This window comes from Microcoleus sp. A2-C3 (genome assembly GCF_036706065.1).
Taxonomy (GTDB): Bacteria; Cyanobacteriota; Cyanobacteriia; order Cyanobacteriales; family Microcoleaceae; genus Microcoleus.
Window position 1 is genome coordinate 1 of the sequence record NZ_JAUBVX010000009.1, and the last position, 57,671, is coordinate 57,671.

Below are 57,671 nucleotides of genomic sequence, written 5' to 3' on the forward strand. Positions count from 1 at the left end.
CCCTCATTCTCTCCCGGCGCGGTGGCTCTAGTTCTTCTTTTGCCACCGTTCTCATCTTTATTTAGTCTAAACTACAGACGGTGACGATCGCGCTGATATTGTGTATGGGGCGATCGGGATAAGTTTCCCAGATGTGGGAGGTGAAGGCAACCTACCCGGGATTTTAGTGGGTTTACCAGCTCGCGTGACGAGCAGTAATGTGCGCCGCGAGCGAGATACTTCCTATCATATTGAAGCGTTCTATCGCTTTCAGGTCAACGACAACATTTCGATCACCCCTGGTGTTTGGGCCGTGGTTAATCCTGAGAATGACAGCCGCAACGACACTCAATGGGTTTGGTTGGTTCGCACTGGCTTTAACTTTTAACCGGAAAGATATTTTAGGACTTACTCACCTAGTCCGGGACGCAAAAACCCGGTTTCTTAACGTAATTGCCGGATTTGAGACGACAATCGCGAGAAACCGGGTTTTTTAGACCGATCGTGCATCCAGGGCTTCAAGTCCACTCCACAACAAAAAACCCCAGCCATCGCTGGCTGGGGTAGAAAATTATCAGGGTGCATCTACTAATATTTGCAACTATAACATACATTTGTGGGGTGTCACCCTTCATGGGTGACACCCAACGAAGATTTTAAGTCAGAATAAATTATGATTCAAGATGCCAATGATTAACAAAGCTTCTATATCATCTCGTTCTGTCCCAGCCGATCTAAAATTTAAGATTTAGAATAAATCTGTGCTAGACCTCAAATTAATCCGAGAAAACCCGCAAGCCGTGCAAGAAAGCCTCAACACTAGAGGAGGCAACTATGAAATCGAGCCGATTTTGCAATTAGACAAACAGCAGCGGGAGTTGGAAAACAAGCGATCGCAACTGCAAGCCCGCAGCAACGAAATAGCCAAACTCATCGGCCAAAAAAGAAAATCGGGTTTACCCCTCGAATCTCCCGAAATTCAGACTTTGCAAGCAGAAGGCAACGCAGTCGGCACGCAGTCGAACGAATTGCAAGCAGAGGAAAAAGACTTAAAAGCTCAAATAGAAGCATTATTGCTGCCACTTCCCAACTTGCCGGGCTCCTCAACGCCCTTGGGCAAAAATGAAGAAGAAAACGTCGAAATCCGGCGCTGGGGAGACGAATACATTCCCCAAAATCCCGATATTTTGCCGCACTGGGAAATTGGCGAAAAATTAGGAATTCTCAACTTTGAACGGGCAGTAAAAATTGCTGGGCCCCGATTTGTCACCTTAATTGGAGCCGGTGCAGCCCTGGAAAGAGCGATTATTCAATTCATGCTTGACCGCCACACCAAAGCTGGTTATATAGAAGTGATTCCCCCACTTTTAGTTAACACTGAATCCCTCACAGCTACCGGGCAATTGCCCAAATTTGCTGAAGAAAGTTTTAAGTGCGATCAAGACGATTTGTGGTTAATTCCTACTTCCGAAGTTCCGGTTGTCAATTTGTATCGAGGTGAAATATTGACAGCAGAACAGTTGCCGATTTATCACTGTTCTTTTACTCCTTGTTTTCGCCGAGAAGCTGGCAGTTACGGCAAGGATACGCGGGGATTAATTCGGTTGCACCAATTTAATAAGGTGGAATTGGTGAAACTTGTGCATCCGAGTACCTCTGAGGCAGAGCACGAAAAGTTAGTGCAGGATGCCGAGGGAGTTTTGCAGGCGCTGAAATTGCCTTATCGGGCGATCGAGCTTTGTACCGGTGACTTAGGTTTCGCGGCGGCAAAAACCTACGATTTGGAGGTTTGGCTGCCTTCTGCGGGCAAATACCGCGAGATTTCGAGTTGTTCCAACGTCGCAGATTTTCAAGCGCGGCGGGCTAACATTCGCTTTAAAGAAGCGGGGAAAAAAGGCACTCAATTTGTGCACGCGCTTAACGGTTCTGGTTTAGCTATCGGCCGGACAATGGCAGCTATTTTGGAGAATTACCAGCAGCCGGATGGAACTATAAAAGTGCCGGAAGTGCTGCAATCTTATCTCGGTCGCGAGGTCTTGTAAACTAGGTTTGTAAGCGGTTGTGCATTTAAATTGCCTATTTGGGGCGGGCTAGAAGCCCACCCCATAAGAATTTGATTATTTCTTGATGTGTAATTTAAATAGATTTCTTGCATATATCTTTGATTGATAGGTTGACCGCAGATGTCAGGCAGATAAACACAGATAAACGCAGATACAATTTTAAGATAATTGGTGAATAAATGCAATCTTGTCTATCTATTTTTCTTGAATCTCTTGTGGGGCGTTGCTCTGAGCATCACCCCAAATATACAATTTAAATGTCCCAACCGCCGACTCACAAATTTTTGAGCGCTTCCTTGATATCCAGCGCCAAAAATCTATCCAACGCTAAATACATCCAATAAACAGATAACTGAGCATCACTGCTAGTCTTTTGAAACCCCAAAGCAAAGCTCATTTTTTGATAACTGGGGTGAATAATTAGCGTGTACAAGTCGCAAAGATTAGGAAAATCTGTCTGCATTTCTACTAAAATTTTTTGTGCATCCTCAATCAAAGTAATCCGGTATTCTTCCAAGTATTTCGGATCGATGATCCAACAGCGAACAAATACTGACTGGCAATTTTCATCCCCTGGTAGCGCCATTTTGAAAGGATCGATCTCAGAAACAGAACTTAAATGCAGGCTTTTGCTGGGAGCACTAAAAAAATTAACTTCCGATTCACTAGCGGTGGGATAAAGTAAGTAAAACCCGACTGGATTGAGATTGTCGCAGCGACGCAAAACTCGTATTCCTTTTGAATATTGACCAGCCGAAAGTCGAATAATTTTAGCAATCTTTTGGGGAACTGCGTTCGTGCTGCGGTTCATCCAGTTATAATAAGTTGCTAGTAAATTTGCTACGGGAATTGCGTCGCATCGAGGGTTAAAATCATCTAATTTGAGTTTGACTGGATTTTCGGGCTGCGGGGTATCTAAAATTTCGGAAACTGGTTGAATTTCAATTGCTGTGGCGTTACCGTCAAAGTGTTTTGCGATCAATCCGAGTGCTGCTAATTTGTCTAACATCATGCCGGCGGCGCGATCGCTCCCGCGATCGGAATCGGAGTAAAATAGTTCTGCGGCTTCCCGGTGAGTGCACTGCACTTCTGTTGCTGGCAATTCCAGTTTCGCCAGCGGCGGTTTGAGGCGGGGCTGGCTTTCCTGAAGCTGTTTCACCGATAAGTAAATCCAAAGCCTGACAAAGCATTCAGCCCTAGTGCGAGTTACGCCTACTCGTTTCATCAACAGCGAAACAGCGGCGCGGCGTTGAGATTGAGAATACCAAGCATCTAGTTTTTCAATATCCATTTCAGTCGGGAAGCAGGAAAGGAACTCTAGTTATATATTTTGGCTTAATTTTTCAAAAAACTTCATGCCGCTTCAGGTTACTTGTTGCCGCTATTGCTCAACTTGCCTGATTGCCGGCGACTCTACAATATAGCTGGTTGCTCCTTGCAAGTTCACGACTTCACAAAGCACAATCAATTTTAGATGTTTTCTGGCTGGATTTAATAAAGCAACGAACTCGACTAAATTAGCAATTTTAGAGGTTGACGGTATGTACAGCGCTTATATCAATCGGATTGGAAAATTTTTGCCCGGAAAACCAATTAATAATGATGAGATGGAGGAGTATTTGGGCAAAATTGCCGATCGCCCTTCGAGAGTTAGAAAGCGCATTCTCAACAGCAACGGGATTAAACAGCGCTATTACGCGATCGACAAACAGCAGCAAACACTGTATTCTAACAGCCAAATGGCAGCCTTTGCCGTCCGGGATGCGATCGCCCTTGCAAATTTGGAACCAGGGGCGATCGACTTACTAGCCTGCGCCACCACTTTACCAGACTTATTAGTACCAGGATTTGCCAGCACAGTACACGGCGAACTTTCCGAATTATCTCCCCTAGAAATAGTTTCTACTCAAGGAGTTTGCTGTGCCGGAATTACTGCCTTAAATTACGCCGCATCTCAACTCGAACTCGGCAAAAAACAAACAGCAATCGCCGTAGCCTCCGAATTTCCCTCGCGCCTGTTCAAAAACACCAAATTTGAAGCAGAAACATCAGTCCAAGCCGGAAAACCCCTACCTTTCGATACAGAATTTCTGCGCTGGATGCTATCAGACGGTGCTGGAGCATTTTTGTTGCAAAACTATCCCAACAGCACAGGAATTAGCTTAAAAATAGAATGGATTGAATTGATTTCCCACGCCAACGCTTATCCAGTTTGTATGTATTCAGGATTAGCAAACGAAACAGCAACCAAAAGCTGGTTAGATTATTCCTCCTACCTCGATGCAGCCGCAGCCGGAGCTTTTGACTTGCGGCAAAATATTCGCTTGCTCGACAATGTAATGCAATTAGGTGTTGAAGGTTGGCTGAGATTGATTAAAGCAGGGAAAGTTTTTCCGCAGGAAATCGACTGGCTGCTGTGCCACTATTCCTCTCACTTTTTCCGGGGACAAATTGTCGAACTTCTGGAACAAGCAGGCTGCATGATTCCTGAAGAAAAATGGTTTACCAACTTGTACACCAGGGGAAATACAGGCTGCGCCTCGATTTATTTAATGTTAGAAGAATTGTTCAATTCTGGCAAATTGCAGCCCGGACAAAAAATATTTTGTTTCGTACCGGAAAGCGGCAGATTTACAACAGCTTACATGATGTTAACTGCTGTGGAAAGCAGCAATAAACCTATGATTTCTCAAATGTCTAAATCCGTTGATGTTCCCGAAGCTTCGCCTCTCGAAAGTGTTAAACCGGAACACCCCAACTCTCCGCAAGCTTATTTATTGCGGGAGTTAGCCTGGATTTGGCTGAAGTTCGATCGCGAAATTCGTTCCGTTCCCATTGTCCGTAAATTGTACCGGGGAGAGTTTACAATAGAAGACTATCAAGCATTGCTGTGCAATCTCCGCCCGCAAGTTGTCGAGGGTGCTCGCTGGATTGCGCGCGCTGCTTCTAACATGACTGACTTCCGTTTGCGATCGACTTTTATCGGCCACGCCCAAGACGAACACCGCGACTATCAAATGCTAGAACGGAATTATGTTTCTGTCGGCGGCGAGTTGTCAAAAATCGTCGAATATGATAAGAATATTGGCAGCGAAGCCCTATCAGCTTTTATCTTCCAGCAAGCATCGCGGGAAAATCCGGTTGATTTAATTGGTAGTATGTTTATTATCGAAGGATTGGGCAATCGGTTGGCGGGAAAGTGGGCAAAAGAAATTAAGGAAACTCTCGGATTGCAAGACGAACAAGTATCATTTTTAGCTTATCACGGAGCGAATGATGAGTCCCATTTAGCGAAATTAGAAAATTTGATTAATGCTGAATGGATGACGGATGATATCGCCCGCCGCATTGTCAAAACTGCCCGCGTTACTGCTCGTTTATATTTGCTGCAATTGGAGGAAATCCGCTAATGCAAAAGCTGCAAAAACAAGATACGGAAAATCTCCCGGATGAGCGAAAAATTCCTTATGCTACGAAACCTTACAACCGCCGAGATCCGAATGTTTGGGATGTCCTGTTTTGCGATCGGTCAATTCCCGTCGATTTAGTTGCCAAAGCATACATGATGCGGGATTTACAAAACTGGACTCGCAGTTACTTGCTCATCCCGATCAAAATAATTGCTAACTTGTTGCTGGCGGTAATTATGACCGCCAAGCGCCTGTTGCCATTTCAATTTCGCGCTTACACTTTAATGCACAAATCGGCAGCATTTTTCCTAAATAACTTTGTCTCGCCAGAAGCTTGTTATTTAATTGTGCGGCACATCTGCGCGGGTTCCAACATTATCAACTTCTTGATTGATAACGGCCCGGATACCCAGATTGAAAAGTCAAAATTGTATCCGCGCACAGTTAGCGATTTAGCTGACAATGCGTTTCTGGAACACGACTTAATTCTGTATAACTTTGTGTGGGACTACAACCAGGCAATGCTGACAAATCCCAACTGGTTGCAGATTGTCAAAAAACGGGGAATTAATTATGATAGCATTCAACCTGTGGAAGTTGCAATAGATTTTGAGAAACGCAGGTGGCTGAGGATTCTAGATTTAGAATCTGCGATCGAATTGTTTAAAGTATTTTATTCTCTGTGTTTGACTAGCGACGAATTTGCGCGAGCAGTGATGTCGCTTCAGTTAGATGAAAACTTCGGAGTGTACGTCAGCGAAATTACGGAAAATTGCGATTGGAATCATGTAATTGTGAACCGCCATCCGCTAGCGCCAAACAGTCCATTTAATGCAGCCCGTGACTTGTTTTTGCACGGGATCATTTCGGAATATCTCTATCGGTATTTGGAACTGCGAAAAGAGATGAGCAATGCTGAAAATTAGGGTGCTTAGGTAGGTGCAACGTAAGCACCTTACGAATATAATTAGCGCGTCCAATAACTTTTTGCGTAAGTCCTGAAGTTTGAAAGAATGGTTAATTTTTAGGTCAAAAATTAATAGGAAAACTCAAGCTGCTGCTAGCTGTGCTTGTTCTGCTGCTTTGGGCAAAGTCTGATTTACCACAATCCATTTGCCTGTAATTGGGTCGCGGTAAGTAATAAACGGATTAGATTTTAAAGGTTGACTGCAAGGTTTAGCGCCCATTTCTCACTCCCAATAGATGGTATTGAATAACTACTACAACACCATACCTTTAATAATCGGCTATTTTGCCTAAAATCCGCGTGATTTATAACTCAACAATAGGTGATATTTTAGGTATGTTTTGGTGACATAGAACACTGCCTAATGTGATTTAAAACTGCGTTGGCAGTGAGCATTATCACCAAAAACCTTCCGTAAAAAAAATCTGCCTTCTGGTTTTTACCTTCTACCTTCAAAAGTGCCACTATTTTCAGTTAATATCTGATATTATTAAGTAAGGTAAAGACGTTTATCAGAGATCGCCCTCACAAATTTATGGTGCTATTTGGATTTGGCAAAAAGTCGAGCCTGCCCTCTGCTCAAGAGGCCTTACCGGGACGGGCAGAGCAGATAGCGGTACCGGCAACTCACTTTGTTAACGGCAATCCGCTCAAACCTCCCTTTCCAAACGGCATGGAGATTGCCGTGTTTGGTTTGGGCTGTTTTTGGGGCGCGGAACGGAAATTTTGGCAGCAAAATGGAGTTTTTTCGACTGCTGCGGGTTACGCGGCGGGGATTACTCCGAATCCTACTTATAACGAAGTTTGCAGCGGGATGACTGGACACAATGAAGTTGTTTTGGTTGTGTTCGATCCGAAAGTAGTAAGTTACGAAACGCTGCTCAAAGTTTTTTGGGAAAGTCACAACCCGACTCAAGGAATGAAGCAGGGTAATGATTCGGGTACTCAATATCGATCGGGCATTTACACGTATTCAACCAGCCAGATGCAGCTAGCTGAAGCTTCGCGGGATGCTTACCAGACAGCTTTGACGGAGGCCCGCTACGGTAAGATTACTACTGAGATTATTGAGGCTCCTGAGTTTTATTACGCAGAAAGCTATCATCAGCAGTATCTTGCTAAAAACCCGAATGGTTATTGCGGTTTGGGCGGTACTAAGGTTTGTTTGCCTGCTATGTCTGAGGCTTGAAATTTGATCCCGCTTGATCGGGACACATAGATCAGACGGCGGTTGAAACCGCGTCTACACAAACGATGTCCGCCTCCGCGGACTGAAGATCAGATGGCGGTTTAACTGGTTCCCAGGCTCCAGCCTGGGATCCCATATTTAGAGGCTCTGCCTCGCTTGGGAAAATGGAGGCAGAGCCTCCGGATCTGCGTTACCAGGCTGGAACCTGGTAACGAGTAATAAAATAACGTAATTTTAACCGCCGTTCTTCAACCCGCGCACCATCCGGGTTTTGTTTGTGTAGACGCGGTTTCAACCGCCCGATCTTCTGCCACAAAACGCGGAATATATTAGTAGTTGAAAACAGGTGAGAAATGCTGACGGCTGTTGTAATTATCAATTTAATGATATCTGTGGTGTGTTTTTATATCGCTACAAGAGTGTGGAAAATCAGACGGACGATCGCACGTTTGGAAATTCGGATCACAGCAATGGAGCGCTGTAGCAGCAATGTCCTCGCAAAATCGCCGAATTTTTTTGCTAAAAGGCAGCAAGGTGCTCACCAATTACGGCGGGATTATCAACAACTGGAATTGCAACTGCAACAGGTTCAGCAACTTTTGAGATTGCTGGGTTTGGGACGGATGCTTTGGCTCAGGCGCGATCGACCTTTGAGGTAAGCTATCCTAAAATTGTATGGAGAGAAGTTATAAAAATGTCATCTAAACGTTCAGGATTATTTATTGGCGGTCTGTTGGTGGGTTCTGCGATCGGCGCCGTGACTGGGTTGTTGATGGCACCGCGACCGGGGAAGGAGACGCGGCAGATCTTGAAAAAATCGGCCGATGCTTTGCCGGAGTTGGCGGAGGATTTATCGAGTAGCGTCCAGTTGCAGGCCGATCGACTTTCGGAAACTGCACTGCGTAATTGGGACGAAACTTTGGTTAGATTGAAGGAGGCGATCGCAGCGGGTTTAGAAGCGACGCAGCGGGAACGCCAAACGCTGTCGGAAACTGAAGTCGAAGTAAGTCCTCCGTTGCGCCCTCCTGTCCGCTAAATTACATGAAATCCCAAACCCCACATCCGAGATTCAAGTGAGTGATCCCATATTCTGGCTAGGACTTTCGATTTTGCTAGTGGCGGTTAGCCTAACTGCTGTTTTAGTGACTTTAATACCTGCGGTGCAAGCGCTAGCAAGGGCAGCCCGCAGCGTCGAAAAGCTCGCTGACACGCTTGCGCGCGAGTTTCCGCCTACTTTGGAGGCGATTCGGTTGACGGGGCTGGAAATTAGCGAGTTGACGGATGATGTCAGCGATGGGGTGCACAGTGCGGGGGAGGTTGTCAAACAGGTCGATCGAAGTATTGGTACCGCGAAGAAGCAGGCGCAAAACGTGCAGGTGACAACTCGCAGCGTGGTGACTGGGGTGATGGCTGCTTGGAAAAGTTTAACTCGGAAGCCGCCGATTTCTGGGACAAATCGCCGATCAGATAGATTGTCGGCGAGTCAAAGAAGTGCGATTTCGCTGAGGGATTCGGGTTTGGATGACAGGTATTCTGGGGGTTACGGCGCTGGTGCGAGTAATGGGGAATCGCCACGGTTGAGGAAGGGCGAGGGTTCTGGTTTGTCGGGGGATTCGGAAGATTTTGAGCAAGTGTCGAAGGATTCTTGATAGTCGATCGCTTTTTACCTTCCTTGTTTCAACTTTTGAATTTCCTCCATACTCAATCCTGTTGTTTGAGCGATCGTTGCTTCATCTAACACATCCAGAAGTCCTTTGGCAATTTCAAGCGCTTTTTCCTTCATTGCCTGTGAAACAGCCTGTGAAACAGCCTGCTTAACAGCTTTAGTAATAGCATTCCGCTGGTCTTGTATGTAAATTTCCTGATGTTCTAAATCTTCCAACTCTTCGCGGGTTAAATCGGCGCGATTTGCAACTTCAAAAGCTTTCTGAATTGCTGGCACTTCTCCCATTTGTTCCGGTACGATTTCTAAACTTTTGGCATTTCTCAGGAAATATATCCACTTATCGGTTAGCGTTTCTAATTCCTCTAGTTTTTTGCCAAATTTAGGTAATTCGACAAATACTAACTCAATATCATAAATTAGATAGTCAACCAGAAAATCTCTTTCTTTCAGGACAAAACGGGAAATTACTTTGTCGAGATTGGGGAACATTTCAAAGTCAGTAATAGTTAAGGCAATTACCGGATTTAGTAGTGTGTAATCGGCTCCCGTGTCGAGTTGAATCGAATAAGCTTTAGCAGCATTGTACAATATCCGCTTTTCAAAGCCTTCTACATTCAATACCTGCATTTCGATAATAACTGTTTGCTCATTATTCAGCTTGGCTCGGATATCTAAGTAAGTATCTTTAACTCCTCTAATTTTGGGGGGTTGATAGGGATTGAGGATTTCTAAAGATTCGATCGCAGAATTGCCTTGATAGAGGATAGCGTTGAGAAAACTGATGAGGATGTCTTTGTTTTGTTCGTCGCCGAATATTTTTTTAAAGGCAAAATCTGTTTTGGGATTGATAAATCTCATTTTTGAAACCTCGACTGTGAAGGAATCGATCTCGATTATAATTATACCATTTATACTGTTTGATTGAGGGTCTTCTCAGATGGCAAGGCTTTTTTGTAAGATTTGTGGTTGAAGGGCGATCGCCCTTCAGTTAGATTAGTTACTATAGGGGCGATCGCACATCTAATCGTTTTTATCTAAGTCTTCTTTTTTCGGAGTTTCTGAAGTTGACGGAAATGTTAACTGAATGTTGATATCCATCGATATTGTACTTTGTTCAAGCCAGCCTATATTAACTATTTTTACTAATGCTTCTGTCGGCAAAGAATTATTAACTTTAAATTGTGCTGACGACTGAACTTTAAATCCTGCTTCCTGTAGCCGATCGCACACATTTCTCCAATTTCCCACTGGTTCGTTCGGTAAATCTGCGAGTTTTTTTACATATTGGTATAAAGTTTTACACAGATAAACCTCTGCACTTTTGGGAGTCTGAAACATTTTTTTAGCTATTTCGGCGGGACTGCAACCGGAAAGCAGTCCTCGGAGATAGAGCTTTTCAGTGTCTGTGAGTCCTCTGCGCGATCGGGGAGAGATTTGCCGTTTAGCTTCTGCGAAAGCTTGGTAAAGCCTTTCTAAGTCCCAGTGTTGGGCTGCTTCGGTAAATAAGTCTTCTTTTGAGGCCATTGTCGGGTGCGGTGAGATGTGGCTAACGTTAGCATAACCGAATTTGCTAACGTTTGTTAGTTGTATGTTAGCTCTAGGTAGTGTATTGTTACATACATTAGGCATAGTTCAGTTTATTAAAGCGGTGTAGCGCGGAGTAGGAATACTCAGAGTCAGCAATCGGCGCGATCGGCTTTGACAAAAAATCGTTTATTTAATACCAGCAAACACGCGGTAAGTCTCTGTACTTGTCCCGATTCAACACGAGGAAAATAACGTGTCTAATTTTTTTACGCCTGATTTTAATAACGAAAGTGCGATCGCGTTCTTGCTCTACTAACAGTTATAGACGAAAACGGCATATCAAGCCATCCAACCACTATTTGCAGAAAATTAAGGATACAAAATGACATCACAGTTTAACACGACCTCTGGCTATGGCTTGGTGAATGCAGCAACAGCAGTTGCCAGTGCAACTGGGCAACCCACGTTTCCAGATGTCCCAGACTTGGGCGGCAATAGTTGGGGAAACGATCTAGTTAAGGCTCCCGAAGCTTGGGATAAAGGATATACAGGTAAGGGAATTGTTGTTGCTGTCATTGACAGTGGTGTGGACATCGAGCACGAAGACCTTAAAGATAATATCTGGGTAAATATCAAGGAAATTCCAGGCAATGGCATTGATGATGATGGCAATGGTTATATTGATGACATTAACGGATGGAATTTTGGTAAAGGACAAAATAACAATAATGTCAGGCCTGGTAATACTGAGCGGGGGCAGGATCACGGCACTCATGTTGCTGGTACGATCGCAGCTATTAAAAACAACATAAGTATAAGTATCAGCGGTGTGGCCTACGATGCTCAAATTATGCCGATTAGAATGGGAGATGTTAAAAATGGATTTTTCACCAATTTTGGTAATTTGGCCGATGCAATCCGGTATGCCGTTAAAATGGGTGCTCGTGTCATCAACATGAGTTTGGGTTCATCAAAGTCTAATGATTTAGAATCAGCCCTAGCCGAAGCAGCTAGCAAAAACGTTCTTGTTGTCAGCGCTTCTGGTAATGGAGATGATAACAATAAAGCTTTACCATCGCCTGCATATCCTGCGGCATATGCCAATCAATATGGCATCGCTGTAGGTGCTGTAAATATAAACAAAGAGGTTGCTGATTTCTCAAATCAAGCAGGTTCAGATAATAAGATGGCGTATGTAGTTGCGCCCGGAGTAGAAGTTTATTCAACTTTACCTAAGAATGCCTACGGTTTTAAACCTGGTACATCAATGGCAGCACCTCATGTCGCAGGTGTTGCGGCTCTAATGCTGAGTGCAAATCCTAACCTGACGGCTACTCAGGTACGTCAAATATTGACCGATTCTGCTGCTGCTCTCAGCAACAATTTGCCCGTACCCGCAGGTAAACCAGAGCCAATTCCGTCAGAGCCACCAAATCCAGGCCCTGGAGCACCACCTCCGGGAGGGCCAACACCGCAAGATCCGACACCGGAAGATCCGATACCGCAAGATCCGATTGTGCCGCCACCGCAAGTTCCAGTCACGCCACCACCGCAAGATCCGATTGTGCCACCACCGCAAGTTCCAGTCACGCCACCACCGCAAGTTCCGAAGCCAATAGCACCGACCAATCCTAATCCGATTGTGCCACCAGTCTCCCCGCCAGCCCCGGTCACACCACCGCTAACAACAGTATCGATCGCAACACCCCAATCAAATGCTACAGGCGATGGCAATCCGACAGGGCTACCGGAAAATCTGAGCGGGCCTGGATTTTACTTTTTAACCGACAATCCTGATACTGCCATCCCAACAGTCGCGATCGGTAAAGGAATTTTAGGCCTATCCGGTAACGACTTTCTGACAGGCACAGAGGGTGCTGACACCATCAGCGCCAATCAAGGTGCCGATAGAGTAATCGGACTCGGTGGTGACGATATCCTGTTGGGTGGCAAAGGTTCAGACTTCATTGACGGTGGTGCTGCTAACGATTTTCTGCGAGGCAACAATGACAACGATACCCTGATCGGAGGAGACGGCAACGATGTTATGTTGGGTGGTCAAGGAAATGATATCCTCATCGGCGGGGCTGGCAACGATATACTCAATGGCGATCGCGGTCAAGACATTCTCACAGGTGGCGACGGCAATGATGCCTTTTTCTTAATAATAGATTCGACTGCTACCTCGATCGATAAAGCCGATCTCATTACAGACTTCGGCTCTGGAGATAGCTTTGGTTTGACCGAAGGAATCACATTTTCTACTCTGACGTTTGAGTCTGTTAATTTACAGCTTGACGGGGGTACTTCTGTCACTTCTACGGCTATTAAACAGGGAAACAACTATTTGGCTGTTGTCTCTGGAGTAGCTCAAAGTGTTCTAACTGAAAATGTTTTCTTCAAAAGCCTTCCTTAATTAACGCCGATCGCCCTGATGAACCAAAAGGGCGATCGACCTTCATTATCCCCAAAATTGACATCTCCCAAGACCCAAAAAGTAAAGTTGTGTAACAAAAAATGATATTTTGCATAAAAATCGCAGGATCGAACCGATAAAAATATAGAAAGTTTGGAAGTTTAGACATCTTGGCTCTGAGCTAAAGACACCTAAATGGAGCAACTATCAAAAAAATTACACACAAGCAGGTTTGTTCAATATGACAGTCAATATCTACACATCTTCACCGCAGGACGGTTTAGAGTCAGAAGAAGTTAAGCTGATCGACTTAATCAATCAGTACCGCGCTCAAAACGGGCTGCCACCCATACCAAAATCAAAGGCACTGACTACCGTTGCTAATCGCCACGTCCAAGACATCACAGAAAACATTGGTAGTCTCACTCATGCCTGGAGTGATGCTCCCTATGATGGCAACGATTCCAAGACTTGGCCTAATATGTGGAAAGCTCCCCAGCGGTTGAATACTGGCTATCCTGGCAATGGTTATGAGAACGCTTTTGGAGGATCTCAAGGGTTTGTCGCCACAGCAGAAAACAGCTTAAACAGTTGGAAAAACAGTCCTCTACACAATGCCGTTATCCTCAATCAAAACATTTGGCAAGGCAAAGAGTGGAAAGCTTTAGGAGTCGGCATCTATAAAGGATACGCGGTTATGTGGGTTGGTGAGGAAAGCGATCCTACAGGCGAACCCTCAATCAGCAGTGCTTCTATACCAACACCAACACCAACACCAACACCAACACCAACACCGATAGAAACACCTCCACTGATACCAACACCTCCACCGCCGTCCGTACCACCCGCACCGCCGCCACCAGGGGTTCCCTCGCCTCAAGACCCTACACCGCCAGACCCAGTACCCCCAGTACCCCCAAGACCCCCAGTACCCCCAGTACCCCCAGATCCAGTAGCGCCAGAACCACCAGATTCAGTACCGCCAGTACCGCCAGTACCGCCAGTACCCCCAGTACCCCCAGATCCAGTACCAGGGAATACATCTATTCCTACCGGTGTCATTATCAATGACTCTAACTTGCTGAACGCTTTTGATAGCCTATCTAACTCAGCGACCGCAGGTCTTGCCAATGGCAATTTTGTCAAATTAACCCCAGACAATAATTTTCTCGATTTATCACTTCCAGGTTTAGAAGCCATCCCAAGTGGCGGTTTACTTGCCCTGGAAGGAAATGATACTATTTTCGGCTCATCTGACAATGATGTAGTCAACGGTAATGCAGGCGCGGATAGTTTGAGAGGTGCTGCTGGCAATGACTTGCTGCGCGGTGGCAAAAATGAAGATCGGATTTTTGGAGACGAGGGAAATGACATCCTCAGTGGTGGCCAAGACAGCGATACCCTTGACGGTGGCTCAGGCAATGACTTTGTGCGGGGCGGTAGAAGCAATGACCTTTTACTTGGCGGTGATGGTAACGATATTCTGATCGGCGATATTGGTTCAGATACTCTGACTGGTGGCGGTGGATCAGATACGTTTATTCTGATAGCTAATTCTGAAGCCGGAAATCGCGATGCTAATTTAGCCGATCGAATTACTGATTTTGGTCAAGGCGATAGAATTGCGATCGCAGGCAACATTTCCCCAACTGAACTCCGTTTTAATGCTGTTGGTATGAACACGTCAATCCTACTGGCAAATGGCGACATTTTAGGGAATGTTATAAATGTGTTGCCAGCAACAGTTCAGAGCGCTACATTCATCGTTCCCCTTACAGATGTAGGCCTGCGTTTTGGATAAAATATGACTGGTGGGGCTGGCATCTTGCCTGCCCTTTACTTGTTGTGTAAAAAGCGATCGCCCTTTCAGTCCAAAAGTGCGCCCGTCTCCCATCCTAAATCTCACGCGGGCGATCGCCCTTTCATTCCAAAAGTGCGCCCATCTCCCATCCCAAATCTCACGCGGGCGATCGGCCTTTCAGTCCAAAAGCGCGATCGCCTTTATGTAACTTCTATTCCCCTCACATTACTAAGCAACTGCAAGTTCATATTGCAGAACTAAAATTTCATCTGCTTTCAAAATAGCCATAGCATATTCAATCCCTTCACTATCAGCAAACTCCACTAAATACTGACATTCCTTTCCCGTATCATACACTTCAACAATAGTTCCCACAAGTCCTACTGGCAAACTAGAAACAGATTCATATTCCGGTTCCACTAGCGTTAATCGCGTATTTGAAACAGGCTGGAGAATCGCAACAGAATCCAAAAGTCTAAAGTTTTTTATCATGGTTTAAGAAAGCTGAAATCAAACGAGGGTTAGAATTAGTCGAAGTAATTTCCCAGATTGTCCGAAGCTCAATCCCCACTGTATCGGGTACAGTCCAATCAACTTTAAACTGTTGCCCAAAATCAGTAGTATTTTCTTGGACAACTTCACCTTCAATGGCTGCTTTTTGAATAAGCTTTCGCAAAACTTCTGCATTATTAGCCGTGATTCCCAAAACCGATGCAAACACTCTGGCTTTGTGCTTTCCACGAGAATGCTCTGGATTTAAGCAATAGCCGACCAGCTTTTGCAGAGAAACTTCAGCCTGATTGCCATTGGGTAGTTTCATTATAACTCCTCATCACCCCCTAATTAATCTAAATTTTTCTGGTAACGGAGAGAGTGGACTGTTGCGCTTTAATTCTTTCACAATATATCGACTTTCCGCTTGTTTGTCGCTATTGCTTGTAGTTATAATCTTCATCGTAGTCAATAGTACCGAACAATTCCAATATTTTTAGTTGTTTGCGACGTTGGATGTACTCGCGTAAAGCCGCTTCAATTAATGTAGTAGGTGTTTGATGATTACTCAAATCAAGGGCTTCTTGAAGAAGAGTTTTGTCAATTTCGAGCGTAGTTACCATGTATTTTCCTCCTGCAAGTAGGGTATGACGCAATTGTCACCGAACAATGCTGTATTTTTAGTGTAACACTCAAACCCTATCAATGGGCGAGATCCCTTTCCTTCCAAAAATGCGCCCCTATCCCATCCCAAATCTCACGCGGGCGATCGCCCTTTCATTCCCAAAGTGCGCCCCTATCTCATCCTAAATCTCACGCGGGCGATCGCCCCTTCTTCCAAAAGTGCGATCGCCCCTATCGAACTTCTATTCTCCTCACATTACTAAGCAACTGCGAGATCGTATTGCAAAACTCAAATCTCATCTGCTTTCAAAATAGCCATAGCATATTCAATCCATTGAGTATCAGCAAACTCCACTAAATATTGACACTCCTTTCCCGTATCATACACTTAAACAATAGTTCCCACAAGTCCTACTGGCGAACTAGAAAGCGATTCTCTGGACGGGTAAAGCAATGATTTACCGCTTCACCTACCCGCCCCAAGCTAAAATTTACGCATTACTTATTCCTTAACTTCGCCCCACTAAACTCAGAAGCAACAATCATCGAACCAATCCCCGCATCCGTGAATATTTCTTGCAGCAAAGCATGAGGAATTCGCCCGTCAATAATGTGAGCGCCCTTCACACCCTGAGCCAAACTTCGCACACAACAATTAACCTTCGGAATCATCCCCCCAGACACAACTCCCGACTCAACCAACTGTCTCGCTTCTTGAATATCCAACTTAGCAATCAGACTCTCCGGGTTGTGATAATCCTCCAAAATTCCCGCAGTATCAGTCATCAAAATCAATTTTTCTGCTCCCAAACCAGCGGCAATTTCCCCGGCAACTGTGTCAGCATTAATGTTGTAAGATTGACCGAATTGATCCGCCGCCACGCTCGACACCACCGGAATATAACCGCTGTTCACCAAAGACTCTAAGATGTTGATTTCCACGCCGCTAACTTCACCAACAAACCCAATTCCTTCCCGGCCATCTGGACGAGCTTGAATTAGATTCGCATCCTTGCCGCATAATCCTACTGCTTTGCCGCCAGCTTGGTTGATTAACGAAACAATTTCCTTGTTTACTTTTCCCACCAAAACCATTTCTACGACTTCCATTGTCGCCGCATCAGTCACCCGCAAACCATCCTTAAATTGTGGCTCTATTCCCAACTTTTCCAGCCAAATATTAATTTCTGGGCCGCCGCCGTGAACCACAACGGGACGCATCCCCACGCAAGCTAGCAGCACAATATCCCGAACAACTTTGTCTTTGAGAGTGCTATCTTTCATCGCAGCACCGCCATATTTGACCACAATCGTGCGGCCGGCAAAGTGTTGAATGTAAGGTAGTGCTTCTGAAAGCACTTCTACTCGATTAGTGTCTGGATTCCTAACAAAATCGCTTTGTTTGAGCATGGGTAATTTACAAAAGACTAAAAACTTAATTCTAAACTTTAATGGCTAAAGCAAATATCAACAGCTACAAAAATCACTTTTTCCCTTGAATTTATCGACGATTGGCCCGATCGCCCTTTCTGAGAGCTCTCCTCATAATTATCATAGGTTTTTTTAATGATATAACTTGAAATTTTGTCTTATAACTTATAAAATTCTTGGTAAAGTCAAGAAATGTATCGTTATCCTTGATTTACTTAACCTTATATGTTAACTGCTGTCGCCCCCAATTCCGAAAACCCTCAGTACAAGCTACCATCAGAGGCTGACTCGTCCCCCCGGATGACAGTATTTTGCGATTTAGACGGGCCGATCGTCGATGTGTCCGATCGCTACTACGCCACCTATCAACAGGGATTAGCGGACACTCAAGCAGCTTATGATGCCAGGAGAATCAACCTCAACCTCCAAATCCTCAGCAAACAGCAGTTTTGGGAAATGAAACAAAACCGAGTCCCCGATACTGAAATAGCCAAAAGTTCGGGCTTATCGGGAGAAGAAATTCACGTTTTTCTCGGATGCGTGAGTCGGATTGTCAATCAGCCAGACTTGTTGCACTTAGATCGCATCCAGCCAGGAGTGCAATGGGCGATCGCACTTCTGCACTCCCGCGGCGTGCGGCTGATTTTGGTCACCCTGCGGCCGAGAAATCAAGCCGTTCAACTGTTGCAAAATTACGGTTTAGCCAGACTGTTTACGTCCATTCGCGGAACTCAGATACCCGATGCGGCCTATCACAACTATACAGCCTTAAAAACCGAATTGTTGGCTGAAGTTGCAGAAGAATTTGAGTCATCGCTGGGTTCGGCTTGGATGATCGGAGATACCGAAGCAGATATCCTCGCAGGACAAGCATTGGGAATACCAACAATTGCCGTTACGTGCGGCATTCGCAGCCACTATCAACTGCAAAAGCACCAGCCTAATTTCATTCTCAGCGACTTAATTATTGCCGTTCATCACTTATTAGGTTTGGGGCAACAAGTAATAGTAGAATGACTATATAGCCTTTCTCACTAACAGTGGGCATGGGGCATGGGGCATGGGGCATGGGGCATGGGGCATGGGGCATGGGGCATGGGGCATGGGGCATGGGGCATGGGGCATCGCCCGTATACCTCACTTTTTTGATAACCTCTATACAGTCAACAGTTAACTGTTAACAGTCAACAGTTAACTGTTAACAGTCAACAGTTAACTAATGACTAAAATTTTTCTAAACTTCTGGTCATTTCCCACAAGCGATTCAGGGGAAAATAAATCACCGGAGCCCAAAGACTACTGAGAATAGCAGAACACAAAGCCACACGCTGATGATAGCTCCAAATTTCCAGTAAAGCCCGATCGCCCATAGCGAAAAATTGTAGCCCCATCACCGTTTCCGCCACCACCGCCATCCCAAACACAATTAACGCGATTGGAACCGGATCTCTCTCAACAATATCAGCCGGAATCGACCAACTTTTCTGCAAAACAACCGTTAAGACACCTACAACAACTAGACTTACAGCGTGGGTGGGATTAGGAGCCGTCATCGCATCTTGAAGAAACCCCAAAGCGATGCCCATACTAGCAGCTCCCCAAACTGTACGTCTCCGCTTAATACTCCAAGCTACCAACCAAATTAACAGCCAGTTCGGGCCAATTCCCAGCAATTCCATTCCCGGAAACCGAGTCGGCAATATCAGTATACACAGCATCACAGAAGCAAATGTAACGCCGAAATTCAAAAATTTGCGCGATCGCCAAAACATCCGAGATAAAGGCTTCATTACGGCTTTGCTCCCCCAGACGGTGCAGAAGATTGACCCTGCGAAGCCTTTTGTTCAGATTCCTTAGAGTGTGGGTAAACCACCGCCCACTCCAGAGAATTCATCTGTGCAGAAAACTCAATAACAGCTTCGGGAGCCGGAGTTTTATTCAGATCAACCGAAACCACTTTTCCCACCGGCAAACCAGCAGGGAACAACTGACTGAAAGAAGAAGTTGAAACCAAATCTCCAGGCTTAACATTGGGAACATTATCAAAAAACTCCATCACAGCCTGATTTGGGCCTTTACCGCGCATAAAACCCATATTACGACTGCGGGTAATTCCCACACCCAATTGACTTGTAGGGTCGCTAGCTAACAGCACTAAGCTAGTATTAGGAGTAACACTGACAACCCGACCTATCAAACCGCCAGGGCCCATCACAGTAAAATCTGTTTTAATGCCATCATTACTGCCGCGCCCCAAGGTTACTTGCTGCCACCAATGGTCAGCGCTGCGCCCCACAATCGGAGCGACAATTCCTTTAGGTTTCTTAGCAGAAACGTAACCTAAAAGTTCTTTTAACTTCTGATTTTGAGTCTCTGATTCTAATAGTTGCGCTTGCAATTCTTGAGTGCGAGCCGAGATGAGTTGCTCTTGTCCAGAGCCGTTGGCTTGAAACGGACGAGACACCCAATTGTAAACTTCAAAAAGTACAGCACCTTGTGTTTGTCGAACCCCCCAAGCCGCAGTTACCGCTAAACCTAAAAGAGCAATTTGTAGACGCAGATCCCACCACCTGCGGATTGTGTGCTTTAGCATAATTTCAATCAAGTAAAATTGTTATGTCAGGATTTTAGAGTTTAGATGGCAGACCTATTTCTAAATCCAAAATCCCAAGTTTGTTAATTACAGACTGCGCGACGACTGCCCGCTGAATACCCGTTCCAACTGTTTGTTTTCCAATACCCTACCAGTTCCCAAAACCACGCAGCAAAGAGGATCGGCTGCCACATGAGTGACAATTCCTGTCTCGTGACTGATTAGAGTATCTAAACCTTTCATCAGTGCTCCGCCACCGGCCAGCATAATTCCCCTGTCAATAATATCTGCCGCTAATTCCGGGGGTGTGCGTTCCAAAGTACGTTTGACAGCTTCCACAATTACTGACAGCGGTTCCGACATACTTTCGCGAATTTCTGGGCCTTTGATTGTAACAGTTCGCGGTAGACCGGAGAGCAAGTGCAAGCCGCGCACTTCCATGATCACATCGTCATCCTCGGTCGTTGGATATGCGGAACCCACCTGAATCTTAATTTCTTCAGCAGTGCGTTCGCCGATCACCAAATTGTGAACTTTTTTCATGTATTGGACGATCGCCTCATTGAGTTCATCACCGGCTACCCGGACAGACTCACTGATCACCGTACCTTGCAAACTCAAAACCGCAACTTCCGTCGTACCCCCACCGATATCTATAATCATATTGCCAGTTGCCTCAGCCACAGGCAGTCCAGCCCCGATCGCCGCAGCGATAGGTTCATCAATTAACCGTACTTCTCTAGCACCGGCCTGAGTAGCCGCCTCAATCACAGCGCGCCTCTCGACACCAGTGACACCACTGGGGATGCCAATAATGATCCGCGGCGAAACTAAGCTTCGGCCTTCGTGAACTCTGCGGATAAAAGTCTTGAGCATGAGTTCGGCTGTATCGAAGTCGGCGATTACCCCGTCGCGAAGCGGGCGCAGTGCTATGACATTCCCAGGCGTGCGCCCAAGCATTTTTTTAGCCTCTTCTCCAACAGCCAGCGGTATTTTTAAGTCTTGGTCGATCGCCACTACGGACGGCTCTTGCAGAACAATACCTTTGCCAGATACATAAACGAGCGTGTTAGCAGTACCGAGGTCGATACCCATATCTCTAGATAAGGAAAATCGATTGAGAAGACCCACTGATTTGTACCCCCCCAAAACTAAAATACTAATGTGTGCAATAATGTTGTTACAAAAGTGTAACCGAGGTGGATTCTATTACGTTTTTCATCCTGAGTCTAGTCGAAACGTAACATTGTCGAGCATAAGTTGAACGCTTGCCTCGCCAATCATCCACAATAAGTATGTTCTGGTAAGTGGGTGTAAAATCAGGATGAAGCCCTGATTCGCGCTGTTCCAAGTTAAGTTTGGAGGCGATCGCCCTTCAGGGAGAGTTTAACTACATCACCAATCGAGCACATTCCCGAAAAAATTTATGAGTCTTAATGTTGTGACTTTGGTCGGCCGCGTCGGTGGCGACCCGGACGTGAAGTATTTTGAGTCGGGTACAGTTAAGTGTAATTTGACGCTGGCAGTCAACCGCAGAAGCAAGAACAACGATCAGCCAGACTGGTTTAATCTGGAAATCTGGGGGAAAACAGCGCAAGTCGCTGCTGACTACGTTCGCAAAGGCGCTCTAATTGGAGTAACAGGCTCTTTGAAGTTCGATCGCTGGCAAGACCGCAATACGGGTTCAAATCGCTCGAAGCCAGTAATTAGAGTAGACCAGTTAGACTTGCTGGGTTCCAAACGGGACAATGAGTCAGGTATGTCGCAAAACAACAGCGAATTCTAGCTTTTGGGGAATTTGGGAACTAATATTTGTGAATTGGGTGGGGGCTGGTGAGTTCAGAAAAGTTAGAAATTGTTCAAACTGAGTATCAAGCGGGCCGAGTAGCTTTTGAGAGCGGTCTGTATGCTCAAGCTATCCAGAGTTTGGAAACAGCGACGGGTTTGGTCGATCGCACTTCCAGATTAGGCGGCGACGTGCAGATGTGGCTGGTGACAGCCTACGAAGCCTCTGGCGATACCGAAAGGGCGATCGAGCTTTGCCGCAAACTCACCCGCCATCCGCGCCAAGAAACCCGCCAGCAAGCCAAGCGCTTGCTGTTCATTCTCGAAGCCCCCAAACTCAGTATCCCTGATGAATGGACAGTAAAAATCCCCGATTTAGCAGCTTTAGATGAAAATCAATCAATTAGTTTTCAAGCAAATCCCAAGGCTGATATCAAGTACGCCAAACCAAAGCCCGCCGTACAAGAACCTGTAGATTTAAGTCAAGTTAATACCAAAGATAATCAATTTATCTGGGTTTCATTAATTGCGATATTTTTAATTTTAGCTGGCTTATTTATTAGTTATTAAGCAGTCAACCTACTGTCGGTTCAATCCAAAATTGAAAATCCAACATCTACAATCTACAATCCGATGACTTCATTACCAGCTAATCGCGCCAAAACACTCAAAGAAGCTTACCGCGCTTGCGATGTCAAGCCTCTAACGGGCGATGATATTGCACGATATTATGTGGATTTGTCCGCAGTACGCAACACAGTAGCGATCGACGATGTTAGCACGGATTTGGATCTTCAAGAACCGGGAGAATTTAACACAATTTTGTTTACGGGACATCGGGGATGTGGCAAAAGTACAGAATTAAAACGGATTCAGTCGCGATGGGAAAATGAATATCGGGTGATTTATATAGAATTCGATCAGGAACTAGATGTTCTTGATGCTGAATATACCGATTTATATTTGTTAGTTATCAACAAAGTAGCTGATGATTTAACTGAATTAGGATTGAAGTTTGATCAAAAACTATTACATAGTTTTGAATTGTGGTTTAAAGAAGTCACTAAAGAAACAGAAGAAAGTGTTCAACTTTCCGCTAGCATCGAAACCGAAGCAAGTGCAGGTGCAGAAATTCCGTTTATTTCTAAGTTGACTGCAAAATTAATCGGTCAAATCAAAGGTTCTAGTCAACAAAAACAAGTGATTCGCGAAACTCTTCAGCGTAATCTATCCCGCTTGCAAGCAGATATTAATCTGTTATTGAAAGATGCTTTTAAGAAGCTGAGACACAAATATCCCAACCGTTACCAAAAAGGATTTTTGCTGATTGTTGATAACTTAGACCGGATTCCTCCAAATGTTGGTAATCATTTGTTTTTTGATTACGCTCCTCAACTCCAAGAACTAGACTGTACAATCATCTATACAGTGCCGATTTCGGTAATTTATTCATATAAAAATGTTAGCAACTTGTTTAGCAATCCCAATATCGTGCCAATGGTGAATATTTATGAATTTAATCGTAGTGAGTGCGATTTAAATTACAATCAGCAAAGATTAGAGGGAGTTGCCCGTTTAATTGAACAGCGGGTTGATATTAGTGCGGTATTTGACGATCGACAACGGCTGCTAGATTTGGCAAAAGCTAGTGGCGGTCACGTCCGACAATTGATGCAGATAACTCGATCGACTTGTCGCACAGCCATTACTCGCAAACACAGTAAAGTTTTGGCTGAAGATGTCACTTACGCTTTAAATCAACAGCAATTTGATTTTGAAAGGTCTACTCCTACGCCAGAATATTATACTATATTAGCGCGAGTTTGCATCGACAAAGATATCGCTAAAGAAGAAATCGGACAAAATTTATTATTCAATCTTTCTGTCTTGGAATACAACGGGAGTAGTCGGTGGAATTATGTCAACCCACTCGTAAAACAAAGTTATGCTTTCCAACAAGCCCTTAGATCAATTCAAGGAAATCCCTGAAATAGATAGACAAAGGATTGTTGAATTCAATCAAGAATCTTTTGACCAATTGCTGACATTTGTTGATATTGTTCCCGACAATGCCTTTGATTTGGGATTTATCCAAAGTAATTTTGCGAAGGATAGAGATGCGATTATTCAGGCATTGATTAACCATCCCGATTGTCAAGATATGCAGTTTGAGATTTGGGATTTTCCCGATTCTGATATGCGCTTTTTGATGGATGAAATTCTGAAGGTTTTGCCAACAGTTGAGGTTCAAGCAGACAAGAAGTTGATTTTCATTGTGCGGGGGGTGGAAAATGCGATCGGGATGACGGGAGAATATCCGCCGATGTTGGTTGATTTTAATTGGGTACGAGATGCTTATCCGGTTAAAGTACCGCATCTAATGCTGTTTTGTTTGCCAGATTATGCGATTACGCGAGTTGCTAATTTTGCGCCGGATTTCTGGGCCTGGAATTCGGGAACTTTTGTATTCAAAACTCCTGCAAATACTAGAGATGATGCGATTTCTCAAACTCTGGATGCTAGCAAAGGGATTAGCAATTGTGAGGTTCCAGAAAAGCAGGAACGGATCGATTTATTGAAAAGGTTATTGATTGAATACACTCCCTCGAATGGGCGGGAGCAAACTCACGAGGATTTGAAAACTCGCATTAGAGTTTTGAATGATCTGGCAATTGCTTATCGCAGCCGGAGTGAATACTCGACAGCAACATACTATTTGAAACAAGCGTTAGATTTGGTGAAAGATGATGAAGATTTTATATCTTTAAAGGCAAATACTTTATATCAATTAGGATGGATTCAGGACGATTGGGGAAATCCCAAAGAGGCGATCGCATTTTATCAACAATCTCTCGAAATTTACGAAAAAATTGGCGATGTTCAAGGGAAAGCTGCTACTTTGCACAATCTAGCAATAATCTATGCCAATCAAGGGGATGTAGAAAAGGCGATCGCATTTTATCAACAATCTCTCGAACTTCAGGAAAAAATTGGCGATGTTCAAGGGAAAGCTGCTACTTTGCACTGTCTAGCAGGAATCTATCGGAATCAAGGGGATGTAGAAAAGGCGATCGCATTTTATCAACAATCACTGGAACTTAAGGAAAAAATTGGCGATGTTCAAGGGAAAGCTGCTACTTTGCACCAACTAGCAATAATCTATGCGAATCAAGGGGATGTAGAAAAGGCGATCGCATTTTATCAACAATCTCTCGAAGTTGAGGAAAAAATTGGCAATGTTCAAGGGAAAGCTGCTACTTTGCACCAACTAGCAATAATCTATGCGAATCAAGGGGATGTAGAAAAGGCGATCGCATTTTATCAACAATCTCTCGAAGTTGAGGAAAAAATTGGCAATGTTCAAGGGAAAGCTGCTACTTTGCACCAACTAGCAGGAATCTATGCGAATCAAGGGGATGTAGAAAAGGCGATCGCATTTTATCAACAATCTCTCGAACTTAAGGAAAAAATTGGCAATGTTCAAGGGAAAGCTGCTACTTTCGCAATGCTTGGACAGTTGTTAGCAGCACAGGGAGATTTTGAGAAAGCTTTGAATTATTTACAGCAATCTTTGGAGATTTTACAGCATTTGCGATCGCCTGATGCCGAGATAGTGAAGGAAATTATTGCGGATGTTCAGGCGGGGGCGGGTTTATGAGATTATCGATTATGGGCAATTATTGCTGGCATCGCCCTACAAAATTTAACATCATACAAGTCCGAATCAAACAGAAATGATCTGATATCAAATCAGCTAGCATCGTCCTGTATTCATCTCTCAATACTCTTCCTCTGTGTCCTCTGCGCTCTCTGCGGTTAAATCATTCCGATGCAATTCCTCCAAATTTTGCGAAAAAACCCAGTTTCCGCCCACACCCAAAATCGCTAAAATAGAACAAAGACCAAACCAGAAAGGCGATTATTGTGAGCGATTCCACCATAGAACAGATATTGAAATTGGCAAGTCAGCGAGCTGATGCTGCTGAAGTATACTACCTATCCAGTCAAGACACGCCGATCGAATTTGAGAACAATCGCCTCAAATCCCTGCAAACCAAAGCACTGCAAGGCGTAGCACTCCGGCTGATTTACAAAGGCAAAATCGGCTTTGCTAGTTCCACAGACTTAACCCGGATAGACGACTTAGTAGATGCAGCGATTCAAACAGCCGAAATCGGCGACCCCGCAGAATTTGAACTCGCCTCCAACTTCCATCTAAAAGGCCCGGAAACCACCTACACTCCGCCCACAACCCAAGAATTAGTCGAAAACGGCAAAAACCTCATCGAGCAAGTTCACGCCTACAATCCCGATATTATGGTAGATGTAGGCTTTCACGTCCGCAGCGGCCGCGTGAAAATTGCCACGACGCGCGACGTGTATGCCGAAAGAAGCAGCCAAATAGTCAGCGGGACGATCGCCGGAAATTTGGTAGTAGGAGAAGACTTTATGCAAGCATACAGTTATGATGTCGCGCGCGATCGACCCCTGGACACCAACAGCATCCTACAATCACTCCTCGAAAAATACCGCCTCGCCGAACATCCAGCCAGCATCACCAGCGGTTCCTACCCAGTCTTATTTACCCCCAGAGCCGCCGCCAGCACATTAGGAAGCCTATTTGATACCATCCTGTCAGGTCAAACAGTAGTCCAAAAAGCCTCTCCCCTAGCCGACAAAATCGGCGAAACCTTATTTGACGAACGCTTCACCTTTTTTGAAGACCCAACTTTGGGCCCTTCCGCCTGTCCCTTCGACGACGAAGGTACACCAACCACCCGCAAAACCTTGATTGACAAAGGTACCGTCGCCGGATTTTATTGGGATCGTAGATGGGCCGCCCGCGCCGGTGTACAATCAACCGGCAACGGTTTTCGTGGCGGATTGTCTCGCCCAGGCCCAGATTTGACTAACTTCTGCATTTCCCCAGGAAATACCAGCACCCAAGACTTGATTGCTAGCATGGACGAAGGCCTGATAATAGAGCAAGTTTTAGGTGCCGGCCAATCCAATCAGTTAGCTGGCGAATTTTCTGTCAACTTGGACTTAGGCTATAAAGTAGAAAAAGGCAAAATTGTCGGTCGCGTCAAGAATACAATGGTGGCAGGCAGCATTTTTGAAGCCTTTAAAAATTTGGCAGATTTAAGCAGCGAAGCCGAATGGGTAGGCGGTGCAGCATATTTGCCGAGTATGCTGTTTCAACAGTTGGGTGTAGCTTCGAGGCAATCTTAAATAGTTGACAGTTGACAGTTGACAGTTGAATGAGTTCTTCAGTCCTCTTGAGATGACTTGAGCTTTGAGGCAGGGGTTTCAACCCTTGCCGGACTATTGGTTGTACCTTAAACAGTTGACAGTTGACAGTTGACAGTTGACAGTTGACAGTTGAATGAGTTCTTCAGGTTTTTAGAAGCGGTTTAAAGGTAAAAATAGGAAAAAAGGTAAAATGAAGCAGGAAATTGTCAAGGATGGAACTGGGAAGAGGAAAAAAAAGTTTTTCTTTCTTTTACCTTTTGTCTTGTGTCTTTTAACTCTAGTGACTGGCTGTGTTCAGTACGATGTCGGAGTTAACTTTGAGAGTCAAACTCGCGGCGAAATCGTGCAGCACATTAAACTCGGGGAAAGGTTGACGAGTTTCAGCAGCGAAACCGTTCGAGATTGGTTGAAAAGCGTAGAACAGCGGGTGAGATTGCTGGATGGAAAAACTAAACGGCTTTCCGAGACAGAAGTTATGGTGACTATTCCTTTTAATAATGGAGCCGAGTTAGAAGACAAGTTCAACCAATTCTACAATCCGATCGCACAAACCAACAAATCTCGCGTCGCAAGTCCCCTAGAAACCGATTTACCCAAGTTTGAATCTCACCTGAATGTCAAGCAGAATAATTTGTTATTGGTGCTGCGAAATCGGTTAAGTTTGGAATTGGATTTACGCTCACTTTCTCTGCTTTCCTCAAACGGCAGTCCGCTGCTGAGTCCGGGGGGACTTTTGGAGCTAGACTTTAGCTTGAACACGCCTTGGGGTGCCGAAAATATTGAAACTACTGTCGCCGGTGCGCTGGTTCCCCAAAGCTATCAGCAGGGAAAGCAGTTAGTTTGGAAGCTGAAGCCGGGGGAACTTAACTATTTGGAGGCGACATTCTGGATTCCCAGTCCCGTAGGCATTGGGGCGCTGATTATTGCCTTATTTGTAGCGGCAGGTATTGCTGTGAAATATCAAATATTGCCAGCGCTGGGAATTAGCAAAAAACCGCAAAACATCAGCCAAACCTAAAAAGGATATGTTCGCTCCAGGGCGGGTTCGCGGTTCAATAAACTCTCAAAGTTCCCATAAACCCGCCCCTCGGATATTATCGTTCATTGACCAGATTTGATATTATCAAAAAAAACTGGGAGCCTCTGCAAAAAAAGTTGACAAATGGCAAATAATTTGCATAACCGGAATTGAGAATTAGGAACAGAAAATGCGAGTATTAAACTTCTTCTTCATCTTTCTGATTTGCTTGGCTCTAGTATTATTCAGCATCGAAAATACAGAGCCGACTACCGTTCAAATTATCAGAAAATTGGGTTTAAAACCCAATTTTCTGATCAAGCAGAAGTAGAAGCCAAACCACCTTTGTTAGAAAGTGCAGATTCGACTGAGGTCAAGACTGCTGAAATGAGTACCAATTAAGTTGATATGCTCTCTCGTTTTCGGAGAGTACAAATCTAAAATATAAAATATAAAACATAAAATCGAATGGCTGTTTCCAGAGATCAAAATGGTTTAGAAACTATTTCTGAGGGGATCGCAATTTTAATTGACTTAGCAGAACGGGGAGAAATCGATCCTTGGGACGTTAAAGTCATTGAAGTGTTCGATCGATGTTTGAGCCAACTCACCAACGCCTCCGATGCCGATCAGAGTTCGGATTTCTCCGATTTGTCCCACTCCGGCCAAGCGTTTTTGTACGCTTCAATGCTGGTTTTGCTCAAAGCAGAAAGTATTGTCCTCTCAGAACCCCCGCCAAATCCCGAATTGGACGAAGCCGCCCTCGAAGACGCAGAACGAGGGCGAAATTTGCCGCAGCATCTGGAGCGGCAATTGCGCCGTCGCGGTGTAGCTCAACTGCCACAAAAACGCCCGGTGACTCTCCCAGAACTGATCGAGCAGTTGCAGTTGATGAAAGCTGCAATGGAGCAGACAGTTGCTCCCCGGCGCCGCCCGACCTCAAAAATGCGATCGCAAGCAGCCCAGGCTATATTTGAGCTGGCTCACCAAGAAAATCTCGTGGAAACGGCTAATGAACTCGATCAGTTTCTCGCCCAGCGCGGCTCAGAAATTGACGAGGGTTGGCTCGAATTGGACAAATTGCTGGAACTCTGGCATCATAACGGTTTGCATTCCTCTGTTGACCATCAGCCCCCGCTATCGACTGGGGAAGTTCCCTTGCCCAATTATGACCGCGTGGGTGTTTTTTGGGCGCTGTTGCTGCTGTCGGCTCAGTCTAAAGTAGAGTTGCTTCAAGAGGAGTTTTATCAAGACCTCAAAATCAGGGCGCTGTGAGCTTGGATGTGCATCAGATAGGCTTCCGGGGCGGGTTGACCGGTCTCTGGAACTCTTGACAGATATCCGGGCGAACCCGTCCCTAGCGCAATGTACCTGCATTCACCCTGACTTGATATTATTTCTGATTTCTGATTCCTGGTTGGTTAAATCCAGGCAAACAGGCAAATTGGGCATAAATGATTGATAGCCTGGTACGATGTCGCCTATAAACAGGTCAGGATTTTGCTGCGATCGCCATCGATGCGATCGCAACCGCTAGCATCTAATTGTTGAGTTGATATCAATTAACAGAGGGTTGAGGAAGTTAAGAATGAAAGCGATGATTCTGGCGGCAGGTAAAGGCACTCGCGTCCGTCCCATTACTCAGACAATACCCAAACCGATGATTCCCATCCTGCAAAAGCCTGTGATGGAGTTCTTGGTAGAATTGCTCCGCCAGCACGGATTTGACCAGATTATGGTCAATGTTTCCCACCTCGCAGATGTGATTGAAAACTACTTCCGTGACGGTCAAAAGTTTGGGGTACAAATTGGCTATTCTTTTGAAGGGCGAATTGAGGACGGAGAACTGATTGGAGAGGCTCTCGGTTCCGCTGGCGGCATGAGGCGAATTCAGGACTTCTCGCCGTTTTTTGACGATACTTTTGTGGTGCTGTGCGGCGATGCTTTGATTGACTTGGACTTGACTGCTGCTGTGAAGTGGCATCGGGAAAAAGGGGCGATCGCTACTATTGTGATGAAATCAGTTCCCCGCGAGCAGGTTCCTAGTTACGGAGTTGTGGTAACAGACGATTCTGGCAAAATTAAAGATTTCCAAGAAAAACCTTCTGTAGAGGAAGCTCTGAGTACCGACATTAACACTGGTATTTATATTTTTGAACCGGAAATATTCAATTACATCCCTTCGGGTGAGGAATACGATATCGGTTCGCAGTTATTCCCGGCCCTAGTAGCAGCAGGAGCGCCTTTTTACGGGATTAGCATGGACTTTGAGTGGGTGGATATCGGAAAAGTTCCTGACTATTGGCGGGCTATTCAGAGCGTGCTGTTGGGAGAAATCAAAAATGTTTCGATTCCGGGAATTGAAGTGCGCCCGGGTATTTACGCTGGTTTGAATGTAGCTGTGAACTGGGACAAAGTTGATATTACCGGGCCTGTTTACATTGGCGGGATGACGAAAATTGAAGACGGAGCAAAAATTGTCGGCCCGACAATGATCGGCCCAAATTGTTGGCTTTGCAGCGGGGCGACTGTGGAAAACAGCGTGATTTTTGAGTATTCCCGTTTGGGGCCGGAGGTGCGGTTGGTTGACAAACTGGTGTTCGGGCGCTACTGCGTTGATAAAACCGGGGCTTCGATCGATTTGCAAGCGGCGGCTCTCGATTGGCTGATTACTGACGCTCGCCAAGTTTTACCAACTGTACATGGAGAAGAGCAGCGGACGATCGCACAAATTCTCAGCGACACTGGTGGTGAATAATTGGTAATTGCTAATTGGTAATTGCTAATTGGTAAATTTCTCCTTTTGCACTCTACCTCATCCAAGGTCATTAGTCATCAGTTGTCAACTAATGACTAATGACCTTGGATGAGGTTCGCGATCGGGGACAGCACTCCTAATGACAACTGTCAACTGTCAACTGCCAACTGCCAACTGTCAACTGTCAACTGTCAACTGTCAACTGTCAACTGCCAACTGTCAACTGTCAACTGTCAACTGCCAACTGCCAACTGTCAACTGTCAACTGTCAACTGTCAACTGTCAACTGACTAGGACTGCAAATAAGTATATTGACTGAGACTCCGCTCGTAATTTTGCAGCAAAAGTTGGGCCTCGGAAAGAGTAATTTTATTTTGCTGCAAAGCTGCTTCTGTCTGACGGCGGATGCTTTCAACCAAACTTTCTGCATCATATTGTACGTAGCTGAGAACTTCTTTCATAGTGTCCCCTTTCACAACGTGTTCGATATGATAGCCAGAAGGCGTTAGCTGAATGTGAACTGTATTTGCATCGCCGAATAAGTTGTGAAGATTGCCCATAATTTCTTGATAAGCACCTCCCAAAAATAGCGCCAAATAGTAAGGTTCTCCGGGTTTGAGAGTATGCAGCTCCAAAACCGACTTGACATCTCGTAAATCGATAAATTGGTCAATTTTGCCGTCGCTGTCGCAGGTGAGATCAGCTAAAATTCCTCGTTGAGTCGGTTCTTCGTCGAGTCGGTTAATTGGCATAATTGGGAACAATTGGTTAATTGCCCAACTATCTGGTACTGACTGAAAAACAGATAAGTTGATGTAATAAATGGACGCCATCACCTTTTCTAGGTCTTCCAAATCGTCCGGTACGTAGTCTTTTTGCCGCGCGATTGTCTGTATTTTATCGCAGCAAGCCCAGTACAACTGTTCGGTTTTTGCCCGTTCCGCAATTCCCAAATAGCCTAAGTTAAATAAACTGATTGCTTCTTCCTTGAATTGGATAGCATCGTGATAGACTTCTTGGTAATTTTCGGGAGTGATAGATTGATAAATTTCGTAGAGATTGCGCGGAATTTGGTGTGCGTTTTCGTCTACTGGTTCTGGTACTTCTCTGGGGACATCGCTAGTACCGAGTACGTCAAAAACTAAGACTGATTGGTGAGATGCGATCGCCCGCCCGCTTTCACTAATGATAATTGGCACCGGCAGTTTCCGCTCATCGCAGGCATCTTTAACTCCCGCCACTACGTCGTTTGCGTAGTTTTGCATATTGTAGTTTTTGGAAGCGTGGAAGTTGGTTTTAGAGCCGTCGTAGTCAACGCCGAGCCCGCCACCTACGTCCAAGTAGTTCATGTTAGCTCCCAATTTCGCTAATTCTACATAGATGTGGCTGGCTTCCCGAATGGCGTCTTTGATGACGCTAATTGAGGAAATTTGAGAGCCGATGTGGAAGTGCAGTAACTGCAAACAGTCGAGCATTCCAGCTTTTTCTAGTTCCCCGACGGCGCGGATAATTTCAGGAATGGTCAAGCCAAATTTTGCCCGATCGCCCGTGGAACCTCCCCAGCGGCCAATACCTTTGGTAGTGAGTTTGGCTCGCACCCCCAAAATCGGTTTAATTCCCAATGCTTTGCTCGCTGCGATTGCGAGTTCTACTTCCTCAATTTGCTCCAGCACAATCACGGAAGTTTGCCCTAGCCGCTGAGCCAAAATTGCGGTTTCGATGTATTCGCGGTCTTTGTAACCGTTGCAAATTAACAAAGCGCCTGGGGTTTTTAAGGTCGCCAAAGCGATCATTAATTCTGGTTTTGAGCCGGCTTCTAGTCCGAAGTGATGGGGTTGACCGAAACGCACCAAGTCTTGAATTAATTGTCGGTGCTGGTTGCATTTGACTGGAAAGACACCGCGATAGACGTTTTTGTAATTGTAGCGGGCGATCGCTCTGGCAAAACAGGAATTTAGGCGATCGATCCGATCTTCCAAAATATCAGAGAATCGAATCAGCAGGGGCAAAGCCAAATTTCGCTGTTTGAGCGATTCTACCAGTTCGCACAAGTCGAGGGAACCGCCGCGATCGCCCTTGGGAGAGACTGTAACGTGACCGGCGGCATTGATCGAAAAATAGGGTTCGCCCCAACCTTGAATGCGGTATAGTTTCTCGCTATCTTCTATTGTCCAAGATTTTTGTGGCAGTTGAGAAGCGGCTACCAAAGCACTGTGCGATACAGCCAAACTCGTGACTGTTTGTGGCTGAGTCGATAGCGGATCGAGATCGGAGGAAGCAACGGTGGCAGGGGAACTCATTTTCTCGGAAACCTCGAAATGACTGGTCAAATAGATAGTTTATCGCACATATTGGGTTTCCTGATGTAATTGAAAATTCACTTTGGGGACACGATTGGGGGATTTGAGATTTTGAAACTTGGCCTGTGCCTAGAGTGTTGTCGGGCGATCGATCGCCCAACAACACTCTAACCAAAAATCACCTCCGGCGGAGCCATGTCAGCCCCCATAATCATTCCTCCGTGACTGTTAGACTTCTTCAAACCCGGTTGAGGTGTCGGGGCTTGGCTTTTCGGAGACGGTGCAACTGAGGCTGGCGGTGTCACCTGCGTTGGAGGTGCTGCATTTGCCCCCGGCACCACGGGTTGCTGCGACAGCCAACCTACACCTCCTATCGCCCCCGCCATCAAAGCGGTGTAGCCGATGTACAAATGCACTGGACGCATTTGAAAGCCTTCGTCTGACTGTGAGTTGGAAATAGACAAATATGTGCTAGAAATGTCGCTCGGAGCGGGTTTGGGCAAAGCATTCGCCATCGCGGTGCCGTCTAGCCCCAAAGCGTCGCCGAGTCTGCGGATAAAACCTCTAACGTAAATATCTTGGGGCAGTTTCTCCATTTCCCCATTTTCGATTGATTCGATGTGGTGCAGCGGGACGAGAGTTTGACTGTGGAGTTGCTGGAGGGATAGCGATCGAACTTGCCGCCCCTTGCGCAATTCTCTGCCCAACTCCTGCAAGCACTCTTCTCGCTGTTGAACTGCCATTACTGCTGCTTCTTCGTTGGTGAGTTTTTTAGGTTTCTTGGGAAAACCGAACCCTGGCAAGGATTTGGCGGGGCTGATGACAGTTGCAGTTGCAGCCGACTCGACTTGAATTTCGTCTTGGGGCGCTGGTTTGTTGTCTTCTAAAGTGTTAGACTCTCGATCGCAATTTTCAGTATCGGACTCGGTGTTAGAAGGCGCTTCGACACTAGCACTGCGCCAATAGAAAACAGGAGCATCTACTGGTGGCTCTAATTCTTTAACAGAGGGTGCGGCGCCAATTGCAGTCGCCAAACTTTCTTGGGCAACTTGTATTTCCGTTTTGTTTGGTTTAGGAAACCGATCGAATGCGAGCTTAACGGCTTCTCTGCTAACTGCTCTAATTAAAATTTCGGCAGCGGAGGCTGCTTCACCCAACATCGTTTGCAAGCTAGCTAGAGCTTGGCTGTAGGTGTCGCTACAGAGGAGTTCAGCTTCTATTAGACCGAGGACAGAACGAAAACTTTCTTGAGAAATTTCAATAGTTGCGTGATCTGTCACCCCAAAATAAGCCTCGGGTTTCAGTGCCATGATGTTTATGTTGTCTTGCTAGAAGGTATCTGAGTACGTTCTTCTAAAGCTTGGCAGTGATTCCGGATTTCGGTTGGGGGAGAGGGGGAGAGTCGCAATTCCCAATTCCCAATTCCCAATTCCCAATTCCCGATTTTCTATTGCTTGTGGATGCGATCGAGCAACCACAGAGCACCGATAATCCCGACAAAGTGGGCAACAGTGGCGTGAGTATTGGCTAGTACCACAAATATGTCTAAAGGCTGAATAAATCTGCTGAAATCGACTGCCGCACCGAACAAAGCTTGCGGCTGAGCTAAAGATTTGGCTAAAAGCGTGCCACTGATTGCCTCTGCACCGATCAGTGTCAGGAGCATTCCTGATAAGTTGCTGATCAGAGTTAACTGCACTTGTTTGATGGTGTCTGCTTTTTTGGGGCGGACTGTATTGGCGGCGGGCGATCGCAATTCTCTCGACAAGCGGGTGAAGCGGAAAGCGCGATATACGCTGTAAACCAGCACTGCCAGCCCGCAAAGGGCAAAAAATACGCCGCCGCCGGTGCCGGCACTGGTTGAACTCCCAGGGGCGGTGGCGCTGGGGATAGCGAAGGGGATGGCAAAGAGCAAAATGATCGTCGCCACCACCGCCAGCACTGACTGCACCCAGAAGCACACCCAGCCTGCTGTACGAAGGGCAAAGGCAACTCGCTGTGCAGCTACCGGAAGCTTATCGTTATCTAACTGATTAGTCATATTTTGAGCGGATATAATTGAGTGGCTTTAATTGGCAGCAGTTTTTTGAGCGGGGACGGTTGACGGTGGTTAACCCTCCTTATAATAGAAGCAGAAATGTTTAAGATTTGTAACTAACATTCGATTTCACATTTGAATAGCGTCGATCGCAAGGTATCCAAAGCAATGGCACAACTACAACCCACCGTCACTCCCAAACTGGAACAACCAAAGTTTGGCTTCAACAGCTACGCGGAACGCCTGAACGGTAGAGCCGCGATGATCGGTTTTTCCCTAACTTTAATTATCGAGTATGTCACAGGGCAGGGGTTGCTGGCCTGGTTAGGTCTCAACTAATCTTAGCAATGGCGCGGTCAGCCTCACACTCAATGCTGACCAGGCAACAGTGGGTGTCACCTCTGCTGACCGCGACACGTGCAATTGATTAGAATATTAATTAGGAACCAGCCCAACGGCTTGTCTGTCGAGAGATCTAAGTTCGCCGAAGGCAATAGTTGGCTTGTGGAGGTGTATTTGGGGCAAATATTTTGATTGGACAAGCTTGGCAATTTGACCGTGCTCCCGTACAATTCCGCACAGGCGAGAATATAAATTTAGGTTCAGCTAGTTTCAAGACTAGAAATCCCGATCGCACCGCCAACTCTAATTTTTAGAGCTTGCAAATAAATATAGAACAGAGTAAAACCAAATGAATGCTTCGTGGACGCGACTTTTGAGGTCTGCTTACCGTAAAGAGCCAATTACCAGCTTTATTGTGACGGTGGGCGTTGTCGATGCAGCGATCGGCAGTATCGGTGCCAGCGGCTCTTTATTCGCTTTTGGGCTGGGTACTGCTGGGGTGGCGATCGCCCTCCGCTGGTGGCAAATTTACCGCTCTGGAGCCGAACAACCCGCACCTGCGGCCGAATACTATCTTCCTCCTCAGTCTTCTCGACCTCAGTTGCCCACGCTCAACAACGTGTCCAAGAAAAATCCTCCTTATTAAGATTAGCGGGCAACGGCGACTCGGTGAGGTGGCGATCGCGCCAGCCTGCATCTGAGGCAATACTAAAAGATAGGATCAAAAAAGTCTTTCGATCTTCGATCTTTGAGGCTTGGTTATGAATATTAATGTTGCCGACAAACTCTACAAAATTGGCTCTGTAGCGGGTTGTAGCGGTTTATCGGTAAAAACTGTTCGTTACTATGAGGAGATGGGCTTGCTGTCTCCGGCGGTAGAGCGCTCGCCGGCTGGTTATCGCTTGTTTAGGGAAGCGGTATTCAACAGGTTGGCGTTTATTAAACGATCTCAGGCTCTCGGTTTGAGCCTTCAGGAGATTAAGGATATTTTACAGGTTCGCGATCGGGGAGAGTTGCCTTGCTCTGAAGCAAAGCAGCATCTAACGGCGAAGGTAGAGGCAATTTCCGGGCAAATTGCAGCGTTAGAAACTTTGAAAGGGGAGTTGCAAGGTATTCTGAACCGCTGGCAAGAGCAACCCTCACCCGCGAGCATTACTCGCACGATTTGTCCGAACATTCAGCGGGATTGAGCAACGGCAGGAAGATACAAAAAAAGGGAAGGAATTATCGGTTTCCTTCCCTTGCTGTTTTGGTTTGTGGTTTTGAGCCTTTAACTTTTTCCGTAGAGTTTGCTGTTGCTTTTTGAGCTGTCGAGCTCTAGCCGAGCCGCCTTTGCCTTTGGAGTTTCTGCCCTCGCTTCGAGGAGACTCCCAACTTTTTAGTCTCATGTTTTTATTTGTTAGCACTACTTCCATTATAAATTACCACAATTTTAGTGTCAAGTAGTTGGTTTAACCAATTTCAAAAATCAATGCAATATATGTACAGTACGTCGCCATTGCTCGTACTAAAAACATAGCGAAAATCTCATGACGACGCACAAGCGAAAATATTGAACGATACAATCCTCCATTTCACTTCGCTTAAACCTTGTGTGATAGCAAGATTTTTTATGGCTTGAAAATATTGTGATCAGTCCAAATATTCCCTCGGAATTGCAGCATCTGTAAAAATTGGCAGCGTTTCCCAAATTTTCACCCATTCCGGCAATTCAGCTACTTTTTTGAGCTGAAGCGACATTTCTATTAAGGAAAATTCTAAATTGTGGAAATCTTGAATAAGTTCGGCTTTCAAGAAAATTTCATTTCTAGCTAAATCTGGAGCATTCGTGGCGAACGCAATGCTGTTACCAGCGTCTAAATTACATATATAAACTTGTGCGAACACAGTTTGAATCGTTTTCACCGCTGCCGCATTAAACTCTTGTTTGTGGAACAGGTGAATAGCTACAACACCCGTATTTGATAAGTGAGTTTGGCAGAGTTGGTAAAATTCTTGTGTCACCAATTGATAGGGCATATAGCCGCTGCCAAAACCAGCATCCACAATAATTATATCATTTTTTATAGTGGGATTTTGTGCGGCGAGATATTGACGACCATCTTGAATAGCTACTTTTAGTTTGTCATCGAATTGAATGCCAAAAAACTTTTGAGCAACTTCGACTACTGTGGCGTCAATCTCAGCAGATTCGACTATCGCGTCAGGGAAAGAGGAGTGAAAATATCTGGGAAGAGTGCCACCGCCAAAGCCAATTATATAAATATTTTTTGGTTGATTTTTCCATAATAATGCTAGCAGCATTGATCGGGAATATGGAAATATTAATTTGAGTGGATTGTTGAGGTCTAGAATTGATTGAGCAACACTTGTACTCAAAGTTTCTCTGTCTACCAAAACCATGAGTAAGCATGATTTGTCTTTTTTGACTGCTACAATGCTGTCGCCGGAATTTTGTTGAAATATGATGCCATCTGGCTGTTGTTGAAGCCAGTTGATTTGTTGGCAGGTAACTGCTAAACTGTTAACTTGCCGCTCGTTTGGAGCATAATTCATACTATTTTAAATTTGAGAATTACTGACGAGTATCGTGATTTGAGGCTGATATATAGTTTTATTCTTGTTGGGAAGTTGTATCAAGTATAAAATCTGAAACTTAAAATCTCAAATTTCAAATAGCATCACCTTAAACCTAATAATAGCGCGATTCCGGCGATCGCACAAACCACTCCCACAACAGCCCGGAGACTAACCTTTTCGCCCGCGAGTACGACTAAAGGCAGTATAAATAGGGGACTGGTAGAACTCAGTGCTTGAGCGATGGCTGCGGGTGCATATTTCAGCGAAGTCTGTTGCAGGTAAATTCCGAGATAGGTTCCTAAAAAAGCTGCTAAAATTATTGCACCTAATATTTTTGGCGCTTTTAATTGTTGGAAAGTGTCAAGGTTTGTGGGGTTGAGGAAGCACAGCATAACTGCCATACCGCCGCTCAAACGCAAGGCCGCTGTCCACAAGGGGTCAATATCTATTTGAGTGAAGGCGGCGCGGGATAAAACTGCTCCTCCGGCGTGGGCTGTTTGTCCTAATAAACTAATGCCTAATCCCTGCCAAAGATGTTTGGATGGTAAGGTTGTTTCGGCGGTTCTTTCGGCAATTACCCAAGCTACACCGCAGATTGTTAAAAGGATACCTGTACAAGCAATGGGCGATAGCTTTTCTTGTAAAAATATGAAGCCGAATAATGCTGTTAAAGGGGGAGATAGGGTTTCTAAAAGCAGCGCTCGTCTTGCACCTAAATATTTTAAGACAATAAACCAAGCGGTGTCTCCAATGCCAATTCCTAATGCGCCGCTGATGAGCAGCATTGCTAAAATATTGGGGTTGACTGCTGGTAAGGATTTGCCTAAAATTAGTATAGTGGCGAGGAGCATGAAAAGTGCGATCGCACCTTTGACCAAGTTTAATACGACTGCGGGGATTTGCTGTCCGACTCGCTGCCAAATTGTGGAAGAGAGAGCCCAGACAAATCCAGCGCCTAAAGCGGCGATTTCACCCATAAATTAGTGGTTAGTGGTTAGTTGTTAAGCTATTGTGCATTTAAATTGTATGCGAAGAAATAATCAAACTCTTGTGGGGCGTTGCTCTGAGCATCGCCCCGAATATGCAATTTAAATGCACAACAGCTTAGTTGTTATTTGTGAGGACACCTATGCCCTATGCCCTATGCCCTATGCCCCATGCCCTATGCCCTATGCCCTATGCCCTATGCCCTATGCCCCATGCCCTATGCCCTATGCCCTATGCCTATATAAATTAGGGTTCCAGACTTATCATCTGGAACCCTAGATTTATTAAGATTTTTTAGTAGTGGGCGAAGAGAGAATCGAACTCTCATACCTTTCGGTGTCAGATTTTGAGTCTGATGCGTCTACCAATTTCGCCACCCGCCCTTTTTGTTTGTTTCACCATCATAACATACCGATCGACTTTCTGCAAGCAAAGATTCATAATTTTTTGAACTTGCCCAGCGATCGATCTCTCTGGCGCGCAATACTGGTACAGGATGGGATAACTGAGCCGTTTGAGCTTGCTTCAACATTTCCCCAAGTTCTGTACTGCTGAGGTCATCGTAGGCTCGCGCTTGAATCAAGAACGCATCTAGATTAAGTTTCGGAGCTAACGTCGGCGAACCTCCGGCCAGTTTCATCAACACCGATGCTACCACTCTGGGGTCTTGGGTGGCGAGTAAGGCTGCGCGATCGCACGTAAATTCGGCACACCGCAGCCATTCCAACATTTGCGCCTGCAAACCCTGGGCGAGTATGGTTCCCACAGGCGAAATTTGACCGGCGGCCAACACAATTAAATTAGCCAGAGTCAGGTAAACTCCGTGTTCGCACTTCAAATGTCCCAATTCATGACCGATTACTGCCTTAACTTCCTCGTCTGTGAGCAAATCAATCAGGGAAGTGTGCATCACCACAAAAGGCTGTTTTCCCCGCATTGCAAAGGTGTAAGCATTCGGCATCGGATGCTGGCGGACATAAAGCTGCGGCACCTCCAAATCCAGAGTTGTGCAGGCATCCACCAGCAATTGATGCAGGTGTGGCAATTGATTTTCGCCGACTTGGACGCTGGAAGCCAGATTTTCGAGCCTGAAGAACTGTTCGCCAAGTTGTCCCAGCAACTGTCGCACCATCAAATCGAGGCCGGGCAGTTGTTTGAGAGTGTTGGTGGCTTCTAAGTCAAGCGGGTGACGAAACTGGTCTGCTTTTAAACCGATGAGCGGTATGTTTGACATTTTAGTCCTTAGTCATGAGTCAATAGTCAACAGTCATTAGTCATCGGTGATTAGTCGTTGGTGATTAGTTATTAATCATTGGTCATTAAAAAAGATTGAATTTTTTTCTTCTTCCTACCGATTAATGACTGCTAACTAATGACTAATGACTGCTGACTAATGACTCATGACTAATTAACAGTTTAAACTCGATCGCACAGGATTGACAGGAACCTCAGCATTAGCCGGGTCTGTGCCCTCCTTGACGCGCCGCAACTTAGCTCCCAATTTTTGGAGTTTCACCTCTAACTGCTCGTAGCCACGGTCTAAATGCTGCAAGCTGCTGATTGTGGTGACACCATCGGCTGCTAGTCCCGCCAGCACCAAAGCCGCCGAAGCCCGCAAATCTGTTGCGACTACTGGCGCACCAGACAACATCGGCACTCCGCGCACCACGGCGACATTGCCTTTAACCCGAATGTCGGCGCCCATGCGGTTGAGTTCTGCTACGTGGCGCAAGCGGTTCTCAAATACGGTTTCTTTGATCATGCTGTCTCCTTCGCTCAGCGTCAGCAAAGCCATAAACGGAGCTTGCATATCTGTGGAGAAACCTGGGTAAGGCAGAGTTTCGATGTCTGTGGCGGTGTGAATTTTGCCGGGAACTATCCGCACAATGTCGGATTCTACAATTATTTTCGCCCCCATTGTCTGTAATTTGGCAATAATTGCCGTCAGGTGGTCGGGAATTACCGACGACAAACTGATTTCTGAGTGAGTGATGGCTCCTGCTAATAAAAATGTTCCGGCTTCGATGCGATCGGGAATAATTGCATAGTCTACCGCGTGCAGTCTTTCAACTCCCGAAATGACGATCGTATTTGTGCCCGCGCCTTGAATTTTGGCTCCCATAGCGCGACAGAAATTCGCCAAATCGACGACTTCCGGCTCCTGGGCCGCGTTTTCAATCACCGTTTCTCCCTCAGCCAGAGTCGCCGCCATCATCAAAGTTTCAGTTGCGCCGACGCTGGGGTAGTCCAAATAAATTTTGGCTCCTTTCAAGCGACGGTTCGGCCCTTTGACGTAAGCGTGAACTGTACCGTGCTCGATGTGGACTTCGGCGCCGAGAGCTTGCAGGCCCCGAACGTGAAGCTCAACGGGCCTGGCTCCGATGGCGCAACCTCCCGGTAAAGGCACTTTGGCAAATCCCAAACGCGCTAGCAGTGGCCCGATGATGAAGAAGCTCGCCCGCAGTTGGCTGACTAATTCGTAGGGGGCTTGAGCGTCTATGAGGTTGCTGGCGTTCATATCTAAAACGTCGCCGTTCTGCTGTACTTTGACTCCTACAGCCGAGAGAATTTGCCCCATGCGGGCGACATCGACTAGGGCGGGAACGTTGCGGATGTGGCAATCGTCGGGACACAGCAGAGCTCCGGCCATGACTACTAGGGCCGAGTTTTTGGCGCCGCTGATTTTTACCTGTCCTTTCAGGGGCTGGCGACCCCAAATTTGCAATACTTGTTGGTCGCTTTCGGGTGAAGCTGGCAGGTTAGACGTGTTCTGAGCTGGTGTAATGATTTTGCCCTCCATAATATTCGCTTTGCTACTTTATACATTATTAATTTTGGTTCGATTTTACCGGAAAGTTTTTATATGTCTAGGGGTAACATTAGGAATTGTGGGAATTATATTTGCTAGCATTGAGTCTGGGTAAGCTTTTCAGGTTTAATCGCACAAATTATGTCGATCGAGTCTCATGGAGTTATTTGTATCAAAATTTACGTTCATTTGTAGCGATCGCTCGGATCACAGATATTGTACCTTTGTCAATGAACTTTTTAAGTAAAAGCCGGCTGGGTTGTTGACAAAGGTGTAAGATATCGGTTCGATCGACAATGCCGGAAATTTCATAAGTTGTCGATCGCCCCAATGCCTGTGCTACCCTGTGACAACACCCTAGAGCCAAAGCTACTCCTAGCATATGGTTCACATTAAGCGGATCGAACTAACTAACTTTAAATCTTTTGGTGGCACAACGTCCATTCCCGTGCTGCCAGGTTTTACTGTGGTTTCCGGGCCCAACGGTTCAGGGAAGTCCAACATCCTCGACGCTTTGCTGTTTTGTCTCGGACTTTCGACTTCTAAGGGAATGCGGGCTGAACGTTTGCCGGACTTGGTGAACACCGCCCAAAATAAGCGCGGTACGATTGAAGCTAGCGTGACTGCTACCTTTGCGCTGGAAGATGTGGGTGATGAATGGTTCGCCCAGGATGAAGATGAGGACGAGGATGAGGAAGAAAAGGCAGCGGATGATTTGTCTGTTGAAGCAGAAGATGTAGAAGCGGTCGAAATTCCAGAAACTCAAGACAATAACGGACAATCATCTACTACCAATCCAAAATTGGAAGAGTTATCTGCTGAAGAAGTCGAAGAAATAGAAATTGCCACAACTCAAGACAACAACGGACAACTACTCGCTACCAATCAAAAATCGACAATTAAAGATCAAAAACCGGACGAGTGGAGTGTGACACGCAAACTCCGAGTCACTCGTCAAGGAACTTACACGTCAACTTATTACATTAATGGCGCACCTTGCACACTAACTCAACTGCACGAACAACTTAACCGTTTGCGAATTTATCCCGAAGGTTATAACGTTGTTTTGCAAGGAGACGTTACCAGCATTATTTCGATGAATGCTAAGGAACGCCGAGAAATTATTGATGAATTGGCAGGAGTGGCTCAATTCGATCGCAAAATCTCTCTCGCAAGGCAGAAGTTGGATGAAGTTAAGGAAGTGGAAGAACGCAGCGGGATTGTCGAAAAAGAACTGATTTCTCAGCGCGATAGACTTGCTTCTGATCGCACAAAAGCCGAAAAGTATCAAAAATTGCGGGCGGAATTCCAAGAAAAGTCGCAGTGGGAAATTGTGCTCAAGTTCCGTCAGTTGCAAAAGCAAGAATGGAAACTGCGCGAACAAATCGAAACGGGCGATCGCAATTCTACCTCTCTCACCGAACAACTGCAAGCAATTAGCACCCAAATTCAAGCCTCAACTGCCGAACTTGACGCGCTGAATGCCCGCGTTAAAGCTTTGGGAGAGTCGGAATTGTTGGCTTTGCAAGCGACGATTGCGACTCAGGAAGCGGAACGGCGACAACTCCAAAATCGCAAACAGGATTTGGAAACAACTGCTGGACAAATGGCGGCAAACATAGCACAAACTGAGCAAGAAGTTCGGCAATTTCGGCAAAGTTTGGAGCAAATTGAGATTGAAATATCCTATGTTATGTCTCAAATAGGCACTTTTCAGGAACAGCGGGATGAAGCGCGGGAAAATTTAGATAAGAGTCGGGAAGTTGCAAATGCGATCGCCTCGACGGCCGAAGTTTGGGTACAGCAGCAAACGGAACTGCACCGCCAAATCGAAACAATTCAACAAACTTTGGAACCGCAGCGTACAGAACAAGCTACCATTGGCGAAAGAGTCGATCGCCTCCAGAGTCAAATTCAAGAACAAAACCAATCGCTGCAAGGATTGGAAGAGGAAATTGCAGGCAAAAAAGTTCAGCAATCTCGCCTTGGGGAAACCAAAGGCATCGCTGCTTTGCAAGTAGAATCGCTGAATCAGATTTTAATCCAAGCTGAACAAGAATTGCAACTGCAACAGGAAACTCAAACTCGTTTGTTGGAAGAACAACGGGAAAGACAGCGCAAGTTAGATAAGCTCGAAGTGCAGTTTCAAGCACTGCAAGAAGCGACTGGCACGTTTACTGCAAAAATTGTCGCGCAAAGCGGAATTGGCGGAGTTTGTGGCTTGGTGGCTCAACTGGGCAGGGTGGAGCCGCGTTTTCAGTTGGCGCTGGAAATTGCAGCGGGCGGGCGGATGGGTAATATGGTGGTGGAAAATGACAGTGTGGGGGCTGCGGCGATCGAATTGTTGAAGCAAAAACGGGCGGGAAGAATGACGTTTTTGCCTTTGAATAAGATTAGGGGCGGCAGGTATTCGGTGAATGAAAATTTGCGGCGGGCGGCGGGTTTTGTGGATGCGGCTGTGAATTTGATTGATTGCGATGCGCGCTATCAGGAGATTTTTGCTTACGTTTTTGGCAGTACGGTGGTGTTTAGCAATCTCACTGATGCCCGCCGCTATTTGGGACAGTATCGGATTGTGACTTTGGATGGGGAAATTTTGGAAACCAGCGGCGCGATGACTGGGGGAAGTTCTGCGAATAGGTCAACTTTGCATTTTGGCACGGTTGATGCTAGTGTGGCGGCGGATGAAGCGCGGACAATTGCTTCTCTGCAAGAACGTCTTGAGGAAATTGAGCGGATTTTGGAACGGTGCAAAATTGCGATCGATCGCGCGGCTGTTGCTGTCAAAACTCGCAGCCAAGAATTGATGGAGGCGAAGCAGAATTTGCGCGAACATCAGTTGCGCTTGGAACAGTTGGAGTCAGAAATTAAGAATTTGCAAGCGCAACAGTCACAAGTGCGATCGCAAATTACGAAAAATACTCAGGAATTGACTAATTCGCAAACCCGATTGCAGTTGCTGGAAGCAGAATTGCCCGCACAGGAAACTCAATTGCAGCAGTACCGCCAAACTTTGGCGCAGTTGGAAGAGTCGAATAGTCACAGCGAATGGCAGCAAATGCAGTCTGGTTTGCGGACTCTGGAAGCGCAATTGCAGGAGCGAGAATTGGCTCACAGAAACGCCCAGCAGCGCCAAGGAGACTTGCAAAATCAATTCGGGCGTTTGGAGGAGAAAATTAAGGAAGGCAGCGAGAAATTGCAGGAATGGCAAGTGCAGCAAAATGCGGGAACTGATGCTGTCAACCGGATTGTTTCGCAGCAGTTGGAACTCGATCGCCAAATTGCGACAGCTAAGGCGGCTTTGGCCCAAATTGAGGAGAAATTGGGTGTGGAAAAGGGCGATCGCGATCGGGCGGAATCTCAACTGCGAGAGCAGCATTTGGCGAAACAACAGTTACAATGGCAGTTGCAAAAACTGCACGAAACTCAGCAGGAACGCCGCGAACAATTAGCCGCAGTTCGCACTCTCATGGAAACGCAGCGGGCGGAAATGCCCGATCCGGTGCCGTCGATTCCAGAAGATGTCGAGAAAGCTAATTTGACGGAGTTGCAGCAGGAAGTAAAGGCGATCGCCAAACGTATTCAAGCTCTAGAACCAGTGAATATGTTAGCCTTGGAAGAGTACAATCGTACTCAAGAACGCCTGCAAGAATTGAGTCAAAAGTTGACGACATTGGCAGGAGAACGCACTGAACTATTGCTGAGAATTGAAAACTTTACTACACTCAGGCGGCGCGCTTTTAAGGAAGCTTTCGATGCGGTTAACGAGAACTTCCAGACTATTTTTGCGGAACTTTCCGAAGGTGACGGCTATCTCCAGATAGATGATCAGGAAGACCCCTTCAGCAGTGGCTTGAATTTGGTCGCTCACCCGAAGGGTAAACCTGTTCAGCGGCTGGCTTCTATGTCGGGAGGCGAAAAGTCTCTGACGGCGCTGAGTTTTATTTTTGCGCTGCAACGCTACCGCCCGTCTACGTTCTACGCTTTTGATGAGGTGGATATGTTTCTGGATGGGGCAAATGTGGAGCGATTAGCTAGAATGATAAAACGACAGTCTGAACAAGCCCAGTTTATTGTTGTGAGTTTGCGGCGACCTATGATTCAATCGGCTGAGCGTACAATTGGTGTTACTCAAGCGCGGGGAGCTTATACTCAAGTCATAGGACTTAAGTTGTAGTCTCAGTGTCTCAGTTGACGATCGTGTTGAGTGATATATGTACTTAATAAATCAGGATTAGAGTTAGAATGACATCCGAACAAATTTGCCAACGCTCCGATATTCTCGGCACTCAGGTCATCACCCGCGACAGAGGTAAACGCTTGGGTGTAGTCAGTCAATTGTGGGTGGACATCGATCGGCGGGAAGTTGTGGCGATCGGTCTACGTGATAATATATTTGCGGTCGCTGGACTACCGAGGTTTATGTTCCTCAGCAATGTCAGCGAAATCGGCGATGTGCTGTTGGTGGAAGATGAAAGTGCGATCGAAGATGATGTTGATGTTGAAGTCTACAGCATTTTGATTAACAGCGAAGTGATCACCGAAACCGGCGAACTTTTGGGAAGGGTGCGAGGCTTTAGGTTCGACCCCGAAGACGGTAAGTTAGTTTCTATAATTATCGCTTCCCTGGGAATCCCCCAAATCCCTGACCAAGTTCTCAGTACCTATGAGTTGGGGATTGAGGAAATTGTCAGCAGTGGCCCGAACCGCTTGATTGTGTTTGAAGGTTCCGAGGAAAGGCTGAGACAGCTTAGTGTGGGTTTGCTGGAGCGCGTCGGTTTGGGCCAAGCACCTTGGGAGCGCGAAGAGGACGAGCAAGGTTATTATCCGAAACCCGTGGCTACGGGAAATCAATTGGGCCCGGGCGTGCGGATTCCTGCACCGGAAATGCGCAGCCGAGTAGCGCAGCCTGTGGTTGAGGAAGTTCCTTGGGATGAGGATTCGCAGTGGAATCGGCCGCCGGTACGCCAGCCGCAGCAGATGCGCGTGATGCAGCCTCAGCCGATCGACGATTATGATGAGTACGAAGAGGATAATTGGGGCGGCGAGGAGGACGATTACGAGGACGATGAGTACGAGGCGAAGCAGTACAGCCCTGAGGTTTCTAGCCCGAAGGAGTCGGTGGTTGAGTACGAGTACGAGGATGATGTGGAGGCTGATGCTTGGGCTGACGATGAAGCGCCGAAGCCTTACAAGGCTCCTCGCGTGAATATCCCTGAGAAGACTAAGACTCCTGAGTATGAGGAAGAGGCTGGTTATTAGGAATTAATCAATTAGCTCAAACCAATATTTTGCACTCTTCTTAAGGACGGGCAAGATGCCCGTTCCACAATCAAGTTTATTTTTTGTGGAACGGGCATCTTGCCCGTTGCTGATGTCAAGAACAGGCTTTCCGGCCTGTTCCACAATAAAATTCATCTCTTGTGGAACAGGCCGGAAAGCCTGTTCCTAAACAAGTAATTGAGAATGGTGCAATATCTCAGTTTAAACCAATATTTTGTAGGCACGGGTTTTACGAATAATATTTAATTCTGGCAAACAATCGAGTGGGGTAGATTGGGGGATGCAGTAAAGGCGCTGAATCTAATTAAATTAGATCGATGAACTATAGCAATCCTAAATGATTTTCTGTAGGGACACGGCATCTTGAGTGTCCCTACAGATGGATTTTGGGGAAATCACATTTATGTTCGCGGTAGGGATAATGATTTAGGATTGCTATAGATAATACTCGCATGGCAGTTTACTATACTTTGGCTGACATTTCATCTTATGTTAATGATCCAAAAAGATTTTGCTAAAAATGTTGTTTTCAGATTAATAACTTATATAATTATCCCAATATTTATATCTGCCGGCAGTGCTGAAATCGTCTTGAGAGTGGCGGGATACAAACCCTGGCAAATAGAAAATGTCGATGTAGCAGTCGAACCAAAAGGTAACTTTTTCACCAAAGACTCGGAGCTCGGCTACAAGCATTTGCCGGGAAAATTCAAAGTCACGCTTAACGGCAATTACTCATTTAAGGCAACTCATCTCAATAATAGCTTAAGGATAACACATCCGCTCAATACTTACAATCAATCGTCAAACAAGCCGGAAATATGGATATTTGGCTGTTCTTTTACCTACGGTTGGTCGTTGAATGACAGCGAAACTTATGCGTGGTTGCTGCAAGAAAAATTACCTAAGTATGAAATAGTTAACTTTGGGGTTAACGGCTACGGCACGCTGCACTCGTTTATTCAATTCAAAGAAGCACTGAAACAAGGAAAAAACCCAAAATAGCGGTGATTGCTTATGCGGGATTTCACGATAGGCGCAATACTTTATTGAGGGCGAGAAGCAAGCAAATGGTTGCTTGGAATAAACTCGGCATTCTGTTGCAGCCCGATGCTAGGCTGAGTGGAGAAAATAATTTTACCTACAGCATGGCTAAACTGGAATATCCCGAGTGGCCCCTGATGCGGGTTTCGGCATTTGTGAATTTGCTGGAGGTAAATTACAATCAATTTGAGGAGGGATTGTACAAAAGTCACGATGTTTCTAAGGCAATTATTAAAGAGTTTCACCGCGTGGCTGAGGCTAATAATGTTAAGTTGGTTGTGGCGGGAATTAATGCCGGTTCTGCTAAGATGTTGGATGAGTTGAGTCAGGAGGGAATTGCGACAGTAGATATTTCTGTGGATTTGAAAGTACCGGGAAATAATAATTTACCTCATGATATTCATCCGAGTGCGACGGCGAATCTGCAATATGCGGAAAAGTTGGATGTTTTTTTGCAAGGTACTGTTTTAAAGTAAAGTTAACGAACCGCGTGTAGGCTGCGCGAAGAACGCGAAGGAAGAAAGAGGAAGTTTAGGAATTATTTGGGGTTGTTCGAGTGATGGGATTATTTGATTTTAAGTTGCGTCGCAAGTTTCTGATTGATGGGTTGTTCCTGTTTTTGCTGGTTCTGGCAACGGTTGGATTAACGTCAATTTATGTATCTAGCGAACGTACTTTTTATTGGTGGGATTACGCGGGATACAACACCGCTACAGTTAACACGGCAAATTTATTTCGAGACTCGCCGGATCAAGCATGGCGCGGAGTTATAGATTCGCTATCCAAAGAAAAAAACCTGTTAATCACGCTGCCGTTAGTGCCGTTTATTCTGTTATTTGGTGACTCTCGGTTGAGTTACATTCTCAGCATTTCGCTGATTTATGTCCTGCCTTTTCGCTTGTTATTAGGGGCAATTTCTGCAAGGCTTATTCCAGTTGATCCGCAGCGGGTGTTTTGGTCAACTGTGCTGCTGAGTTTATTGATTCCGATGAGTTGGATACCGACTCTGCGGGGATATTTGGATACTGGCGGCTGTGTGTTTATAGCGTTGGCAATTTGGGTTTATTTGCAGGATGTTAAGCTGAAATCTTGGTGGAAGATGCCGTTAATTGGATTGTTTCTGGCGGCGGCGATTCTGTGGCGGAGACATTTTGCTTATAGTGCGATCGCATTTTTGGGTGCGGCTAGTTTACAGGCTTTGGTGGAGTTTTGTGTACAGTATAAAAATCCCAACTCAGTTATGAATTTTGATGGGGACGCTGCTCAAAGCCATCCCACAATTTATTTAGGATTTCTAGATAAAATTATTCAAAACAAAGCGTGGAAAAATTTGTTTGAATCTGGCGTTAAATTGGGTTTGATAGCTGCAACTAGCTTGACTGTTTTAATGTTGGTAGCGGGGGATTTTACTCGCAGTGCTCTGACAGTTAATTACGGCAATTTGTATGCTGCTTGGAGTTTACCTGTTAATGATATTTTAACTCGTTATGCGTCTTTTTACGGTTTGGGAACTTGGGTGCTGGTACTGATTGGTTTTTCGGCGGGGATTCTCACCCGAATGCTGGTTCCTAGGGCGACTATTTTTGTTTGTTTGTTTGGGGTTTTGTCGCTGGTTGAATGGTTGTTGGTGTTGCGTTACGGCTACTTGCACTATACAATTCATCTGACACCGATCGCACTTTTGGGTTTGTCAGCATTTTTCTGGACAACTTGGCTGACACTCAAGGGAAAAATCCGCTATTTGATGCTGGGCGGGGCGGCTTTTTACCTGATTGTGAATGCAGCCGTCGGGTTGATTCCTGTGAAGGTTGATTTGTCAAGACTGTTTGTGAGTAATTTTGGGCCGTTAGTGCGATCGGACTACGGCGAAGTTGTAAAATTAGTAGAGTTTCTGCGAAAATTAGCACCAAATGAGGAACCAATTTATATTGCAGGTGCTTCTAACAGTTTTAATGCTAATGTACTCAGACAAGCTAATCGCAAATTAAACCCGCCGGAGGGTTGGTGGAAACTAAATACCATCGGGAGGCCGCAAATTGACTCCCGCGATACTTACCCGCTACCGGAGTTATTACAGGCGCAATATGCGGCGGTTGCTACACCTTTTCAGCAAGTATTGGCTGGTGATGAGCAAGTTTTGCGATCGCACGAGCAAGATGTTGTTAAAGTTATCTATGATGTCTTTACTCAAAACTGGGAAATTTCCCGCGATTTTCAGTTGTTACCAGAACAGTTTAAGTTAGAAAACGGCGTGACTGTCAGCATTTATCGGAGAATTCGTCCCACGGATACAGGCACAGCAGTTCGCACTTTATACGCGATGCAGCAACAAATAGGCGATCGACCAGGCACACAGTTAGATTGGATTAGTTTGCAGCAGTCAGTCTACACAAGTGCTAATTATTCAGTCAGTCGAGAATCTGATAACCTATATAAAATTGTAACTCATCCCATTAAAAATAGCACTAAACTCGATACTTCTTTTCTGTATTTAGGTGCTATTTCAGACAGGGTGCAAGTTACCGGCAAACTCACTTTACTTAACCAGCAATGTCCGGGAGTTGCCCTGCGCTTGACTTTGTGGGACAAACAAGGTAAGTTGATAGACTCTGCGAAGATGGAGTATGGTGGCAAAAGTGCGATCGATCTAAATCTATCTGTTGGGGGTAAAAATCCAGTTTATTTGCTGCTTGAAGTATTGAGTAACGACAAACAGGATTTAACAAAGCAATGTCAACTGGAGATTAACAATTTAGCTGTCGATAGGTAAGTTGAACCGCCAACAGACAAGTTTGCATCAATCATGAATTAATACGGAAACCGCAGATTGCAGGCGGATAAACACAGATGAACGCAGATATATTTTAGGATGATTTGGGAATGAGCGATCGAGGTATAATGCAGAAATATCAAAAATCTAACAAGTATTTTAATCTATCTCTCTATACTTTTGTCATCATCGGTTCCCTGATGGCAACTGGCTATATTTTCCCCATTGGTGGCAATTTTCCCGAAGTGCCACCGATTCAATTTATGCTAAATCCTGAACTGTACAAAAACGATTATTACGTTCAGGAAATGGTTAAGTTTAATCCCCGATACTACTATTATTATATCATCTATTTGCTAGCAAACTTCGGAACAAGCATTCCCCTAGCGCATTTTATTTATCAATTCCTCGCCTTCGGTTCATTTATCCTAGCTTGCTACGCAATTATCAAGATTTATACTAATTCCAAACTGCCCGCAGCAGCAATGGCTTTTTTATGTATAGCTGCTTCATTTACAGATGTTGGCAACACGCTGATATTTTCTACTAAATCAGTACCGAGTACCTTCGCGATGGGCTTCGCAATCTGGGGAATTTACTTTAGTTTGCGTCAAAAATGGTTGACAGGATATTTCTTTTTTGGACTAGCTTGTTTGCTGCAATTCTTAGTGGGTTTGCTACCGGGATTGATGATGATTCCCGTTTTATTGATTGAATCTGTAAGACGGCGGAAGATTAAAACGTTGATTTGGGCGATCGCGCTTTTAGGCACAATGGCAAGTATAGTATACGTACCGATGTTATTGACAGGTACTACCAGCACTCACACTATCGACAATGCCAAGTTTGTCTTCATTCACGCCCAAGTCCGCAATCCCCACCACATCCTCCCGTCAAATTGGGCTGTCGGGAATTGGTTCAACTTTATCTGTTTTATTCTTGGCGGCTTGCTTTGCATCAAAAAAACAAATTTACTCCCAAAAGAAGACAAAATAAATTTTTACGTAATTCTCGGAACCTCAATCTTTGCACTATTCCTAAATTACATATTTGTCGAAGTTTACCCCCAGGCTTTTATTGCCAAACTACAACTAGCTAGAACAGTACCTTTTGCTCAAATAATTATATTTATTGCTGTTGCTTTGACGTTAGATGAAGTTGACCCACAAAAACAAGCACCTGTTAGCTTGCTGGTACTCTCTGTAATGACTTTGCCTTTTCGAGGTGTCATTTTCTTAGGATTCGCAGTTTGGCAAAATAAAAACTACATACTTCCCAAAAGATATAATATATTGTTGTGGATTTTGGCAGCAGGAACGTTTGTATTTAGCTTAACATATCCGCTGACTGATTCATCGGAAATAATAGGCGATCGAATAATCACCCTCCCAGTCTTTTTCTCAATCCTCGCCTTTCCATTTATCCTAGAAAAAACATCATTTGCTACATCTATAAAACAGACTATCACTCATATTTTAGCATTGCTAGCTACTGCAATTTTAGTTTTAGGAGTAGCAGGAATTTTACCCAAACCCATATTAAATGTATTTCAAACAAGAATTAATATTAATGCCGTTCCCACGGACGATTTAAGCAGATTAGCTGTGCGATTTTCGCAAATTAGCAGCCCAGACGCGCTCGTATTAATTCCACCATCAGTTACCAGCTTCCAGTTTTTATCCCAAAGAGCGATTGTCGTTAACTTCAAGAACTTTCCTTTTACCGACAAAGGTATTAAGCAGTGGAAAAATCGCATGGAAGCTGTTTTAGGAGCTCCCTTAAACCCGCAAATGATTTGGGGAGGAAATGACTTATTCATCCGCCGCAGCAGTGCGGATTTAGTCAAAGTAGCTATAAACTATCATGCCGATTATATCCTGACTCGCAGCGATTGGCATCCAAATATTGACGGAGAAATAGTAGATAGACAAGGTAAATGGATTATATTTAAAATCAGGTAGCGAAGAGGTCGGGTTTTTGATATTGTCAATTATTGGCAAATATTGTTGGGGAGCATCCCGGTTTTGCAAATATATCCGTAGGGGCGAAGCATTCCGGTCATAAATCTCTGCTTTTAACCAATAAATTATCTGCCGGAATGCTTCGCCCCTACAAAATTGGGATGCTCCCTATTGTTGGTGAACCCGCCCCTAACATAAACACATCTGCGTTTATCTGTGTTTATCTCCCCGACATCTGCGGTTAAACATCAAAACCCGAATCATCAATAATTTCACAAATCTGCTTGTCCACATAATCAGCAGCCACATTCCGCGCAATCAACTCAGCCAAAATCCCTAAAGAAATCAATTGTACCGACAGAATTGTACACAAAATTCCAAAAAATAACAAAGGTCGATTACCGATAGGCCCAAAACTCATCCCCGCCAAATTGAGAAACCAAATAACAATCAAATAACCAAGCGAAATAGTGCCCACCAAGCCAAAAGACAATCCCAATCCCCCAAACAAATGACCCGGTTTGTGCAAATAGTGCGTTGTGGCTAACACCGTCAACAAATCAATAAAACCCCGCGCATAACGTTCCCAACCATAATTAGATTTTCCATATTTTCGTGGATGGTGTTCGACGACTACTTCACCAATTTTAAAACCCAAATTGTTTGCTAAAGCGGGAATGTAGCGGTGCAATTCTCCGTACAATTTAATCGACTGCAAAACTTCCCGGCGATAAGCTTTAAAACCGCAATTCATGTCGTGCATTTTTACTCCAGTCATCAAACACGCAACGGCATTAAATAGCTTGGAAGGTAAGGTTTTAGAAAGCGGGTCGTTCCGCTGTTTGCGCCAACCAGAAACTAAATCGAATCCCAATTCTAAACTATCTAAAAATTTGGGAATTTCGGCTGGGTCGTCCTGCAAATCGGCATCAAGAGTAAAGATAATTCTCCCTGCTGCATTGCGAAATCCGGCTGAAAGTGCGGCGGATTTGCCAAAGTTGCGGCGCATTTTTATGGCTTTAATGAGTTTAGGATGTTGGCTGGCTAATTCTGCAATTTCTTGCCAAGAAGCATCGCGGCTACCGTCGTCTATAAAAATAACTTCGTAACTGTCATTTCCGGTTTGGGACATGACAATTTGGATTCTTTCAAACAACATTTTGAGCGTTGCTTCTTCGTTGTGAACGGGAATTACGAAACTGAGATTTTTTGGCATGGGGCTATTCTATTTCATTGGTGTTGTTAATGATATTTTTTTTATTAACCGCAGAGGGCGCAGAGGGCACAGAGGAGAATACAGGGAGGTTTTTTAGTTTGGATTGATAACTTGGGAGTTTCGCAAAGCTACCCAGCCTTGACGGTTTTTAAATGAGGCATAGGCTGTCAATAATGTATCTGTTGGTGATGTTTGAACGTATCCTTTCCAAGCTGCTAATTCATAAGCTGGGCCAAACAATTTCACTAAGTCTGGACGCGGAAATCCTGACATTGCGAAACCTCGAACGACATTTTCTTGGTTAAGAATGGCAATACATTTGACATTATTTTCGGGGTCTCCCACCCAGCCAATTACTCTGGAGGCGGCTGGTGCGAGGGTAGTTACTGTATCAAAATATCCGGGTACTCCGTCTTTTGGTGCTGAGAGTAAATTGGGATTAATTTGTGTGTCTAATGCTGCACAAAAATTGTGTTTTTTGATGTTTCGATTGAATGGTACTAAGTTGTTAGTTTTTAAAGCATCGATTAATCCGACAAAGGCCGCCGGTTTGTTGCCTACTTTGTCTTTAATTAATGTTATGTCGGTGATGCCTAATTGCAGTGACAGTGCTACTAATGGTTGATAGGTTGCTCTGCGGGCGATCGCCATTGCAGTTTCGCCGCCCATCCCGTACATTAAAATCACGGCGACTGTGGCGACTGCAAACAGCGGTGTCAGCCAACGTTCTTGAATTCTCGGTATCGGCTGAAACTCCCGCACAGTAAGCACTGTGAGAACAATTGTACTCATCCAAAACAAGGCTGGAAGTGTGGCGTAGCGGGAAGCGGTGGCTTGTTCGATACCAAATCCCGATCGACTAACCGCGGCCATTAACGCCGTTTGCAGTGCGTACAATTGGATTGACAGCCAAGGCAGCCAATGTAGGCGATCTACTTTTTTTACAAATAGCCAATAACAGACAAAACCCACTACAGCAATCAAACCAATTATACCAATAAATGACGCAATAATAATATTTTCACTGAAAATCCCACCGAGATAAATTGGAATATATTCGACAGCTTTGAGCGGGTTAACTTTAGTTAAAGAAGGGTGATTTGCTGGCGTTTTATAAGTTAAAAAATAAATGCCAATTACTGCTATCGAAGCAGCAAAATACAAATAAGTTATCCGCCGAGGAAACCGCAGCACAATCGCAGCACCACACAATATCGGCCACAAACCCAAAGGAGTGCTGTAACTAACACAGCCTAAAATTCCAAACACAATACTACCAATTACCCAGTTATTTGGTTTCCATCCCTCGTTCCCCAGCTCTACCTGGGAATGAATATTCAGAGATTCCGTCTCTCTTTTTTCTAACAAAAGCCGCGCATAAAATTGCAAACAAAATATCGAACAAATTACAAATAAATTAGCAATTATCCAGTGAACGCCGCTGAATCCCCGCATCCAATTGTGAGCGGCCGCCGGAGTAAAACTAAAAATAGAAATGCTAAGGACAATTAAGATAAATTGCAGAGGATCGCGCCTCAATTTTAATGGCAGTAAAGCAATTAATATGTGGCATTGAATCAAAGCCAAAAACCAGGCAACTAAGCACAAGCCAATATTTGAACCTTGAGTGACAGCGATATTTAAGGCATAGATAATTGCCGGAATGAAGACAAAATGCTCGTTTGCCCGAAATATCCAATTAAAAGGATTTGTCGAAAAACCGTCTACTGAATAAAAATTCCATGTCATCCACCAATAATCAAAATTAGACAAGTCTCCGGCTTGGGATATCAAGTACAAAATATATGAAGCTGGTATGAGAATGCCGAGGACTGATGCGGCAATTAAAATAGATTTTTCTTGAAGTTTCATGAATTAGTAAACACAAATAATTTTTATTCCTAGGGGCGGGTTTAGCCGAGAAACCTTGCACATAACACAATACGGTTTACTTAACATATTTATGCCTCGGAGATCCCCTAAATCCCCCTTAAGAAGGGGGACTTTGAGGTCATTCTTGTCCCCCCCTTCTTAAGGGGGGCTAGGGGGGATCGTCTTAAGTAAAGCGTATTGACATATAACAGACAATTTGTGAACAAAACCCGCCCTCGCCTCGCCTTTTCAATTTTTCAATTCATTTCTCTTGCCAGCATTTGTCTGAGCCCTTGCCGCCAGTGGGGAGGATGCGTGCCCAGAAGTGCTGATATTTTCACCGTGGAAAGTACAGAAAAAGCGGGACGTTTTGCGGGTGTCGGATATTCGGCAGTAGTGATGGGAATTACGCGCTTAATTTTGAGAGGAAAGCCCAGTTTTTCTGCTTCTTCAAAAATGGCGATCGCAAAATCGTACCAACTACAAACACCGCTGTTAGTATAGTGGTAAGTTCCAAAAATTTCCGACCCTAGATTCCGGATAATTTGGGAAGTCGCAGCAGCCAAATCTGCCGTCCAAGTTGGACTGCCAATCTGATCTGCTACTACTCTAATTTCTTCTCTTTCCTTTCCCAACCTCAGCATGGTTTTGACAAAATTACCTTTGCCACCATTGCCGTAAACCCACGCGGTTCTAATAATAATATGTCTGCTTCCCGCTTGCCTAATTGCTTCCTCGCCTGCTAATTTTGACTTGCCGTAAGTTCCCAGAGGATTCGTAGAATCTGTTTCGAGATAAGCAGAACCGCTGCTGCCGTCAAATACGTAATCAGTGGAAAATTGAATTAAACTTGCTCCCAGTTTCTCGCATTCTTCTGCAAAGATTCCGGGTGCGATACCGTTGACTGCGTGCGCTAATTGTGCTTCGCTTTCGGCTTTGTCTACCGCAGTGTAAGCGCCGGCATTCACGACTAAATCTGGTTGAATGTCAGCCATTGCTTGACGGATGGTTTCGGGCTGGGATAAATCGACGCGAGTGCGATCGACTGCAATAACCTCTCCCACAGATAATAAGATTGGCTGCAATTCTTGAGCTAGCTGTCCGCTGCCGCCTGCGAGTAAAATTTTCATTATTAAAACACTTGAGCTCTTTTCAACGTTTGTCCAGCTTTGTCTTTGGGTGATAAAATTGGTTCGGCACCATCTAGCGGCCAGGCGATCGCCAAATCCGGGTCATTCCATACAATACACCGTTCGTGTCCCGGTGCATAGTAATCTGTAGTTTTATACAAAACCTCAGCAATGTCTGATACTACTAAAAAACCGTGAGCAAAACCGGCCGGCACCCAAAGTTGCCGTTTATTTTCTGCACTCAACAAACAGCCCACCGACTTGCCAAAAGTCGGCGAACTTTTTCTAATATCTACTGCTACATCAAATATTTCGCCCGCAATTACCCGCAGCAATTTACCTTGAGGCTGCTGCATTTGGTAGTGCA

The 57,671-nt window shown here is 45.2% G+C and carries 51 protein-coding genes, 1 tRNA gene and 1 pseudogene (1 of these 53 running past the window's edge); 30 read left to right on the forward strand and 23 right to left on the reverse strand.

Going from position 1 to position 57,671, the window contains the following annotated elements:
* Window positions 1-88: 88 nt before the first annotated feature.
* Together QUB66_RS07185 and serS are read left to right on the forward strand one after the other, a co-directional pair.
* A pseudogene (locus QUB66_RS07185) lies at window positions 89-367 on the forward strand (iron uptake porin); the annotation flags it as partial.
* A 373-nt stretch (window positions 368-740) separates the two neighbouring features.
* Window positions 741-2,021 (forward strand): serine--tRNA ligase, encoded by a 1,281-nt coding sequence (serS, locus tag QUB66_RS07190; protein ID WP_265236674.1) that lies wholly within the window; start codon window positions 741-743, stop codon window positions 2,019-2,021.
* Window positions 2,022-2,316: 295 nt separating this feature from the next.
* Here serS and QUB66_RS07195 read toward each other — a convergent pair whose 3' ends face one another.
* The gene (locus QUB66_RS07195) at window positions 2,317-3,333 is read right to left on the reverse strand and encodes a hypothetical protein (RefSeq protein ID WP_265236676.1); all 1,017 of its coding nucleotides are present in this window, start codon (window positions 3,331-3,333) and stop codon (window positions 2,317-2,319) included.
* A gap of 250 nt (window positions 3,334-3,583) precedes the next feature.
* Between QUB66_RS07195 and QUB66_RS07200 the strand changes: the two genes are divergently transcribed.
* Entirely contained in the window at window positions 3,584-5,452 is a 1,869-nt protein-coding gene (locus QUB66_RS07200) for a 3-oxoacyl-[acyl-carrier-protein] synthase III C-terminal domain-containing protein (RefSeq protein ID WP_332967049.1), read from the forward strand.
* Complete coding sequence (locus QUB66_RS07205) at window positions 5,452-6,378, forward strand: DUF6999 family protein (protein ID WP_332967050.1); 927 nt, start codon at window positions 5,452-5,454, stop codon at window positions 6,376-6,378. Before QUB66_RS07200 ends, QUB66_RS07205 begins: the two co-directional genes overlap by 1 nt.
* Before the next feature lie 123 nt (window positions 6,379-6,501).
* Here QUB66_RS07205 and QUB66_RS07210 read toward each other — a convergent pair whose 3' ends face one another.
* Window positions 6,502-6,639: a hypothetical protein gene (locus QUB66_RS07210; RefSeq protein WP_265236679.1), complete on the reverse strand. Its 138-nt coding sequence runs from the start codon at window positions 6,637-6,639 to the stop codon at window positions 6,502-6,504.
* A gap of 315 nt (window positions 6,640-6,954) precedes the next feature.
* Here QUB66_RS07210 and msrA point away from each other — a divergent pair, with 315 nt between their 5' ends.
* From msrA to QUB66_RS07230, 4 genes are all read left to right on the forward strand, one after another.
* Window positions 6,955-7,608 carry a peptide-methionine (S)-S-oxide reductase MsrA gene (gene msrA, locus QUB66_RS07215; protein ID WP_265236680.1) on the forward strand — a complete coding sequence of 218 codons (654 nt, stop codon included), beginning with the start codon at window positions 6,955-6,957 and terminating at the stop codon, window positions 7,606-7,608.
* Window positions 7,609-7,961: 353 nt separating this feature from the next.
* Window positions 7,962-8,267, forward strand: a complete 306-nt coding sequence (locus QUB66_RS07220) for a hypothetical protein (RefSeq protein WP_332967052.1) — start codon at window positions 7,962-7,964, stop codon at window positions 8,265-8,267.
* Between the two features lie 35 nt (window positions 8,268-8,302).
* Window positions 8,303-8,644: a YtxH domain-containing protein gene (locus tag QUB66_RS07225; RefSeq protein WP_265236682.1), complete on the forward strand. Its 342-nt coding sequence runs from the start codon at window positions 8,303-8,305 to the stop codon at window positions 8,642-8,644.
* A 37-nt stretch (window positions 8,645-8,681) separates the two neighbouring features.
* Window positions 8,682-9,257, forward strand: a complete 576-nt coding sequence (locus QUB66_RS07230; protein ID WP_265236683.1) for a DUF948 domain-containing protein — start codon at window positions 8,682-8,684, stop codon at window positions 9,255-9,257.
* Window positions 9,258-9,271: 14 nt separating this feature from the next.
* Here QUB66_RS07230 and QUB66_RS07235 read toward each other — a convergent pair whose 3' ends face one another.
* Window positions 9,272-10,132 (reverse strand): Rpn family recombination-promoting nuclease/putative transposase, encoded by an 861-nt coding sequence (locus QUB66_RS07235; RefSeq protein WP_332967054.1) that lies wholly within the window; start codon window positions 10,130-10,132, stop codon window positions 9,272-9,274.
* 162 nt (window positions 10,133-10,294) lie between these two features.
* Complete coding sequence (locus QUB66_RS07240; RefSeq protein ID WP_332967055.1) at window positions 10,295-10,903, reverse strand: helix-turn-helix transcriptional regulator; 609 nt, start codon at window positions 10,901-10,903, stop codon at window positions 10,295-10,297.
* Between the two features lie 280 nt (window positions 10,904-11,183).
* Between QUB66_RS07240 and QUB66_RS07245 the strand changes: the two genes are divergently transcribed.
* From QUB66_RS07245 to QUB66_RS07255, 3 genes are all read left to right on the forward strand, one after another.
* Window positions 11,184-13,217: a S8 family serine peptidase gene (locus QUB66_RS07245; protein WP_332967056.1), complete on the forward strand. Its 2,034-nt coding sequence runs from the start codon at window positions 11,184-11,186 to the stop codon at window positions 13,215-13,217.
* Window positions 13,218-13,458: 241 nt separating this feature from the next.
* Window positions 13,459-15,018, forward strand: a complete 1,560-nt coding sequence (locus tag QUB66_RS07250; RefSeq protein WP_332967057.1) for a CAP domain-containing protein — start codon at window positions 13,459-13,461, stop codon at window positions 15,016-15,018.
* Window positions 15,019-15,021: 3 nt separating this feature from the next.
* Window positions 15,022-15,279, forward strand: a complete 258-nt coding sequence (locus tag QUB66_RS07255) for a hypothetical protein (protein ID WP_332967058.1) — start codon at window positions 15,022-15,024, stop codon at window positions 15,277-15,279.
* Here QUB66_RS07255 and QUB66_RS07260 read toward each other — a convergent pair.
* The 4 genes from QUB66_RS07260 to argB form a co-directional block, all read right to left on the reverse strand.
* Window positions 15,247-15,510, reverse strand: a complete 264-nt coding sequence (locus tag QUB66_RS07260) for a DUF4926 domain-containing protein (RefSeq protein WP_265235858.1) — start codon at window positions 15,508-15,510, stop codon at window positions 15,247-15,249. The genes QUB66_RS07255 and QUB66_RS07260 overlap by 33 nt on opposite strands.
* Complete coding sequence (locus QUB66_RS07265; protein ID WP_265235857.1) at window positions 15,494-15,838, reverse strand: DUF6883 domain-containing protein; 345 nt, start codon at window positions 15,836-15,838, stop codon at window positions 15,494-15,496. Before QUB66_RS07265 ends, QUB66_RS07260 begins: the two co-directional genes overlap by 17 nt.
* A 109-nt stretch (window positions 15,839-15,947) precedes the next feature.
* The gene (locus QUB66_RS07270; protein WP_332967060.1) at window positions 15,948-16,133 is read right to left on the reverse strand and encodes a type II toxin-antitoxin system VapB family antitoxin; all 186 of its coding nucleotides are present in this window, start codon (window positions 16,131-16,133) and stop codon (window positions 15,948-15,950) included.
* A gap of 499 nt (window positions 16,134-16,632) precedes the next feature.
* On the reverse strand, window positions 16,633-17,544 hold the full coding sequence (gene argB / locus QUB66_RS07275; protein WP_265235855.1) for an acetylglutamate kinase: 912 nt from the start codon (window positions 17,542-17,544) through the stop codon (window positions 16,633-16,635).
* A gap of 246 nt (window positions 17,545-17,790) precedes the next feature.
* Between argB and QUB66_RS07280 the strand changes: the two genes are divergently transcribed.
* Window positions 17,791-18,582, forward strand: a complete 792-nt coding sequence (locus QUB66_RS07280) for an HAD family hydrolase (protein ID WP_265235854.1) — start codon at window positions 17,791-17,793, stop codon at window positions 18,580-18,582.
* A gap of 206 nt (window positions 18,583-18,788) precedes the next feature.
* Here QUB66_RS07280 and mreD read toward each other — a convergent pair whose 3' ends face one another.
* The 3 genes from mreD to QUB66_RS07295 form a co-directional block, all read right to left on the reverse strand.
* Window positions 18,789-19,355, reverse strand: a complete 567-nt coding sequence (gene mreD / locus QUB66_RS07285; protein WP_265235853.1) for a rod shape-determining protein MreD — start codon at window positions 19,353-19,355, stop codon at window positions 18,789-18,791.
* Window positions 19,355-20,158: a rod shape-determining protein MreC gene (gene mreC, locus QUB66_RS07290; RefSeq protein WP_265235852.1), complete on the reverse strand. Its 804-nt coding sequence runs from the start codon at window positions 20,156-20,158 to the stop codon at window positions 19,355-19,357. The genes mreD and mreC overlap by 1 nt, the downstream gene beginning before the upstream one ends.
* An 87-nt stretch (window positions 20,159-20,245) precedes the next feature.
* Window positions 20,246-21,253, reverse strand: a complete 1,008-nt coding sequence (locus tag QUB66_RS07295; RefSeq protein ID WP_265235862.1) for a rod shape-determining protein — start codon at window positions 21,251-21,253, stop codon at window positions 20,246-20,248.
* A 331-nt stretch (window positions 21,254-21,584) separates the two neighbouring features.
* Between QUB66_RS07295 and QUB66_RS07300 the strand changes: the two genes are divergently transcribed.
* From QUB66_RS07300 to QUB66_RS07335, 8 genes are all read left to right on the forward strand, one after another.
* Window positions 21,585-21,944 (forward strand): single-stranded DNA-binding protein, encoded by a 360-nt coding sequence (locus QUB66_RS07300; RefSeq protein WP_265235851.1) that lies wholly within the window; start codon window positions 21,585-21,587, stop codon window positions 21,942-21,944.
* A 47-nt stretch (window positions 21,945-21,991) separates the two neighbouring features.
* Window positions 21,992-22,513, forward strand: coding sequence for a tetratricopeptide repeat protein (locus tag QUB66_RS07305; protein ID WP_332967064.1), 522 nt, complete (start codon window positions 21,992-21,994; stop codon window positions 22,511-22,513).
* Window positions 22,514-22,576: 63 nt separating this feature from the next.
* Window positions 22,577-23,932: a P-loop NTPase fold protein gene (locus QUB66_RS07310; protein WP_332967066.1), complete on the forward strand. Its 1,356-nt coding sequence runs from the start codon at window positions 22,577-22,579 to the stop codon at window positions 23,930-23,932.
* A complete protein-coding gene (locus QUB66_RS07315) occupies window positions 23,889-25,601 on the forward strand; it encodes a tetratricopeptide repeat protein (RefSeq protein WP_332967067.1) in 1,713 nt (570 codons plus the stop codon). Before QUB66_RS07310 ends, QUB66_RS07315 begins: the two co-directional genes overlap by 44 nt.
* Window positions 25,602-25,867: 266 nt before the next feature.
* Window positions 25,868-27,175: a TldD/PmbA family protein gene (locus QUB66_RS07320; RefSeq protein ID WP_332967068.1), complete on the forward strand. Its 1,308-nt coding sequence runs from the start codon at window positions 25,868-25,870 to the stop codon at window positions 27,173-27,175.
* A 211-nt stretch (window positions 27,176-27,386) separates the two neighbouring features.
* A complete protein-coding gene (locus tag QUB66_RS07325; protein WP_265235846.1) occupies window positions 27,387-28,214 on the forward strand; it encodes a DUF3153 domain-containing protein in 828 nt (275 codons plus the stop codon).
* A gap of 468 nt (window positions 28,215-28,682) precedes the next feature.
* A complete protein-coding gene (locus QUB66_RS07330) occupies window positions 28,683-29,489 on the forward strand; it encodes a segregation/condensation protein A (protein WP_265235845.1) in 807 nt (268 codons plus the stop codon).
* Window positions 29,490-29,802: 313 nt separating this feature from the next.
* Window positions 29,803-30,972 carry an NDP-sugar synthase gene (locus QUB66_RS07335; protein ID WP_265235844.1) on the forward strand — a complete coding sequence of 390 codons (1,170 nt, stop codon included), beginning with the start codon at window positions 29,803-29,805 and terminating at the stop codon, window positions 30,970-30,972.
* Window positions 30,973-31,262: 290 nt separating this feature from the next.
* Here the strand turns inward: QUB66_RS07335 and speA are convergent, their stop codons facing one another.
* The 3 genes from speA to QUB66_RS07350 form a co-directional block, all read right to left on the reverse strand.
* Entirely contained in the window at window positions 31,263-33,272 is a 2,010-nt protein-coding gene (gene speA / locus QUB66_RS07340) for a biosynthetic arginine decarboxylase (RefSeq protein WP_332967070.1), read from the reverse strand.
* 167 nt (window positions 33,273-33,439) lie between these two features.
* Entirely contained in the window at window positions 33,440-34,582 is a 1,143-nt protein-coding gene (locus QUB66_RS07345) for a helix-turn-helix domain-containing protein (RefSeq protein ID WP_332967072.1), read from the reverse strand.
* A 137-nt stretch (window positions 34,583-34,719) separates the two neighbouring features.
* Window positions 34,720-35,313: a DUF3611 family protein gene (locus tag QUB66_RS07350; RefSeq protein ID WP_265235841.1), complete on the reverse strand. Its 594-nt coding sequence runs from the start codon at window positions 35,311-35,313 to the stop codon at window positions 34,720-34,722.
* A gap of 165 nt (window positions 35,314-35,478) precedes the next feature.
* Between QUB66_RS07350 and QUB66_RS07355 the strand changes: the two genes are divergently transcribed.
* The 4 genes from QUB66_RS07355 to QUB66_RS07370 all read left to right on the forward strand — a co-directional run bounded on the left by QUB66_RS07355 (window position 35,479) and on the right by QUB66_RS07370 (window position 36,842).
* A complete protein-coding gene (locus tag QUB66_RS07355; RefSeq protein ID WP_265235840.1) occupies window positions 35,479-35,649 on the forward strand; it encodes a hypothetical protein in 171 nt (56 codons plus the stop codon).
* 158 nt (window positions 35,650-35,807) lie between these two features.
* On the forward strand, window positions 35,808-35,966 hold the full coding sequence (locus QUB66_RS07360; protein ID WP_265235839.1) for a hypothetical protein: 159 nt from the start codon (window positions 35,808-35,810) through the stop codon (window positions 35,964-35,966).
* 35 nt (window positions 35,967-36,001) lie between these two features.
* On the forward strand, window positions 36,002-36,298 hold the full coding sequence (locus QUB66_RS07365; protein ID WP_265235838.1) for a hypothetical protein: 297 nt from the start codon (window positions 36,002-36,004) through the stop codon (window positions 36,296-36,298).
* A 115-nt stretch (window positions 36,299-36,413) separates the two neighbouring features.
* Window positions 36,414-36,842 carry a heavy metal-responsive transcriptional regulator gene (locus QUB66_RS07370; protein ID WP_265235837.1) on the forward strand — a complete coding sequence of 143 codons (429 nt, stop codon included), beginning with the start codon at window positions 36,414-36,416 and terminating at the stop codon, window positions 36,840-36,842.
* A 442-nt stretch (window positions 36,843-37,284) separates the two neighbouring features.
* On the opposite strand, the gene QUB66_RS07375 is transcribed toward QUB66_RS07370, so the two are convergent.
* The 5 genes from QUB66_RS07375 to murA all read right to left on the reverse strand — a co-directional run bounded on the left by QUB66_RS07375 (window position 37,285) and on the right by murA (window position 42,019).
* Complete coding sequence (locus tag QUB66_RS07375; RefSeq protein ID WP_332967074.1) at window positions 37,285-38,208, reverse strand: spermidine synthase; 924 nt, start codon at window positions 38,206-38,208, stop codon at window positions 37,285-37,287.
* 125 nt (window positions 38,209-38,333) lie between these two features.
* A complete protein-coding gene (locus tag QUB66_RS07380; protein WP_332967075.1) occupies window positions 38,334-39,209 on the reverse strand; it encodes a DMT family transporter in 876 nt (291 codons plus the stop codon).
* A 311-nt stretch (window positions 39,210-39,520) separates the two neighbouring features.
* Window positions 39,521-39,602, reverse strand: a tRNA-Leu gene (locus QUB66_RS07385).
* Window positions 39,581-40,453 carry a M48 family metallopeptidase gene (locus tag QUB66_RS07390; protein ID WP_332967076.1) on the reverse strand — a complete coding sequence of 291 codons (873 nt, stop codon included), beginning with the start codon at window positions 40,451-40,453 and terminating at the stop codon, window positions 39,581-39,583. The genes QUB66_RS07385 and QUB66_RS07390 overlap by 22 nt, the downstream gene beginning before the upstream one ends.
* 174 nt (window positions 40,454-40,627) lie before the next feature.
* Window positions 40,628-42,019: a UDP-N-acetylglucosamine 1-carboxyvinyltransferase gene (gene murA / locus QUB66_RS07395; RefSeq protein ID WP_265235832.1), complete on the reverse strand. Its 1,392-nt coding sequence runs from the start codon at window positions 42,017-42,019 to the stop codon at window positions 40,628-40,630.
* A 391-nt stretch (window positions 42,020-42,410) separates the two neighbouring features.
* On the opposite strand from murA, the gene smc reads away from it, so the two are divergent.
* The 6 genes from smc (at window position 42,411) to QUB66_RS07425 (ending at window position 53,086) form a co-directional block, all read left to right on the forward strand.
* A complete protein-coding gene (gene smc / locus QUB66_RS07400) occupies window positions 42,411-46,205 on the forward strand; it encodes a chromosome segregation protein SMC (RefSeq protein WP_332967078.1) in 3,795 nt (1,264 codons plus the stop codon).
* Between the two features lie 68 nt (window positions 46,206-46,273).
* On the forward strand, window positions 46,274-47,290 hold the full coding sequence (locus QUB66_RS07405; RefSeq protein ID WP_332967079.1) for a PRC-barrel domain-containing protein: 1,017 nt from the start codon (window positions 46,274-46,276) through the stop codon (window positions 47,288-47,290).
* 510 nt (window positions 47,291-47,800) lie between these two features.
* Window positions 47,801-48,316: a hypothetical protein gene (locus QUB66_RS07410; RefSeq protein ID WP_332967080.1), complete on the forward strand. Its 516-nt coding sequence runs from the start codon at window positions 47,801-47,803 to the stop codon at window positions 48,314-48,316.
* A 65-nt stretch (window positions 48,317-48,381) separates the two neighbouring features.
* Window positions 48,382-48,831 carry a hypothetical protein gene (locus QUB66_RS07415; protein ID WP_332967081.1) on the forward strand — a complete coding sequence of 150 codons (450 nt, stop codon included), beginning with the start codon at window positions 48,382-48,384 and terminating at the stop codon, window positions 48,829-48,831.
* An 83-nt stretch (window positions 48,832-48,914) separates the two neighbouring features.
* Window positions 48,915-51,125, forward strand: a complete 2,211-nt coding sequence (locus tag QUB66_RS07420) for a hypothetical protein (RefSeq protein ID WP_332967156.1) — start codon at window positions 48,915-48,917, stop codon at window positions 51,123-51,125.
* A gap of 110 nt (window positions 51,126-51,235) precedes the next feature.
* Window positions 51,236-53,086, forward strand: coding sequence for a DUF6798 domain-containing protein (locus QUB66_RS07425; protein ID WP_332967082.1), 1,851 nt, complete (start codon window positions 51,236-51,238; stop codon window positions 53,084-53,086).
* 241 nt (window positions 53,087-53,327) lie between these two features.
* On the opposite strand, the gene QUB66_RS07430 is transcribed toward QUB66_RS07425, so the two are convergent.
* The 4 genes from QUB66_RS07430 to rfbC form a co-directional block, all read right to left on the reverse strand.
* Entirely contained in the window at window positions 53,328-54,302 is a 975-nt protein-coding gene (locus tag QUB66_RS07430) for a glycosyltransferase family 2 protein (protein WP_265235826.1), read from the reverse strand.
* A gap of 93 nt (window positions 54,303-54,395) precedes the next feature.
* Window positions 54,396-56,174, reverse strand: a complete 1,779-nt coding sequence (locus tag QUB66_RS07435) for a hypothetical protein (protein ID WP_332967084.1) — start codon at window positions 56,172-56,174, stop codon at window positions 54,396-54,398.
* A 257-nt stretch (window positions 56,175-56,431) separates the two neighbouring features.
* Window positions 56,432-57,304 (reverse strand): dTDP-4-dehydrorhamnose reductase, encoded by an 873-nt coding sequence (gene rfbD / locus QUB66_RS07440; RefSeq protein ID WP_332967085.1) that lies wholly within the window; start codon window positions 57,302-57,304, stop codon window positions 56,432-56,434.
* A gap of 2 nt (window positions 57,305-57,306) precedes the next feature.
* Window positions 57,307-57,671, reverse strand: the 3' portion of a protein-coding gene (rfbC, locus tag QUB66_RS07445) for a dTDP-4-dehydrorhamnose 3,5-epimerase (protein ID WP_332967086.1). The gene runs 181 nt beyond the window's last position; only the last 365 of its 546 coding nucleotides appear in the window; its start codon lies off the right edge, out of view; the stop codon is at window positions 57,307-57,309.

Bases quoted from the DNA above. Each gene is read 5' to 3' on its own strand.
- QUB66_RS07270 (WP_332967060.1), bottom strand. From the start codon at position 16,133: ATGGTAACTACGCTCGAAATTGACAAAACTCTTCTTCAAGAAGCCCTT.
- QUB66_RS07365 (WP_265235838.1), top strand. From the start codon at position 36,002: ATGAATGCTTCGTGGACGCGACTTTTGAGGTCTGCTTACCGTAAAGAG.
- QUB66_RS07310 (WP_332967066.1), top strand. From the start codon at position 22,577: ATGACTTCATTACCAGCTAATCGCGCCAAAACACTCAAAGAAGCTTAC.
- QUB66_RS07330 (WP_265235845.1), top strand. From the start codon at position 28,683: ATGGCTGTTTCCAGAGATCAAAATGGTTTAGAAACTATTTCTGAGGGG.
- smc (WP_332967078.1), top strand. From the start codon at position 42,411: ATGGTTCACATTAAGCGGATCGAACTAACTAACTTTAAATCTTTTGGT.
- QUB66_RS07255 (WP_332967058.1), top strand. From the start codon at position 15,022: ATGACTGGTGGGGCTGGCATCTTGCCTGCCCTTTACTTGTTGTGTAAA.
- QUB66_RS07200 (WP_332967049.1), top strand. From the start codon at position 3,584: ATGTACAGCGCTTATATCAATCGGATTGGAAAATTTTTGCCCGGAAAA.
- QUB66_RS07420 (WP_332967156.1), top strand. From the start codon at position 48,915: ATGGGATTATTTGATTTTAAGTTGCGTCGCAAGTTTCTGATTGATGGG.
- QUB66_RS07325 (WP_265235846.1), top strand. From the start codon at position 27,387: ATGAAGCAGGAAATTGTCAAGGATGGAACTGGGAAGAGGAAAAAAAAG.
- QUB66_RS07375 (WP_332967074.1), bottom strand. From the start codon at position 38,208: ATGAATTATGCTCCAAACGAGCGGCAAGTTAACAGTTTAGCAGTTACC.
- QUB66_RS07220 (WP_332967052.1), top strand. From the start codon at position 7,962: ATGCTGACGGCTGTTGTAATTATCAATTTAATGATATCTGTGGTGTGT.
- QUB66_RS07370 (WP_265235837.1), top strand. From the start codon at position 36,414: ATGAATATTAATGTTGCCGACAAACTCTACAAAATTGGCTCTGTAGCG.
- QUB66_RS07250 (WP_332967057.1), top strand. From the start codon at position 13,459: ATGACAGTCAATATCTACACATCTTCACCGCAGGACGGTTTAGAGTCA.
- QUB66_RS07390 (WP_332967076.1), bottom strand. From the start codon at position 40,453: ATGTCAAACATACCGCTCATCGGTTTAAAAGCAGACCAGTTTCGTCAC.
- QUB66_RS07425 (WP_332967082.1), top strand. From the start codon at position 51,236: ATGAGCGATCGAGGTATAATGCAGAAATATCAAAAATCTAACAAGTAT.
- QUB66_RS07265 (WP_265235857.1), bottom strand. From the start codon at position 15,838: ATGAAACTACCCAATGGCAATCAGGCTGAAGTTTCTCTGCAAAAGCTG.
- QUB66_RS07300 (WP_265235851.1), top strand. From the start codon at position 21,585: ATGAGTCTTAATGTTGTGACTTTGGTCGGCCGCGTCGGTGGCGACCCG.
- mreC (WP_265235852.1), bottom strand. From the start codon at position 20,158: ATGCTAAAGCACACAATCCGCAGGTGGTGGGATCTGCGTCTACAAATT.
- murA (WP_265235832.1), bottom strand. From the start codon at position 42,019: ATGGAGGGCAAAATCATTACACCAGCTCAGAACACGTCTAACCTGCCA.
- QUB66_RS07295 (WP_265235862.1), bottom strand. From the start codon at position 21,253: ATGGGTATCGACCTCGGTACTGCTAACACGCTCGTTTATGTATCTGGC.
- QUB66_RS07225 (WP_265236682.1), top strand. From the start codon at position 8,303: ATGTCATCTAAACGTTCAGGATTATTTATTGGCGGTCTGTTGGTGGGT.
- QUB66_RS07350 (WP_265235841.1), bottom strand. From the start codon at position 35,313: ATGACTAATCAGTTAGATAACGATAAGCTTCCGGTAGCTGCACAGCGA.
- msrA (WP_265236680.1), top strand. From the start codon at position 6,955: ATGGTGCTATTTGGATTTGGCAAAAAGTCGAGCCTGCCCTCTGCTCAA.
- QUB66_RS07355 (WP_265235840.1), top strand. From the start codon at position 35,479: ATGGCACAACTACAACCCACCGTCACTCCCAAACTGGAACAACCAAAG.
- QUB66_RS07315 (WP_332967067.1), top strand. From the start codon at position 23,889: ATGCTTTCCAACAAGCCCTTAGATCAATTCAAGGAAATCCCTGAAATA.
- QUB66_RS07240 (WP_332967055.1), bottom strand. From the start codon at position 10,903: ATGCCTAATGTATGTAACAATACACTACCTAGAGCTAACATACAACTA.
- QUB66_RS07235 (WP_332967054.1), bottom strand. From the start codon at position 10,132: ATGAGATTTATCAATCCCAAAACAGATTTTGCCTTTAAAAAAATATTC.
- mreD (WP_265235853.1), bottom strand. From the start codon at position 19,355: ATGAAGCCTTTATCTCGGATGTTTTGGCGATCGCGCAAATTTTTGAAT.
- QUB66_RS07335 (WP_265235844.1), top strand. From the start codon at position 29,803: ATGAAAGCGATGATTCTGGCGGCAGGTAAAGGCACTCGCGTCCGTCCC.
- QUB66_RS07405 (WP_332967079.1), top strand. From the start codon at position 46,274: ATGACATCCGAACAAATTTGCCAACGCTCCGATATTCTCGGCACTCAG.
- QUB66_RS07205 (WP_332967050.1), top strand. From the start codon at position 5,452: ATGCAAAAGCTGCAAAAACAAGATACGGAAAATCTCCCGGATGAGCGA.
- rfbD (WP_332967085.1), bottom strand. From the start codon at position 57,304: ATGAAAATTTTACTCGCAGGCGGCAGCGGACAGCTAGCTCAAGAATTG.
- QUB66_RS07280 (WP_265235854.1), top strand. From the start codon at position 17,791: ATGTTAACTGCTGTCGCCCCCAATTCCGAAAACCCTCAGTACAAGCTA.
- QUB66_RS07430 (WP_265235826.1), bottom strand. From the start codon at position 54,302: ATGCCAAAAAATCTCAGTTTCGTAATTCCCGTTCACAACGAAGAAGCA.
- QUB66_RS07260 (WP_265235858.1), bottom strand. From the start codon at position 15,510: ATGATAAAAAACTTTAGACTTTTGGATTCTGTTGCGATTCTCCAGCCT.
- QUB66_RS07195 (WP_265236676.1), bottom strand. From the start codon at position 3,333: ATGGATATTGAAAAACTAGATGCTTGGTATTCTCAATCTCAACGCCGC.
- speA (WP_332967070.1), bottom strand. From the start codon at position 33,272: ATGAGTTCCCCTGCCACCGTTGCTTCCTCCGATCTCGATCCGCTATCG.
- argB (WP_265235855.1), bottom strand. From the start codon at position 17,544: ATGCTCAAACAAAGCGATTTTGTTAGGAATCCAGACACTAATCGAGTA.
- QUB66_RS07210 (WP_265236679.1), bottom strand. From the start codon at position 6,639: ATGGGCGCTAAACCTTGCAGTCAACCTTTAAAATCTAATCCGTTTATT.
- QUB66_RS07345 (WP_332967072.1), bottom strand. From the start codon at position 34,582: ATGGCACTGAAACCCGAGGCTTATTTTGGGGTGACAGATCACGCAACT.
- QUB66_RS07415 (WP_332967081.1), top strand. From the start codon at position 48,382: ATGGTTGCTTGGAATAAACTCGGCATTCTGTTGCAGCCCGATGCTAGG.
- QUB66_RS07380 (WP_332967075.1), bottom strand. From the start codon at position 39,209: ATGGGTGAAATCGCCGCTTTAGGCGCTGGATTTGTCTGGGCTCTCTCT.
- QUB66_RS07410 (WP_332967080.1), top strand. From the start codon at position 47,801: ATGTTAATGATCCAAAAAGATTTTGCTAAAAATGTTGTTTTCAGATTA.
- QUB66_RS07245 (WP_332967056.1), top strand. From the start codon at position 11,184: ATGACATCACAGTTTAACACGACCTCTGGCTATGGCTTGGTGAATGCA.
- QUB66_RS07435 (WP_332967084.1), bottom strand. From the start codon at position 56,174: ATGAAACTTCAAGAAAAATCTATTTTAATTGCCGCATCAGTCCTCGGC.